Consider the following 56804-nt stretch of genomic DNA (forward strand, 5'->3'; position numbering starts at 1 on the left):
GTCGGCACCATCAAGCCTGACGAATGCGCAAACTACTTCAACAACGCTGGATATGCTTCCGTAAAAACATGAAAGACTCTAGCGCTGCTATGAGCTTGCAGAAGACCCGTCCGACGACCCCGGCAAACGATCGCGAATGGCTTCCTCGGTTCGCTTTGCCCCCGATTCCATGACTTTGCCGACCTTGCCTGCCAGTGTGTCGGCATCTCCACCCGAGCTTTGCCGGTCGGCCTCTTCCTTGACCGTTTCGTAAGCCTCGGCGGCAACTTGCTTTGCTTGCTCCAGACCGGTTTCGAAAACCTCCTCCGCACTGTCGCGAATTTTGTCGCGGTAGGCGCCAAGGTGCTCGTCCTCTGTGGCTGTGTGGGGCAGCATCACCCCGATGGCAGTGCCCAGCGCAAGTCCGACTGCGGCGATAGCCAGCGGTTCGCGCTCGAAGAGGTCTTGTGCCGATTGGCGCGTCCGAGCCGCTATCTCGCTGGCGCTTGAGCCGAGCTGTCCGGCGGTTTTTGTCGTCCTCTCCTTGGCGCCAGTTGCAGCGTTTGCTGCAGCTTCGGCCGCGCCGCTTGCTGCTGAGGTCACTGAACCGGCGGTATCGGAGAGCATCGCCCCTATACCGGACCCTTCGTTGCCCTGGCTGAAATCATCGCCGCGCAGGTCGGAGAAAGCGTCGGGAGCCATGCCTGTCCGATATGTGGCAGCAGCTGAACTGGTTCCTGACGTGCCGTTGCCAAGCATAAGCCACGCCAGCCCGGCTCCAATCAACGTCAGCGGCAACGGGTTGTCCCTGACTTGCGACTTGAGGTTGCCAAGCATGGCAGGCCCTTCGCCGCCGGCGAACATTCCGGTAAATTCGTCGATCAATTGACCCGGTGTCATCTTGCTGCGGATCGAATCGGCGGTGTCTGCAATTTTCGCCCGGGCGATGTCGGCCTCGCGTTCGAGTTCGGCTGCGGATTTGTCGCTCATCTTATTTGATCCTTGATCACGCGCGCGTCGCGCTTCAGTTGGTCTTGTGTGCGACCGGGGGTCAGCTCGGAAGGTGCAATGCTTTTAGTGCCAGAACGCAAAAGAATGATTCCCAGTATCGCGACGACGATCCCGACCAGCAGCGAGGACCATCCCGCTCCCAACCCGGCACTCGCCAGGGCAATCACAAGTGCTTGCAGAAGCACGATCAAGGCCGCGAGGAGGCATATGGCGCCACCCAGAACCTCGGCCGCGCCAGCGCCGGCCTTGCTCATTTTTTCCGACATTTCGGCCCGCAACAGCATGCTTTCAGTTTGAAGCAGCGTCGTGACCTGCTGTGCCAGATCGCTAACCAGGGTTGCGAGGCCGCGACTTTCCTGATTGTCGGTCATGGGTTCTGCTCCAGGCTTGCGCCCGCCCAGTCGTCGCCGGCCAAGTCACCGTCGCGCTGGTTGGAGGGGGGCGTCGGGTCGGGGGCCTCTGCCGATCGCAATACGGACTCGTCCGAGGTCGAAGCCGTTTCGGAAGGCCGATCTGTTGCCGATCGACGCTGTGTTTCGGTCGGGGCAGATGGCGGCGAGCTCTTGATAAATCGCCCCAGCGCCAAGCCTGCCAATACTGAACCGGCGATCATCGCCCCCGAGTTTTCGCGGCCGAACGACCGCATCTCGCCGAGAACATCTTCGAACGGTTTGTCCTTCAACGAAGATGAAAAGCGCTCAAGTGCGCCGGCGGCGTCGAGGGTGAACTTCGAAGCGGTCCGTTGATCATTATTGGCCAGATGCTCGCTTGCCGCTCGCAGCGCTCCGCTAAAGGCCTTCAGGTTGGAGCTGATATCGCGCTGTGTTCCCTCGGCCTGGCTGAGTAAGGCCTGCTTCGCTTCCGAGGCATAATCGCCCGCCTTATCGCGAGCGCCATGGAGTGCCTCCGTCGCGGTCTGCGCTTCCTGCTGAAACCGCTCGGACAACTCGCTTTTGGCAATTTCGAAATCGGCCGGCTTACGCCCCTGATCGTCTTCGCGCTGCATGGTATCTCTCCTATTGGAACCCGAGGAAGGAGAGGATCGCAAGCACGACGACGACAAGGCCGATGAGATAAATGACACTGTTCATGGTGGCAATCTCCTCCATTGCCTAACGAACTTGCCTGGGGCAAACAGGTTCCATCACTAGTAACTAAATTAGATATTTCTAAATGATATGTGAGCCTGGCAGACTTCCTGGAAAGTTCGCACACGTAGGTGTCCAAGGAACGGACCCTGGTCCGCGTCTTGCGCATCGGACTTCAAAGGCCCATGGTCAGGCTGGTTTTATGGAGCACCAGGCCTAACCCGCATTGAGGTCAAAGCTCACCGGAAGGTCGTGGTCGATTGCACGATCAGCAATCATGTTTGCCAGGTCAGAATCAGAGACCGGACATGTCGGAACAATCTGTTTGAGGGCCTTTACGGCGAGCCCAGTCGATATGAAACTATGGCGCCGCCTCCGAATATTTATGTACTGTTCGATGAGGTTTTCGAGCTCGCGCATGCGCAATCCTTCTTGGACGTACTGAACCCAGCAGTAATCGATCCGGAGCGAGGGCTCATTCACATTGTTTATTTGGCCAGAAATCTTGATGCCGCATTCGCGCGTCGCGCGCCCTGGCCGAGGCAGTCACCGCGGTTCATGAAAAAGATTTAGGTAGGTCGCATCAAAGTCGGCCAGCAACGCCAACCGCTCGAAATCCAGGATAACAATCCTCCTGTCTTTCCAGCTAACCAGGTCCTTTGCTCGAAGTTCCTGCAGCGTCCGGTTCACGTGAACTACAGATAGACCAAGCACGTCGCCCAATTCCGCTTGAGTCAGTGGGATCGCGAACGACTGGTCAGAGGCCAAGCCAACTATTTCTAACCGGATATACAACTCGCAAATTATATGTGCGAGATGCTGTTTGGCGGACCGACGACCGAGGCAGGTTATCCAAGTTCGCTGGATTGAGGCATCGATGGCGGTTGAAAGCCAGAACATCCGGGTAAGATGTGGACTTCTATCCATCGCTGTGAGCAGGTCTTTGTGTCGAATGAAAACTACATCGCACGAGCCCAGCGCGCTCACGCTATGATCCATCATTTTTAGCAGTAAACTATGCAGATCGACAAAGTCTCCCGGGACGTGGATTGCCGTTATTTGACGCTTACCTTCCCGAATGGCCTGGTTTCGAACTGCGAAACCACTCGCGACAAGACAGCTTTCGGCAGGGCGGGAACCCTCCCTGACGATCTCCTCATCGGGTCCGAAAGTTACCGGCCGGACCGGAAGAGCGTCAATAAGCGCGATCTCGTCTGGCGGCAGGGTGTCGCGGCGGTCGAGCATACGAACCAAGAGGTCTTTGCCGAACATCGCGGTCCCTTTTACTAGGTCAGGAATCGAGTTCCAGCGGCTCGCGCCTCGGCTGATCGTGCCAGATGGCCTACCGCAGGTCCCCAGCATCTACAACTTTGCCGGCTGTCGAACACGGATAGAAATGGTTTCTCTTATGGTCGAACTCGTCAATATATCGCTCGCCGGTAATGGGTCCCGGTTGTGAAAGTTTGATCATTGTTCGAGAACCGTTCTCTGCGTTCCGAGCTTCCGAGCCTCCCGATACAGGGTCTCGCGATCGTTACCGTGTTTGCCAAAAAGCTCGCGGATCTGCGGTATTGAAAGGCCAAACTTGTTGGCGAAATAGCGGAACTCAAATTCTCCGTCACTCGCGACGCGGTTTTCGCCGCCAGAACCTCTATTGCTCTTGTCTTCGGCCATTTTGGTGCCTCCCTGCTGGCCTTCAGATCAAGCGCAACGCGGATCAGCGTCTTTTGTTGCTGCTGCTTATTAGAATCACGGTATGTTCTGGAAGCTGATATACGCCGCCGACCAAGACTCGATCCGGTGGCCAAACCGCTGCGTGCCGGCGCCGACCGGCCCGAGACCGCGACGGTCGTCATCATCCTCAGGCGGAGCAAGGTGGAGCGGGTAGCGGGAATCGAACCCGCGCGTTCAGCTTGGGAAGCTGACAAGCTACCATTACATCATACCCGCGCAGCAGCCTCGTTACCACGCAAGCCGGCGTTCGGGCAATCGCTAAGCGTGCATTCGTGCCTTGTCAGCCGCCCGACCGTTACTCCGTCGTGGCAAGGGCATCGTCTACGGCAAAATCCGGCCAGTATTTCGAAATTGCCAGCGTGGCCCCGATTGAAGAGAAATGGCCATAGTCGAAATAGAGAAACTGGCCTGCGTCGGCGTAGGAGCAGCGTCCGGCGCTACAGAGGGATTCGAGCGGATCGATGAAGGTGGCGCCTTTGGTAAATGAGCGCACACGGTTGTTGATGTCGGGATCCATGGCCATCGGCCAGGATGTATCGTCCAGGTTTCCACGCTTTGCGAAGAACGCGATTTTCCGAACATCGGTTATGAACTGAGGAGACTGGCCGATGACAAACACGCGCACACCCAGCTCGCGAAGCGTATCGATCGTTTGCTGGAGACCGTCGAAACTCCTGGCCTCGTAGTCGGTCCACCGGCCGCTGAGCACAACCGTCTTGATGCCAGCGTCCTGAATGACCTTCAAAGCCTGCTGGTTGAACCGCATGCAATCCGGGCGCGCGTAGGAGAAGTAGGAGAGAATCGGCGGACAACCTGCGTAAGTATATTCCACGACGTTGGCCTGTAGTTGATTTGCGTTGGCGTCCAGGCCTGAGACATAGTGGGCGGCGAACGAGTCTCCCCACAACAACACCGTTCTTGAGAAGCCGCGAGTGCGCGTGCAATCCTCGATATTCCAGCTTTCGATCCGGCTGGAGCCCTCGTTGAAACAAGTGCCATTGAGCCAATCCCCGACAGGAATCTGCTGTTGAGCGTAGTCCGGAAACCGTTGCGGGAAGCCGTTGCCGAGCGCCCCGGCCGCCCCGCCAGCGCAAAGAAGAGCGATCGCGCCCGCTGAGAAGGCGAAGATAGGCACCGGGGCGGTGAAGCTCCTTTTCTGCCGAAACGGTTGCTCGATATATTTCCAGGAGAATGCCGCCAGTGCGAAGCTTGCCACCGTCATCGCAACGGTCATCGAGGGTTCGAGTTTTTGCAATGAAAGATAATGCGCGAATGCGTTGATCGGCCAGTGAACAAGATAAAGCGAATACGAGATGAGACCGATGCAGACCAGCGGCCGGACTTCGAGGATGCGGGTAACGACCGTCGAAGGGGTATTCTGGCCGACATAGATGAGGAGGGCCGTTCCGAGGCACGGATACAAAGCGTTGTAGCCCGGGAATGGGTCGCTCTCCGAAATCGTGAAGAAGCCGACGGCGAGAAGGCCAAATCCGGCCAGTCCGACCAGTTCAAGAAGAAACCGGTTGCTCAGGGGTGGGGGTCGTTTCAGCATGAGCACGGCGCCCAGCATAAGCTCCCAGATCCGTGTCGGCAGCAGGTAGAATCCGGCGTTCGGCGCCAGCCATGTCGCCATAACCGCCAGCACGAAGCTGCCGACAATGATCGGCAGGAGTACCGTCAGCCAGCGCTTCCCAAAATAGCGATAGATCAGGAACATCAGGATTGGGGCAAAGATGTAGTACTGCTCTTCGACCGAAAGCGACCACGTGTGCAACAGCGGTCGCAGCTCGGCATCGATCGAGAAATAATTTGACGTTTTCCAAAAATAGATATTCGACCAGAACGTCGAGGCCGCTATGACGCTGAGGCTGAATTCGTGCAGATCTGACGGCAGAAGAATGAACAATGCCGCAATGCAGGTGAGAAGCATGACAAAGATCAGCGCCGGCAGAATGCGCCGGGCACGGCGCCAGTAGAAGCTGACGATCGAGAACTGGCCGCGTTCAAGGTCGTCCAGAAGGCTTCCGGTGATCAGGTAGCCGGATATGACGAAGAAAATATCGACGCCGGTAAAGCCGCCTGGAATTGCCGAGATTCCGAAATGGAACAATACAACCGGCAGTACCGCAACGGCCCGGAGGCCATCGATATCGCGCCTGTACTTCATTCAAGAGGCCCTGTGTTCGCAGATCACGGTGACACAGCGCAATCCGTCCACAACAGGGCGATGAGTCTGGCAGATCGAGATCAACGGGTTACCCTCTGTCCTCCAATTTTGCTGCACTGCAACATAAGTGTCAAGCTTGGCGAACACACAATCCGCAAACCGCCGTGCTGAGCAACTGGATTCAGCGACCACCTTGATGCCAGCGCGGCAAGTGCGTATTTCTGGACCTGTACCCGAATCGGGTTAACCGAATCTGGAGACACGCCTTGTCCGCACTGACGCGCTTTCTTGGCGATACGCCGCTCCGGGTGCTTCTGAAGCTGCTGGTGGTATCGTTCCTCGTCGGCCTGGTGATGAACGCTTTCGGCTGGTCGCCGGCGGATGTGCTCTACGGCATCCGGAATTTCTTCGTCGATCTCTGGAATCTGGGTTTTCGCGCTATTGACCGTTTCCTCGGCTATATCCTGCTGGGCGCAGCGATCGTCATTCCGGCCTTCCTCCTGCTCAGGATCGCCAACTACCGGAAATAGGACATGGTCCCGAACCAGCAGTTCGCAGGATCACGTCAATCGGTCAGGCCTCACGCGAAGCCTGAAGCCACTTCGAACAGGATGGCATGGCGCGCGGCGAGCGCCGCCACGTCAGTCGAATAGCCGCCGCCGATAACGCCGCAGACCGGGATCCCGAGCCAGCGGAAATGACGGATCACCATGGTGTCGCGGGCGCGCAGTCCCTCGTTCGACAGCGACAACCTGCCAAGCCGGTCATCGGCATGGACGTCGACCCCGGCGTTATAGAAGACGATGTCCCAAGGCGCCATGGCGGTGAGTTCCGGCAGGATGGCGCCCAGTCTTTCGAGATAGGCCGCATCGCCAGTGCCGTCGGGCAGCGCGATATCAAGGTCGGAAGCGATCTTGCGCGTCGGATAGTTGCGGTCGCCATGCATGGAAAAGGTGAACACGCGCCGCTCGTCGCCGAGAATATCCGCCGTTCCGTCGCCCTGATGGACGTCGAGATCGACGATCAAGATGTTGCGGGCGGCAGCTTCGGAAAGCAGCACGAGTGAAGCAACCGCAACGTCGTTGAAGGTGCAGAAACCGGCCCCTTGCGCACGCCGCGCATGATGGCTGCCGCCAGCGGTATTGCAGGCGATGCCGTTCAGCAACGCCAGCCGAGCCGCCAGCACCGTGCCGCCCGTTGCGAGTTGCGCCCTGAGCGAGACCCGCGGGCTCACCGGAAAGCCGATCTCGCGCTCGATTTTTTCAGGCACTTCGCAGGCCAGCACCTGATCGACATAACAGGCGGCATGGGCAAGCTTCAGCCATAATGCCGGCGCCGGGCTCGGCATGCTGAGCACCTCGGATACGGCAAGTCCGCGCGCGCTCAAGGCTTCCATCAGCAGTGGGTACTTGCTCATCGGGAAGCGATGGTTGACGGCAAAACCGGCGTCGTAATCGGGATGGTGAACGATCTGCAGGGGCATGAGCGGCAGAGGCCAGAGGCGGGTTTCGGTTGGCCGTAGCGGGATGAGTGGTTGCACGGCGTCGGGAAACTGAGGCACATCGGCTGTTCGATCAAGCCGCAATAGAGGAGCGGATACTGGATCAGGTGCCAGCAACGGCCAATGGCCGGACCTTTCTCGTCACCAACCGCTCGGTGCTCACTATCGCGGTGCCGATGACGCTCGCCTATCTGACGACGCCGCTGCTCGGCATCGTCGACACCGCAGTGGTCGGGCAGTTCGGCGACGCTGCCCTTCTTGGCGGTCTGGCGGCAGGCGCCCTGGTCTTCGACGTCGTCTTCACCTCCTTCAATTTCCTGCGCTCCGGCACGACCGGCCTCGTCGCCCAGGCGTTGGGGCGCGGCGACGAACTGGAGGAACAAGCGGTGTTCTGGCGCGCCGTGCTGATCGCCGTCGTCGCCGGCATCGTGCTTGCCGCGCTTGCGCCGTTGGTTGCCATCGCCGGACAATGGTTCATGGACGCCGAGCCGCGCGTCAGCGAAGCGATGGCGGTCTATATCCGCATCAGGCTGCTCGCTGCGCCGTTCTCGCTGATCAACTACGCCATCCTCGGCTATGTGCTGGGGCGCGGCGAGGGCGGGCTGGGATTGATGCTGCAATTGGTGCTCAACGGCATCAACATCGCGCTCTGCATCCTGCTGGGGCTGGAGCTCGGCTGGGGCGTCGCCGGCGTCGCCTGGGCGACCGTCACCGGTGAGTTCGTCGCGATGCTGCTTGGCCTGGCGATCGTCATCAGGCGTTTCCGGGCGGCACCCCGCCTGCCGCGCCATCGCGTCGTCGACCTGTCGGCATTCTTGCGCATGATGTCGCTCAATCGCGACATCATGATCCGGTCGTTCTCGCTGCTCGCCGCCTTCGCGCTGTTCACCCGCCAGGGCGCACAATTCGGCACGGTGACACTGGCCGCCAACGCCGTGCTGATGAACTTTTTCCTTATCGCCGGTTATTTCCTGGACGGTTTCGCCACGGCAGCCGAACAGCTCGCCGGACGGGCCGTCGGCGCGCACGCCGCTATGCAATTCCGGCAGGCGGTGCGGTTGACCTTGTTCTGGGGCTTCGGGCTGGCGGCCACGGCGACGCTTGTCCTTTTGCTGGGCGGTACCGACCTGATCGCCCTGATCACGACGTCACAAGATGTTCGCGCCGTTGCCGACATCTATCTGCCCTGGGCGGCATTCACCGCGCTCAGCGGCGTGCTGGCGTTTCAGATGGATGGCGTCTTCATTGGCGCGACCTAGTCGCGCGACATGCGCAACATGATGCTTCTGTCGTTCCTCATCTTCAGCGGTGCGCTGCTCGTCCTGGCGCCGGCCTTCGGCAATCACGGCCTATGGGCGGCGCTGCATGTCTTCCTGCTGGTGCGTGGCTTCAGCCTGCTTGCCATTTTGCGCTTGCGGATGCGGACGGCGTTTTAGCCAGTGTCCTAGGTCAACTTTCGCGCAGGGTGGAAAGCGATCCTATTCTCCATAAGTTCTGGCGTCAGCGGACCGCTTGCACTTCCAGTCGATTTCGTTACGTTTTTCGGCAGCTTGATGCAGCAATTGTTCTGGGGGAAGCCTGTGCGAAGTTACCTGCCATACGTCTTAGGCGCGGCGCTGGGGCTGCTCGTTGCGTTCATTCTTTCCGCAATTTTGGGCGTCGGCGGAACTGCTCAGTTGCTTCTTTTTGGATTGTTGCCTGCTATCGGCGGCGCCGCCTGCGAGCGGATCGTCAGTCGCAATTGACCCTGGACGAATGAGCGCAAAGGGGTTGTGAACGGATGCGTCTCGAACTGAAACATTACGCTTTAAAGCGCAATTTAGAGTTGCTTCGACGCCCAGAAGTCGAGGCGGCTGTCACGTAGATCGCGTACAGATTTGAGCCGCTCTTTTTCCACGAAGCGGACCATCCCTGCAAGAATGCGGCCCGGCAGCGAAGGTCCGGCATAGATCATGCCGGTGTAGAGTTGGACGAGATCGGCGCCGGCACGGATCTTTTCCAGTGCCGTCTCAGCGGTAGAGACGCCGCCGACGCCGATGATGGCGCGGTTCGGGCCAAGCAGTTTGCGCATCTTGGCCAACACGATGGTCGAGCGCTCGAACAACGGTTTTCCCGAAAGCCCGCCGGCCTCGCCGGCAAATTCGGCGTTGCGCAGATCCGGTCGCGCAATCGTGGTGTTGGAGACGATGATGCCGTCGATTGCCTTGTCGGTGACCTCGGCGGCGATGTCTTCCAACTCGGCCTCGACCAGGTCCGGCGCGATCTTGAGGAAAACGGGCGGTTGCGCCGCCGCGGCCGCACGGGCGGCTATGACGCGCGAAAGGAGATCGCCGAGCTGCTGCCGCGCCTGCATGTTGCGCAGGCCGGGTGTGTTTGGCGACGAGATGTTGACCGTCAGATAGGTGGCGTATGGCGCAAACCTGATAACGCCGCGTTCATAGTCGCTGACGCGGTCTGTGCTGTCCTTGTTGGCGCCGATGTTGACGCCGACGATGCCGGGCCGACCCTTGCGGGCGGCAAGCCGTTTCTCAGCGGCTTCGTGCCCCTCATTGTTGAAGCCCAGCCGATTGATCACCGCTTCGTCCGATGTCAGCCGGAAGATACGCGGCTTCGGGTTGCCCGCCTGTGGCAGCGGCGTGATCGTGCCGACCTCCGCAAAACCGAAGCCGAGGCCAAGCAGGGCATCGGCAACCTCGGCGTTCTTGTCGTAGCCGGCAGCCATGCCGAGCGGATTGGGGAAATCGATGCCGCAGACGCTGACTTTCAGGCTGGCGTCACGTAAGGGGCGCCGGGCAACCGGCAGCCCGCATTTCAGCGCGGCGATCGACAGGCCGTGGGCGGCTTCAGGATCGAATGCGAACAGGAGCCTCTGGCCGAGCCGGTCAAACACGCTCATTCGGTCTCCAACGCCGGGAATTGGTGCAGGCCGTCGCTGCCGAGCGGCAATGGTTGCACCCAGACGACGGTCTTCAGCTCGAGCGGCCCGTAAAGATGCGGGAACAGCGCGCCGCCGCGCGAGACCTCGTATTTCAGCGCATCACCCAGCTTAGCTCCATCGATGGCGACCAGCAGCAGCCCGGTCTGGCCGGCAAAGTGTTTTGCTGCCGTTTCCTTGGCCTGCCCGGCGGTGGAAAAATGGATGAAGCCGTCGGCGACGTCGATCGGCGCGCCGATGAAGCGGCCATTTCTTTCGGCCTCGCGCCACAGCGGTTCAGGTACTATCTTGTAGATAATCTGAGACATGATTGCGCTATAGTCCGAACCAACCATGCGGGGAAGGGTGCGCCAGAGTTCTTCCCCATTTCCGGCGCAAACATGCGATAATTGCGCTAGCTAGCCTATGGAGGACAATATGCGTCCGCAGCACGTCTTGATTCCCGCAGCGCTCGTCTCGCTCGTCGCGGCATCGGCGTTTTCCGAGGAAGCCGACCGCTACCGGCTGGAAAAGTCGGCCAACGGCTATGTCCGCATGGACACGCAGACCGGTGCGATGTCGATCTGCGAGGAACGTTCCGGCCAGCTCGTCTGCAAGATGGCGGCCGACGAACGCGCCGCCTTCCAGGACGAGGTCGACCGACTGCAAAGTTCGGTCAAAGCGCTCGACGAGCGCGTCGTCAAGCTCGAAAACTCACTGTCCGCCCGCCTCGAGTCGACCTTGCCCAGCGAAGAGGATTTCAACAAGACGATGGGCTACATGGAGCGCTTCCTGCGCGGCTTCATGGGTATCGTCAAGGACCTGGAAAAGGACAGCGGCGAAGATGGCGCCAAGCCCAATTCGCAAAAAACCTGAGCACCATGCGCCGGGAACCCGGCGCATGGCCTTTGCCGCTTGAAAACGGCTGGTATCGCCGCATATTCGTTCGACAGATCCCGCAAGAAGCAGACAATCATCAATGGGATTCGGGGAGGGTCATGTGCCGTCAGGCTACACTTTCGTCATCGCCGACGACCATCCGCTTTTTCGCGGCGCGCTGAGAGAGGCGCTTGCCGGCGTCGGCAATGTTGCCGGCATTCATGAGGCCGGCGATTTCGAAAGCGCCAAGGCGCTGGTCTTGTCCAATGAGGATGTCGATCTGGTGTTGCTCGACCTGTCGATGCCGGGCGCGAGCGGCCTTTCCGGTCTGATCTCGCTGCGCGGCATCCATCCGACGGTGCCGCTGGTGGTGGTATCGGCGCATGACGATCCGGTGACCATCCGGCGCGCACTCGACCTCGGCGCTTCGGGTTTCATCTCCAAATCGGCCAGCATGGAGGAGATCCGCAGCGCCGTGCGGTCGGTGCTTGCCGGCGACATCGCCGCGCCTACGGGTATCGATCTCGGCGTCGAGCGCGATCCCGAAATCTCCGATCTGATCAAGCGGCTGCAGGCGCTGACGCCACAACAGACGCGCGTGCTTGGCATGCTCGCGGAAGGACTACTCAACAAGCAGATCGCCTACGAACTCGGAGTCTCCGAAGCGACGATCAAGGCGCATGTCTCGGCCATTCTGCAAAAGCTTGGCGTCGATAGCCGCACCCAGGCGGTGATCCTGCTGTCCAAGATCGGCAGCGACCCTCTACCGGCAGCCAGCTGAGCTCGGCATGCAGATCGACACCGTTACTCGGCCGCCGATGCCAGCGGCCTGACCCTGGCCATCATCGAGCGCAGCACCGCTGGTTTTAGCGGTTTGTTCATCACCGGCACGTCGAGCCTGCCGGCACTGGCGCGCACCTCGCTCGATCGGTCGGCGGTTACCAGCACGGCCGGCATGTCCTGGCCGTGTATCGCGCGCAGTTTAGCGATCACTTCGAGACCGGTCTCGCCGTCGAGATGGTAGTCGGCAAGCACGATGTCGGGGCGACGCATTCCGGACCCCTCGATAGTCTCCGAGCCCGAAAACGTCTCGACGCTGCAGCCCCAGCCTTCGAGCAATAGCCGCATGCCGTCGAGGATGCGGGCGTCGTTGTCGATGCAGAGCACGCGGAGCCCGGCAAGCGAAGCAGCAGTGCGGACCGGCACCTTCGCCGCGACCTCGCGCCGCGGCTCCTGCGCTGCCGCGACCGGCAGAATGACGGAAAAGCGCGTACCTTTGCCTGGATTCGAAAAGATCCGGATTTCCAGGCGCAAGACGCGAGCGATTCGGTCGACGATGGAGAGGCCGAGGCCGAGTCCTTCGGCCTCGCGCGCACCCTCGTCGAGCCGGGTGAATTCGCGGAAGACCGTGTTCAGCTTGTCGCCGGCAATGCCGATGCCGGTGTCGATCACCTGTATCTCGACCAGTTCGCCGCGCCGCCGCACCCCGACCAGGACGTGGCCGCGGCGCGTGTATTTGATGGCGTTGGACACGAGGTTCTGGATCAGGCGGCGTAGGAGATTGCGATCGGTCATCACGCTGAGCGACGACGGCATGATCGTCAGGCCGAGCTTCCTCTCGGAGGCGAGCGGCTGGAAGTCGTTGCCGATCTGCCGCAGCAACTCGCCCAGTCTGAAGACAGTGTCGTCCGGTTTCATCGCGCCGGCATCGAGACGAGAGATATCGAGCACCGCGCCGAGAATGGTCTCGACCGATTCCAGCGAGGATTCGATGTTGACCGCGGCCTTGCCGGCCGGGCCTTTGCCGGCCTTTTCGATCAGTGACGAGCAGTAGAGCCGTGCGGCGTTCAGGGGTTGCAGGATATCGTGGCCGGCGGCGGCGAGGAAGCGCGTCTTGCCGAGATTGGCCTCCTCTGCCAGCATCTGCGCCTGTGCCAGCTCCTCATTGACGCGGGTCAGTTCGACGGTGCGGTCCTTGACGCGCTGCTCGAGCGATTCATTGGCGCGCTTGAGCGCCAGATCCTGCTCGACGCGTCCGGAGATGTCGGCATAGGTGGCGACGATGCCACCGTCAGGCATCGGGTTGGAGCGTAATTCAAGGATGCGGCCGCTGGTCTTCAGCTCCATCTGCCAGGGGCTGACGAAACTGGTGAGGCGGTTGAGCATCGCCACCCGCTGGTCGGCCGGAATATCGCCACGCTCGGCAAGGTGGCGCAGGATGCGATCGAGCGAAACGCCGACCTGACCCATTTCATCGGGCAGATCGAACAGCGCCCGATACTGGCGGTTCCAGCAGATCAGCCGGAAGTCCCTGTCGAAGACGGTGATGCCCTGCTCCATCTGGTCGAGCGCGATCTGCAGCAGGTCGCGGTTGTGCTGCAGCGCCTCGGTGGCGTCGTCGAGCAGGCGGAAGGCATCCTTGGATTCGCGGTCGTTACGGCGCAGCAGCAGCGAAAGGATCAGCCGCGCCGAAGATGAGCCGACGGCACTCGCCAGAAGCTGCTCGGAGAAACGGATGACGTCCATGCTGGCCTGCTCGTTGCCGTGCAACGGAGCACCACTGCTCTCTTCGAACGTTTGAAAGGATCGCTCGGTACGTTCGACGCCTAGATAGCGCGCGATAGTGTCCTTGAGGTCATTGACGGTGACAGTGGTGCGGAAGCGGCGCAGGCTCGGCATCGGGCTCGCCTCGCGCGGCACGAAGATCGACGCCTGGATGCGTTCCAGCGGCACCGAAGCGCGCGACAGCGAGCCGAGCACGAAGAACAGCGTGTTGATCGACAGGCTCCACAAGACCCCGTGGTTCAGCGGCTCGGCGACGGTGCCGAACAGCGCTTGCGGCCGCAACGCTTCGAAACCGAACAGGCCGTGGACGACGATGCCGGTATCGGAGGCAGCCAGCGACGGCAGCAGCAGCGTGTAGCTCCAGACGACGATGCCGGCGACCATGCCCAGTGCGGCACCCCTGCCGTTGGCGCCGCGCCAGATCAACCCGCCGATCAATGCCGGCGCGAACTGCGCGATCGCGGCGAACGACATCAGGCCGATCGAGGAGAGCCGCGCGCTGTCGGTGCTCTCGCGATAGTAGAGGAAGGCAATGAACAGCATGATGAAGATCGCCGCCCGCCGCACGTTGAGGATCAGCGTCGACCAATCCTCGTTCTCGGAAGTCGTGGTCCTGAGCAGGCGGCGCACGAACAGCGGAATGACGAGGTCGTTGGAGATCATGATCGACAGCGCGACGCTTTCGACGATCACCATCGCGGTCGCCGCCGACAGGCCGCCGATGAACGCCGCCATGGCCAACAGATCGTGACCGCTGAGCAGCGGCAGCGACAGGACGTAGAGATCGCTGCTGGTTCTGGTGCCGACCAGCGCCAGGCCGGCAAGCGCAATCGGCAGCACGAAAAGGTTGATCGCCACCAGGTAGAGCGGAAACACCCATGTCGCGGTGCGCAGTTCGGCCTCGCTGCGGTTCTCGACGATGGTGACGTAGAACTGGCGCGGCAGCATGATGATGGCGAAACCGCTCAAACATGTCAGCACCAGCCAGGTGGCGAGCGATGTGCTGTAGCTCATCGCCTGCTGCACTTGCGTATTCTCGGCGAGCTTGTCGACCATATCGCCTGGGCCGCCGAAGATCAGGAAGGTTACCATCAGGCCGATCGCCAGGAAGGCGGCGAGCTTGACCACGGTTTCGACCGCCACCGCCAGCACCAGTCCGTCCTGGTGCTCGGTGGCATCGGCGTGGCGCGTGCCGAACAGCACCGCAAACAGCGCAAGCAGCATGGCGACGACGAGTGAGATGTCGCTGAGGAAGGGATCGAAAGAGGGCGGCGAGCCGGTATAATGCTCGACCATCAGGCTGACCGAGCCGGAAATCGCCTTCAACTGCAGCGCCATATAGGGCACCGCGCCGATCGTCGCGATCAGCGTGGCGATCGCCGCTACGGCAAAACTCTTGCCGTAGCGGGCACCGAGGAAATCGGCGATCGACGTGATCTTCTCGGTCTTGGCCAGCCTGACGATGCGCCGAAGCAACGGAAAGCCGAACACGAACACCAGCACCGGTCCGGTATAGATGCCGAGGAATTCAAGGCCGCGCTCGGAGGAAAGGCCGACCGAACCGAAGAAGGTCCATGAGGTACAGTAGATGGCCAGGCTGAGCGCATAGATAAAGGGGCGGGCCTTGCCAGGCCCGGATGGCACCGAGCGTCGGTCGCCGAGACTGGCGATGACGAACAGCAACGTCACATAGGCGATCGCGATGATGACGATGAACCAGCCCTGCACGGCCTGAAAATCCTCCCTTGCCGATTTTGCACCCGGCTTGCTGAGACGCAATCACAGCTTGGCGATCAAGTCCATCGCGGCTTTCGGCGCAGGATGGCAGCGGCTTCGACGATCCTGGCCGGTGGAAACCGTCTTTTGCGCATGTTGCAACCGGAGGTTTTTGCTATTGTGGCGTGGGCCGGACGAAGCGGGCAGAGGCGCCGGCACGGTCCGTCATGACAGGAGGGTCGAATGCTGAAAGAATTCCAGGAGTTCATTTCCCGGGGCAACGTGATGGACCTGGCCGTCGGCGTCATTATCGGCGCCGCCTTCGGCAGAATCGTCGATTCGCTGGTCAACGACATCATCATGCCCATCGTGGGCGCGATTTTGGGCGGACTGGACTTCAACAATTACTTCTTCGCACTGTCCTCTGCCGTCAACGCGACCTCGCTGGCCGAAGCCAAGAAGCAGGGCGCCGTTTTCGCTTATGGCAGCTTTATCACCGTGGTGCTGAACTTCATCATTCTCGCCTTCATCATCTTCTTGATGGTCAAGGCGGTGAATAATCTCCGCAGGCGGCTAGAACAGCAGAAGTCCGCCACCCCTACGGCTCCGCCGGCCGATGTCGCGCTGCTCACCGAAATTCGCGATCTCCTCGCCAGGAAATAATCCGAAGGCAGTTCGCTGGACAAAAACCCCGGTCGTTTTCGGCCGGGTTTTTCTGTTTTCGCCTGCCGCAAAACACGCTAGCAGTCCGGAAGACGAAAACGGATCTATCATGACCTTGATCGAGAATTTGCGCGCCGAGGCTCGGGCCGCGCCGGAAAGCGGCATTGTCGCCGTCATGAACCGCGGTCGCGACCGCGACGGCATGATCCCGCTCTGGGCCGGCGAGGGCGACCTGCCGACGCCCGCCTTCATCACCGATGCCGCTGCCCGGGCGCTGGCCGGCGGCGAGACCTTCTATACCTGGCAGAGAGGCATCCCCGAACTGAGGCAGGCGCTCGCCCGCTATTACGTCCGGCATTTCGGCAAGAGCTTCGCCGAGGAAGAATTCATCGTCACCGGTTCGGGCATGCATGCCATCCAGCTGGCGCTCGACGCCGTCGCCGGCACCGGCGACGAGGTCGTCTATCTGTCGCCGGCCTGGCCGAACTTTGCCGCTGCCGCCAGCCTGGCGGGCGCCGTCCCGGTCGCGGTCACGCTCGACCAGTCCGGCAATGGCTGGTCCTGCGACGTCGGCAAGATCGAGGCGGCGATCACGCCAAGGACAAAGGCGCTGTTCGTCAACACGCCGTCCAACCCGACCGGCTGGACTGCCGACAGGGAGACGCTGCAGACGATCCTCGACCTTGCCCGCGAAAGGGGCCTGTGGATCATCGCCGACGAAATCTATTCGCTGTTCCACTACGGCGACACTCGCGCGCCGTCCTTCATCGACATCATGACCGACGAGGATCGTATCCTGTTCGTCAACAGTTTTTCCAAGAACTGGGCGATGACCGGCTGGCGCGTCGGCTGGATCAAGATCCATCCTTCACTGCAGCAGGTGTTCGAGAATCTGGTCCAGTATTCGACCTCAGGCGTCGCCCAGTTCATGCAGCGCGGCGCCGTTGTCGCGCTCGATGAGGGCGATGCCTTCATCGCTGAGCAGGTGGAGCGGGCAAGGGCTGCGCGTGACCTGGTCTGCGGCATCCTGGCTGCAACCGGCAGGGCGCGCTTCACCGTGCCGCAAGGCGCGTTCTATCTGTTCTTCGCGGTCGACGGCATCACCGATTCACGCGCCGCCGCCTTCGACATGGTCGACCGCGCCAATGTCGGTCTGGCGCCCGGAACCGCATTCGGCCCCGGCGGCGAAGCCTTCCTAAGGCTGTGCTTCCACCGCCGCCTCGACCAGCTCGAAGAAGCGGCGCACCGGCTGGCGAAGTGGATGAAGACTGTTTGAGTTGCCTGGAACCCGAGTTGAAACTCGGGCTTCAGCCGCCAGACTTCGGCACCAGCAACGGAATGACGCGGTCGCTCTCGGCTACTGAAGGCCCGCCCGCCGAGCCGTAAGGAATGCCCAAAGCATCCCAGGTCTCGACCAGCGCGTCCTGAAGTTGCGCGATCAACTGATCCGAATGGAACGGCGTCGGCGTGATGCGCAGCCGCTCCGTGCCGCGCGGCACGGTCGGGTAGTTGATCGGCTGGATGTAGATGCCATGGACGCCGAGCAGGCGGTCGCTGGCCATCTTGCAGAGCTCGGGGTCGCCGACCAGAAGCGGCACGATATGGGTGGCGGACTCCATCACCGGCAGGCCGGCGGCACCAAGTATCTCCTTGGTCCGTATCGCTTGGCGCTGCTGCGCGTCGCGCTCGGCCTGCGAGCGCTTCAGATGGCGGATCGACGTGGTCGCCGCGGCGGCGATGGCCGGCGGCAGCGCCGTGGTGAAAATGAAGCCCGGCGCATAAGATCGCACGGCGTCGATCACGGCACTTGTGCCGGTGATATAGCCGCCGAGCGTGCCGAATGCCTTGGCCAGCGTGCCTTCGATGATGTCGATACGGTCGGCCAGCCCTTCGCGCTCGGTGATGCCGCCGCCGCGCGGTCCGTACATGCCAACGGCATGGACCTCGTCGATATAGGTCATGGCATTATAGCGCTCGGCGAGATCGACGATCTGCTTGATCGGCGCGATGTCGCCATCCATCGAATAGACGCTCTCGAAGACGATCAGTTTGGCGCGCTCACGGCCCGCCGCCTGCAGCAGGCTTTCGAGATGCGCAACGTCGTTGTGGCGAAAGATCTTCTTCTCGGCGCCCGAGCGGCGCACGCCCTCGATCATCGAGGCGTGGTTGAGTTCGTCCGAGACGATCAGGCAATTGGGCAGGAGCCGCGCAATGGTCGAGATCGAGGCTTCGTTGGAGACGAAACCGGAGGTGAAGACCAGTGCGGCTTCCTTGTCGTGCAGGTCGGCCAGTTCCAGTTCAAGCTCGACCAGCGGGTTGCTGGTGCCGGAGATGTTGCGGGTGCCGCCGGCGCCAGATCCCATCTTGCCGGCAGCGTTCTGCATTGCGGTGATGACATCTGGATGCTGGCCCATGCCGAGATAGTCGTTGGAGCACCAGACGGTGATTTCCTGGGCGCGGCCGTTGGCTCGCCAGATGGCACGAGGAAATTTTCCCACGATGCGCTCGAGGTCGGCGAAGATGCGGTAGCGACGCTCTGCATGGAGTTGGTCGATCGCATCTTCGAAGAACCGCTGGTAGTTCATATCGGCTTCCCAATTTTTGCGAGGGATCATAATCATTGCCCTATTCGACGTCCACCTGCCCTTTTTGGTCAAAATGCCACGCCCAAAGCCTGTTCCTAACGAGCACGGATCATGGCCTATTCCCTTGATGTGCATGAATTTTGTTTCAAAACGATGCCACGCGCCGATGAGACCGGTTACCGCCGATACTGATGGGCATGTACTAATGGCCTAGCGGCAGTCTTTCCAGTAAGGCGGGTGTTGAGACAGTTCCCGACAAATCTTGAGCAGCGAGGACATGGGATGACGGTTTTGGTGACAGGCGGTGCCGGCTATATCGGCAGCCATATGGTCTGGGAGCTGCTGGACGCGGGCGAGAGCGTCGTCGTCCTCGACCGGCTTTCTACCGGTTTCGAATGGGCGGTGGCGCCAGAAGCAAAGCTCGTCGTCGGCGATGTCGCTGACAAGGAGCTGGTCGGTTCGATCATCCGCGACAACAAGGTCGACGCGATCATCCATTTCGCCGGCTCCATCGTGGTTCCTGAATCGGTTGCCGACCCGCTCGGCTATTACGAGAACAACACTTGCAAGACGCGGACGCTGATCGAGACCGCGGTGCGCGAAGGCGTGCCCAATTTCATCTTTTCCTCGACCGCCGCCGTCTATGGTGGCGCCGGGCTGGAACCGGTGCGCGAGGATGCCCGCCTTGCACCGGAATCGCCCTACGGCCTGTCCAAGCTGATGAGCGAATGGATGCTGCGCGACGCCGCAATTGCCTACGGCTTGCGCTATACGGCGCTGCGCTATTTCAACGTTGCCGGCGCAGATCCGAAGGGCCGCACCGGCCAGTCGACGCCGGGCGCCACGCATCTGATCAAGGTCGCCGCCGAGACGGCGCTCGGCAAGCGTCCCTTCATGCAGGTGTTCGGCACCGACTATCCGACACCCGACGGCACCTGCATGCGCGACTATATCCATGTCAGCGATCTGGCGGCAGCGCATCGGCTGGCGCTCGAGCGGCTGCGCGCCGGCGGGATCAGCCTCGTCGCCAATTGCGGCTACAGCCACGGCTATTCGGTGCTCGAGGTGATCGACAGCGTTCGCCGCGTCTTTGGTTATGATTTCGAGGTCCGGATGGGCGAGCGTCGTCCGGGCGACGCCGCAGCTGTGGTTGCCAATTCGGAGCTGGCGCGCCGCGAACTCGGCTGGACCCCGCAGCGCGACGACCTCGACCAGATTGTCGCCGACGCGCTCGCCTGGGAGCGCATCCTGACCGGCAAGAATTCGGCGCGGAGCTGAGATCGTTTCGGGGGCGGCATGAAGGTATTGGTCCTTGGCGCTGGCGTCGTCGGCACGGCCGCTGCCTATTATCTGGCCAGCGACGGCCACGAGGTGACCGTGATCGAGCGCCATCCGGCAGCGGCGCGCGGCACCAGCCAATCGAATGCCGGGCTGGTGTCGCCAGGCGACGCCACCGCCTGGGCCTCGCCCGCCGCGCTGAAAACATTCCTGCGCGGCCTCTACAACCACGATCTCGGCATCAAGGTGCGGCTGCGCTTCGATCCCTATTTTCTCGCCTGGAGCCTGCGCTTCCTCAGGCAGTGCACGCAGGCACGGCTGCGCGCAAACAGCCAGGTCAAGCTCCGCCTGGCGCTTTATTCGCGCGACTGCATCAACGCCATCTCCGCCGACACCGGCATCCACTATGATGAGCGCAAGAAGGGCATCCTCTATTTCTTCCGCTCGCAGCAGAGTTTTGATAGCGGCACCGACAATTACCGCTATCTCGCCGAACACGGCCTGCCGATCGAGATCGTCGGCCGCGACCGGCTGGTCGAGCTCGAGCCCGGCCTTGCCGAGGCCAAAGACAAAATAGCCGGCGGCGTTTATTCGCCGATCGACCAGACCGGCGACTCCAGCCAATTCACCCAAAACCTCGCTGCCTATGCGGCCGAGAAACTCGGCGTCCAATTCCTCTACGGCACATCAGTCGAAGGCCTCGACATCGAAGGCGATCGGGTGCGCGCGGTGATGACCTCGGTCGGCCCGGTCGCCGGCGACGCAATGGTCATATCGATGGGACCGGAAAGCGGCCTGCTTGGCCGCCGCTACGGCATCGACCTACCGGTCTATCCAGTGAAGGGCTACACCGCGACGATCCCGCTGGAGGACGAGAGCAAGGGGCCGACCATGGGCGGCGCCGACGAGGACCAGCTCATCGCCTATTCCCGGCTCGGCAACCGGCTGCGGCTCGCCTCGACCGCCGAGTTCGCCGGCTTCGACCGCAGTCACAAGCCGAGCGATTTCGCGGCCATGTTCAGGACCGGCAAGGAGCTTTTCCCGGGCGCCTTCGACGAGAAGAAGGCCGAACTTTGGGCCGGTCTGCGGCCAATGATGCCGAACTCGGTGCCGGTCATCGGCCGGGCCCGCTACAGCAATCTCTATCTCGACACCGGTCATGGCCATGTCGGCTGGACCATGGCCTGCGGCTCGGGAAAATTCCTCGCCGATCTGGTCGCCGGCCGCAAGCCGGAGATCGACCCGCAAGGGTTGGTCTACAAGGGCTAATGAGCGCGGCGCCCTGTCAGCATCATGTCTGTTTTCGGCCCTGCGCGTCGACCGCCGCATGCCACGAGCGTGCATAGTTCGCCCAGGCTGGATCGGCCGGCGGTTCGATCCGTTCGCCCGTGCCTTGGACCATTCTTTGGTCCGCCGCCAGCAAGGCTGCGCCGATGCTGGTTCCGGTTGCTGCCTCGGACGCGATGACGGGGCGCCCTGTCGCTGCAGCGAGCATGCGCGTGAAAAGCCGGTTGCGGGCGAATGGGCCTTCGACGATAGCAGGGCCGTCGGCGCCGATCAGATCGAGGCAGGTCGCGGTCATCAGCGCCAGATAGAAAGAGACGGCGGCAAAGCGCTGGCCGTTGTTGATGCAGTCGGTGTTGACCCATGTAGCAACGTGGTGCGGAAACGGCCCCGAGCCCCGTTGCGTGGCCGGCAGCAGCAGGGCCGCTCTGGCGAACACCGCCTGGACATCCTCGTCGGTCCAGCCTTCCGATTGGCCTTCCGTCAGCAGCGAAAACTCACGGCCTCCCATGAAACGCGCCGAGGGCACGGGATCGCCGAGCGCATTGACGTTGACCAATGTGTCGCGTGCCGGGTCGAGCGCGATCTTGTTGCCGCCGACCGCCATCGACACCACCCAGGTGCCGGTTGAGACGACCGAGAAAGGCGGTTTGTCGGACAGAAGATGCGGCAGCAGCGAAGCGTTGGAATCGTGCAGACCGCAGAATACCGGTGTCTGCGGATCGAGCCCGGTTAGCTTGGCAAGGGCGGGCAGGATCGGGCCGAGGCGGTGCTTCGCCGGCCGCACCGGTGCCATCAGCCGGCGCCATTCCATCCGGTCGACCAGCGATGAAAAATCCGCTCTCCAGGGGTTCCACAGATCGGTGTGGCAGCCGAGCGAGGTCACCTCGTTGGCAGCGACGCCGGTCAGCCGCAGCGTCCAGTATTGCGGGTACATCAGGATCGCGGCGGCCTTGGCGAACTCCGCTGGGAAACTCTTCTGCTGCCAGAAGAACTGCGCGCCGAGATTGAGGCCGAGCGGCAAGCGCGGCGTGCCCGTCTCAGCGAAGGCCGGACGGATCGCGTCATAGTCCTTGGCGAGGGCGTCGGGTCCGGCGAATTCATAGTCGAGCACCGGCAGCGCCAGCTCACCGGCAGCGTCCACCAGCACGCCTGTCGCGCCATGGGTGGTGATCGATATCGCGTCGATGCGCTGCTCGCGATTGATCCCGGCGAAGCTGTCGAGGATGAACGACCACAGAAGCTCGACATCGTGGTGCGGGTAGAGGCCGTCAGCGACGGGCGCGTTCGCCATGCGACGCAGCGCGACTTCGCGCATATCGGCAAGATCGACCAGCGCCACCTTGGCATTGGTCTTGCCGATATCGATAACGGCGACGTGACGGGTCATTCCATATGGAACATTGTTTCCAGCGGCACTGCCACCGGCTCGTTGTTTGGCTTGGTTTCCATGATGTTGGCCATCTCGGCCCACCAGCGCTGCATCACCGGGTGCTTCGGCAATTCGTCCGTGCCGTGGCCGTCGCCCCGCCACAACACGCCGAACAAAATGTTCGTCTCTTCATCGAGATGGATCGAATAATCGGAAACGCCGGCCTGTTTGAGCAGTGCCACCAGCGACGGCCAGATGTCATCGTGTCGCCTTTTGTATTCGGCCTTCATGCCGGGATTGAGCTTCATCTTGAATGCGTATTTCTCGGCCATCAGGTGAAGCGCTCCCGCCGCACTCTTCGCCAGACGATAGGCAACGCGATGACGATGATCAGCAGCAGGCCGATGAAGATCGACATGACGATGCCGGGCACGTTGAGCAGGCCGAGGCCGAAGGTGACCAGCCCCATGATGAAGGCGGCCAGCACCACGCCCACTATGCTGCCGGCGCCGCCCAGGATGCTGACGCCGCCAAGCACCACCATGGTGATGACTTCCAATTCGTAACCTTGCGCGATCGACGGCCGGGTCGAGCCGAGGCGCGAGGTGATCAGCACCGAAGCGATGCCCGCCATCAGGCCGGTCAGGCAGAACAGGATGAACTTGATGCGGCCGACGCGCACGCCGGAAAACTGTGCCGCAACCGGGTTGTTGCCGATGGCGAAGACGCGGCGGCCGAAGCTCGTCCGGTGCAGCACGAACCAGTAGATGACAGCCGCGACGAGGAAGAGCGTCAGTTCGAACGACACCACCCACCAGACATAGCCCTGACCGAAGAAGGCGAAGCTCGGGGGATAGCCTTTGTAGGCCTGGTCGCCGAGAACGATGAAGGCGATGCCGCGAAACAGGCTCATCGTGCCGATGGTGACGACGATCGACGGCAGGCCGAGCTTGGTGACGAGCAGCCCGTTGAAGGCGCCGCAGCCGAGCCCGACCAGGATACCGATCGCCACCAGCACCGGCGTGCCGGCGCCGGCCTGCACCGCCATGCCCATCATCGTCGAAGCGAGTGCAATGATGGCGGCGACCGAGAGGTCGATCTCACCGGAAATGATCAGCAGCGCCATGGCGAGCGCGATCAGCGCCTTTTCGGTGAAGTTGAAGGTCAGGTCCGACAGCGACCACGCGTCGAGGAAATAGGGCGAGGCGAAGCTGTTGACGGCGAAGATGGCGACTGCCACCGCCACCAGCAGCGCCTCCCATGAGAAGATCGCCGAAGTGAATGGCTTATCGAGCCGGTCGGGAATGTGGCGTGGGGCAGGGGTGTCGGTCATGCCGCTTCCGCCTTTTTGAGGATGATGCGGCCTTGCCGGCGTTCGCCGCGCGCGTTGAGCACCACGGCGAGGATGATGGCGCTGCCCGAAATCGCCATCTGCCAGAACGGCGAGATGTTGATGACCGGCAACGCGTTAGAGATGATGCCGAGGAACAGCGCGCCGAGCACCGCACCGCCGACCGAGCCGATGCCGCCGGCGATCGAGATGCCGCCGATGACGCAGGCGGCGATGATGTTGAGCTCGTAGCCGTTGGCGACCTCGACCGAGGCGATGACGTAGCGCGAAATCCAGAGATAACCGCAGAGACCGCCGATCATCCCCGAGATGCAGAAGACGACGAACTTGGTTCGGCCGACATCGATGCCGGCGTAGACCGATGCGGTCGGGTTGACGCCGATGGCGTAGATCGAGCGGCCGAGCGCGGTGCGCGTCATCAAGAGGAAGAACAGGGCAATGACCAGTATGGCGATCCACGACAGGACGGGAATGCCGAAGAAAGCAGCGCGCTGCAGACCGATAAAATCAGGGCTCATCTGATCGGCATTGACCCAGGCGCCGCCTGAAATGACGAAGGTGGCGCCGCGGTAAATGGTGAGCGTGCCGAGCGTCACCACGATCGAGGGAATGTTCAGCCGCCACACCAGCAGGCCGTTGATCGCGCCGAGCAACAGGCCGACCAAAAGTGCGATGACGATCAGCAGCGGGATCGGGATCGCCGGATGGGCGGCGTTCAGCATCGCCACCACCATGCCGGTGAAGCAGAGGTTGGACGCCATCGACAGGTCGATCGAGCGGGTCAGGATCACCACCATCTGTCCTAGCGCGAGGATCATCAGGATCGAGGTGTCGTTGAACACCTGGCGCAGATTTCCGAAGGCGGCAAAGCCCGGAAAGCGCATCGAGATCAGTCCGATCAGCACGACGATGGCCGCGAGCAGCCAGACTTCGCGATATTTGAGAAAGGCCTTCATGCCGCGATCCCCGCTGCCGTCTTGACCAGCGTTTCCGCGTCGAGCCCTTTATTGTCATAGACCAAGGCGATACGGCCCTCGCGCATGACGACGACGCGGTCGGACATGCCGAGGATTTCGGGCAGTTCGGACGACACCATGATCACCGACAGGCCTTGCGCGACGAGCTCGGCCATGAAGCCGTGCACGGCGGCTTTCGAGCCGATATCGATGCCTTTGGTGGGCTCGTCGAGGATGATCACCTTGGGCGCAGTCGCCAGCCATTTGGCGATGACGATCTTCTGCTGGTTGCCGCCCGAAAGCGTGCCGACGTCCTGGCTGAGCGAAGAGGCGCGCAAATCGAGCCGCTCGGTGTAGGAACGGGCCAGCGCGAACTCCTCCGCCAGCCGCAGCATGCCCGATTTGGATGTGCGCTTGAGTGAGGGCAGCGAGATATTCTGGAAGATCGGCAGGCCGATCACCACGCCCTGCTTGCCGCGTTCTTCCGGCACATAGACGATGCCGGCGTCGATCGAATCCGCCGCCGATTTCGGCGCGATCGCTTTTCCCTCGAGCGTGATCGTGCCGCTGCTGGTGCGGGTGATGCCTGATATTGCCTGCATCACTTCGCTGCGGCCAGCACCGACAAGGCCGTAGAAGCCGAGGATTTCGCCCTTGTGCAGCTCGAAGCCGATGTCGTCGAACTCGGTTGGATGCGACAGGCCGGACACAGTGAGCACCGGCGCGCCGATCTCGGCCTTGCGCTGCGGAAAGATATGGTCGACGGCGCGGCCGACCATCATGCGTACGATCTGGCTCTGGCCGGCATCCTTGATCAGGCCTTCACCGACCATCTCGCCGTCGCGGAACACCGTATAGCGGTCGGCGATGCGGTAGATCTCGTCGAACTTGTGGCTGATGAACAGGATCGCCTTGCCTTCGCTCTTCAGGAATTCGATCAGCAAGAACAGCTCTTCGATCTCCTTTAGCGAAAGCGCTGCGGTCGGTTCGTCCATGATGACGATCTGCGCATCGATCGACATGGCGCGGGCGACGGCGACGAGATGCTTGTTGGCGATGCCGAGGTCCTTCAGCCGCGCATCGGCGTCGATGTGCCCGGCACGCATCGTATCCAGCACCTCACGAGCGTTTTTGCGCATGGTGCGCCAGTCGATCGTGCCGAAGCGCGTGCGCGGCGCATGGCCGAGAAAGATGTTCTCGGCAACCGTGAGGTCGTCGAACAGCACGGTTTCCTGGTGGATGGCGGTGATGCCGTGCCCGAAGGCGGCATGGGCGCTGGGCAAGGTGACGGCCTGGCCGTCGATGCTGATCGTGCCCGAATCGGGCTGGTAGATACCGGTCATGATCTTGACCAGCGTCGACTTGCCGGCGCCGTTTTCGCCGATCAGCGCGGTCACCTGGCCGGGATAGAGCGACAGGCCGACATCATGCAGCGCGCGCACGCCGGGGAAACTCTTCGAAATGCCGGCCAAGGTCAGGCGCGGAGCCAGGGCCACAGGCTGCTCGGTCTTCGGGTTGAGTTGGGCTGTCGTGTCCATAGTCGTATCAAGCCCTGAAGCAAGGTGCGTTTGAAAGCGCGGCGGGAGCTCTGTCCCGCCGCGCAAGGTTGAAGGCTCCAGGATCAATAGATCTTGGAGAACTCTTCGATGTTCGACTTGTCGAACTTGAAGGGCGGAGCCATCGCGGCCGAGTTGGTGTCGTCGAGCGTAACCTTGCCGACGCGGCCGATCGACAGCGTAGCACCCGGCTTGGCTTCTTCCTTCTTCACCGCCAGGTCATGGGCGAGGTAGACTGCCGAATAACCGAGATCGATCGGATTCCACAGCGCAACCGCCTGGCTGGCGCCGTTGTCGATGAACTTCTTGAACTCCGACGGCAGCGCCAGGCCGGTGACGTTGACCTTGCCGATCAGGTTCTCGTCGGTCACCACCTGGGCGGCGGCCACGACGCCGACCGTGGTCGGGGCGATGATCGCCTTGAGGTTCGGATAGGATTTCAGCAAGCCCTTGGCCTCGTCCGTGCTCTTGGCCGAGTCGTCGTCGCCATAGACGGTGGCGACGAGGTTGATCTTGGGGAATTTCTCCGGCAGCACCTTCTTGGCCGCGTCGATCCAGGCGTTCTGGTTGGTCGCGGTGGACGAAGCCGACAAGATGGCGACATCGCCGCCTTCCGGCAGGTAATCGGCGGCAAGCTTGATGATGGTCTCGCCGATCAGGTTGGTGTCGGACGGGTTCAGGTGAAGCTGGCGGCCTTCCGGGGCGACGCCCGAATCCCACGAGATGACGGTGATGCCGCGATCCATCGCCTTCTTCAGCGCTGGAACCAGCGCGTCGGCGTCATTGGCCGAAATCGCGATGGCGTTGACCTTCTGGGCGATCAGCGAATTGATCACTTCGATCTGCGCTTCGGCGGTCGCCTTGGTCGGGCCGGTGTAGATGATGTCGACGCCGCCGAGTTCCTTGGCCGCCTCTTCGGCGCCCTTGTTGGCGGCATCGAAGAAGCCGTTGCCGAGCGACTTCACCACCAGGGCGATCTTGACGTTCTCGGCATAGGCGGCATTCACGAACATGGCGGCGGAGATCGCCGCCGTAACCATCAATTTCTTCAGAAAGCTCATCGAATATCCTCCCTTGAGCGTTGCATTCCATCGCCGCTGCGAGCCTCAGGCCTGCAGCGAAGATTCTTCCTTATTGCTTAGCGCTGTGCGGGCGACGATCAGGGCCACACCAGCGGCTTCCAGCATCTTGGCCTCGCGATCTTCGATGCCGTCGTCGGTGATGACGGTGGCGATGCGCGATAGGCCGCACAGGATCAGGCTCGAGCGTTTGCGGAACTTCGACGAATCGATCAGCACCACCAGCTCGTCGGCCTGATCGATTAGTTTCTGCTCGGCCTGGATCAGCAGCGGATCGCCTTCCATCAGGCCCAACGGCCCGAGCCCTTGCGCGCCCATGAACATGCGGCGGGCATAGAAATTGCGCGTCACGTCATTGTCGAAGGGCGACAGGATGATGTTCTGCTCGCGGTAGATGGTGCCACCCGACAGCATCACCGTGTTCTTGGAATGCTTGAGCAGGTGCTCGGCGATCGGGAAGGAATTGGTGAAGATCGGCATGCGGCGGCCGATCAGGAAATGCACCATCTGGAAGGTGGTGGTGCCGCCATTGATGATGATCGGCTCGCCGTCCTTGCAGAGTTCCACCGCTTCCCGCGCGATCGCCCGCTTCTGCGAAGCGTTGATCGTCTCGTTGACCGAAAAGGGCCGGCCGGCAAGGCCGATGAACTGCGGCGGGGTGATCGCCTCGGCGCCGCCACGCACGCGGCGCAGGCGCTTTTGTACGTGCAATGCGGCGATGTCGCGCCGGATCGTCGCCTCGGACGAGTCCGTCAGGTCGACCATTTCCTGCACCGTCACCACAGGCTTTTCCTGGACGGCGGACAGAATGATCCTGTGGCGCTCTTTTTCGTGCATGGTTCCTCCCTGCCTCAGCATCTAGGCACCCAAAACGCGCAGTGTCAATCATTTCCGATCAGATAAATTCATTGTGCAGCGCAGTATGATTGATATTGATCGTTTGTGATTGACAACGCCGCCGCTTGCGTAGAAGTTCGGACCAAAGGGACCGCGCCGTTTGCGCGTCTCGCGTCACGGGAGGATACCTATGCTCGACAAGCGCTTCGGCACGCGCCTCGCCAATCTTTGGGATGAGGCGAAAGCCCAGGCAATGAGCGAGCCGGAACGTCTCGTCTATCGCTCGAATGTTCTTGGCTCCGACAAGCGCGTCACCAACTATGGCGGCGGCAACACCTCTTCCAAGATCTGGCAAAAGGATCCGCTCACCGGCGAAAGCGTGGAGGTGCTGTGGGTCAAGGGCTCGGGCGGCGACAGCGCCTCGATCAAGCTGGACGGTTTCGCCACGCTCTACATGGACAAGCTCAGGGCGCTGAAGGGCCTTTATCGCGGCCTCGAGCATGAGGACGAAATGGTCGGCTATCTGCCCCATTGTACGTTCAGTCTTAACCCACGCGCGGCCTCGATCGACACGCCGCTGCACGCCTTTGTGCCGAAGCCCCATGTCGACCACATGCATCCGGACGCCATCATCGCCATTGCCGCCGCCAAGGATTCGAAGGCGCTGACCAAAGAGATCTTCGGCGACGCGATCGGCTGGCTGCCATGGAAGCGTCCGGGCTTCGAGCTTGGCCTGTGGCTGGAAAAATTCTGCCTCGAGAACCCTGAGGCCAAGGGTGTTGTGCTGGCAAGCCATGGCCTGTTCACCTGGGGCGACACCCCTCGGGAATGTTACGAGACGACGATCGCGGTGATCAACCAGGCGATCGAGTGGTTCGAGCGTCGGTCCGAAGGTTTGCCGATCTTCGGCGGCGAGGTGGTCAAATCGCTCGATGCACCGGCGCGTCGTGCCGTGGCGGCAAAACTGATGCCGAGGATTCGCGGCCTGATCTCGGAGAAGAGTCACAAGCTTGGCCATTTCGACGATTCGCCCGCCGTGCTCGAATTCGTCAATTCGAAGGATTTGCGTCCGCTGGCAGCGCTCGGCACGTCCTGCCCGGACCATTTCCTGCGCACCAAGATCCGGCCGCTGGTCATCGAGTTCGATCCCGCCAATCCCGATGTCGATGCCGTCATCGCCCGTCTCGCCGACGACGTGGCGGAGTATCGCGTTGGCTATCAGGCCTATTATGACAGGTGCAAGCATGCGGATTCGCCACCCGTTCGTGATCCGAACGCCGTGGTCTATCTGATGCCGGGCGTCGGCATGTTCACCTTCGCCGGCGACAAGGCGACGGCGCGCATATCGGGCGAATTTTATGTCAACGCCATCAACGTCATGCGCGGCGCCTCGACGGTGTCGACCTATGTCGGCCTGCCCGAGCAGGAAGCTTTCGACATCGAGTACTGGCTTCTCGAAGAGGCAAAGCTGCAGCGGCTGCCGAAGCCGAAGGCTCTTGCCGGCCAGATCGTGCTGGTCACCGGCGGCGCCGGCGGCATTGGCCGCGCTACCGCCAAAAGGCTGCTGCGCGAAGGCGCCTGCGTCGTGCTGGCCGATATCGACGAGGCCGCACTTGCCAGCGCCAATGACGAGTTGGCCCAGGCTTATGGCAAGGATTTCGTGCGGCCGCTGGTCATCAATGTCACCGCTGAAGACCAGGTGATCTCCGGCTTCGCCGAAACGGCGGTCGAGTTCGGCGGCATCGATATTCTGGTGTCGAATGCCGGCCTGGCAACCTCGGCGCCAATCGAGGAGACGACGCTGGCGCTGTGGAACAAGAACATGGACATCCTGTCGACCGGCTATTTCCTCGTTTCGCGGGAAGCTTTCCGGCTGTTCCGCGCGCAGAAGATCGGCGGCAACGTCGTCTTCGTCGCCTCCAAGAACGGGCTTGCAGCCTCCCCCAACGCCGCCGCCTATTGCACGGCCAAGGCCGCAGAAATCCATCTGGCGCGCTGCCTGGCGCTGGAGGGGGCGGAAGCCCAGATCAGGGTCAATGTCGTCAATCCTGACGCCGTGTTGCGCGGCTCGAAGATCTGGACCGGTGAGTGGAAGGAACAGCGCGCCGCCGCCTACAAGATGTCGACTGACGACCTGGAGGAGCATTATCGCTCGCGCTCGATGCTGAAGCGTTCGGTGTTCCCCGAAGACATCGCCGAGGCGATCTATTTCTTCGCCTCCGACATGTCGGCCAAGTCGACCGGCAACATCGTCAATGTCGATGCCGGCAACGCCCAGAGTTTTACGCGATAAGCTTTCCTTCTCCCTGTTCTACAGGGAGAAGGTGCCCGAAGGGCGGATGAGGGGCGGCGCCAGCCGAACGAGTACCGGGAGGAATTGCATTGTCTGAGTTGATTATTTCGGCCGACATTGTCGAGAAAGACAATGCCGCGCGCAAGGTCGACCTCGAGCGCGACTACGCCTCGCTCGGCGAACGGCTCGACCGGCGCGGCATCACCATCGACGCCATCCGCGACAAGGTCGAGAAATTCGCGGTCGCCATCCCTTCCTGGGGCGTCGGCACGGGTGGCACCCGCTTTGCCCGCTTTCCCGGCGCTGGCGAGCCGCGCGACATCTTCGACAAGATCGAGGACTGCGCCGTCATCCGGCAGTTGACGCAGGCGACGCCGACCGTTTCGCTGCACATCCCCTGGGACAAGGCCGATCCAAACCGGCTGAAACAGGCGGCCTCCCGCTTCGGCCTCGGCTTTGACGCGATGAATTCGAACACCTTCTCCAACGCCAGGGACCAGGAGCTTTCCTATAAATTCGGCTCGCTGTCGCATGCCGATGCCGCAACGCGCCACCAGGCGGTCGAGCACAATCTCGAATGCATCGAGATCGGCAGAACACTCGGCTCCAAAGCGCTGACGGTGTGGATCGGCGATGGCTCGAATTTCCCCGGTCAGGTCAATTTCGCCAGAGCCTTCGAGCGCTATCTCGACGCCATGAAGGAAATCTACGCCGGACTGCCTGACGACTGGAAGCTGTTCACCGAGCACAAGATGTACGAGCCGGCCTTCTATTCGACGGTCGTGCAGGATTGGGGCACCAACTATATCATCGCCAAAGAGCTCGGCGACAAGGCGTTCTGCCTGGTCGACCTCGGCCACCATGCGCCCAACGTCAACATCGAGATGATCGTCTCGCGGCTGATCCAGTTCAAGAAACTCGGCGGCTTCCATTTCAACGATTCGAAATATGGCGATGACGACCTCGACGCTGGTTCCATCGACCCCTACCGGCTGTTCCTCGTCTTCAACGAGCTGGTCGATGCCGAGCTTTCCGGCGCCGACGGCTTCGATCCGGCCCACATGCTCGACCAGAGTCACAACGTCACCGATCCGATAGAGAGCCTGATGCTGTCGGCGGTCGAGGTGCAGCGCGCCTATGCGCAGGCACTGCTGGTCGACCGCAAGGCGCTGGAAGGCTATCAGGACACCAACGACGCGCTGATGGCGACGCAGACGCTGAAAGCCGCCTATCGCACCGATGTCGAGCCGATCCTCGCCATGGCGCGGCTGAACACGGGCGGCGCCATCGATCCGGTCGCCGCTTATCGGGCGGCCGGTTACCGGGCCAAGGTCGCGGCGGAACGGCCAGCGGTTGCCGGCGGCAGCGGTGGAATTGTTTGATGTCAGGATCGGTCTGAAAACGAAAAACCCGCCGGAGGCGGGTCATTGGCGCAAATCAGTATTATGCAGGAATTACTAGCATAACTGCTGGCACAAAGCAAGACAAACGGCGGGGCGTGAAGAATAGGCTTACCACCAACGCCGCGACGCTGAGAGGTCACGGCATGGAATCCATGCCGTTACATCAGCCGAAGAGCGCGACGGTGCTTTATGAAGCGAACCGGCACAGGCGTGCAAAACCCCCGAATCTTTCTACCATTGTCAGTAGACTCAACCTCTCCGACAGGGTCTTCTAGGCGCATCCAAACGCCCCTCGGAGAACGGCCATGCACCGCCGCACCCTAATCGCCGTCAGCCTTTCCCTCACCTTGACCTTTGCGCCGCTGGCCCCCGCATTCGCCGCTTCGCCCCAGCCGGCGAAGGGCGAGCATGGCATGGTGGTGACCGCCCAGCATCTGGCGTCGGAAGTCGGCGTCGAGGTGTTGAAGAAGGGCGGCAACGCCGTCGATGCGGCGGTCGCCGTTGGCTACGCACTGGCTGTGGTCTACCCGAACGCCGGCAATATTGGCGGCGGCGGCTTCATGACTATCCGCTTCAAGGACGGCCGCTCGACGTTCCTCGATTTCCGCGAGCGGGCGCCGCTCGCCTCGACGAAGACCATGTATCTCGACAAGGACGGCAAGCCGATGAAGGGCGCCAGCCTCGACGGCTATCTCGCGGTCGGCGTGCCGGGGTCGGTGGCCGGCTTCGAGACCGCACGGGAAAAATACGGCACGCTGACGCGGCAGGACCTAATGGCGCCGGCGATCCGCTATGCCAAGGACGGCTTCGTGCTGGAGCAGGGCGACGTCGCCTCACTCGAAGGCGGCGCCGAGCGGCTGGCTAAGGACCCGGCCGCGGCCGCCATCTTCCTGAAGCCGGACGGCAAGCCTTATGCCATTGGCGAGCGCCTTGTTCAGGCCGATCTCGCCGCCTCGCTCGCGGCCATTTCGGAGCGGGGTCGCGATGCCTTCTACAAGGGGCCGATCGCCGACGGCATCGTCAAGGCGAGCGCGGAGAAGGGCGGCATTCTGGCCAAGGCGGATTTCGAGAACTATGCGGTTCGCGAGCTCGAGCCGGTGACCTGCAACTACCGTGGCTATGAGATCACCTCCTCGCCGCCGCCGAGCTCGGGCGGCGTCATTATCTGCGAAATCCTCAACGTGCTGGAAGGCTACCCGCTATCCTATCTCGGTGCAGGTTCCGCCGAAACCGTCAAAGTCATGGTCGAGGCGATGCGCCATGCCTATGTCGACCGCAACTCGGCTCTTGGCGATCCCGATTTCGTTGACAATCCGGTCGAAAAGCTGCTCGACAAGAATTATGCGAAAGAAATCCGCGAGAAGATCGATCCGTTCCGGGCCGGCGTGTCGCAGGAATTGATGCCGAAGGGTTTTGGCGAGAGCCAGGAGACGACGCATTATTCGATCGTCGACAATGACGGCAATGCCGTCGCGGTGACCTACACACTGAACGGCTCGTTCGGCGCCGGCGTCGTCGCCGACGGCACCGGCATCCTGCTCAACAACGAGATGGACGATTTCACCCAGAAACCGGGCGTGCCCAATCTCTATGGCCTCGTCCAGGGCGAGGCGAATGCGATCGCGCCGAGGAAGACGCCATTGTCTTCAATGAGCCCGACCATCGTCGCCAGAGACGGCAAGCCGTTCATGGTCATCGGCAGCCCCGGCGGCTCGCGCATCATCACCATCACGCTGGAAGCGATCGTCAATGTCGTCGATCACGGCATGAACATCCAGGAGGCGATCGACGCGCCGCGCATCCACCATCAGTGGCTGCCCGACACGGTCTATATCGAACCGTTCGGCCTGTCGCCCGATACCGAAAAGCTGCTTGCTGGCATGGGCTACCACCTCGATGTCACCGAGGCGACGTGGGGCCAGGCGGCCGGCATCCTGGTCGGCGGCAAGAGCCTGGCCGAGATCGAAAAGGGCGGCGGCGCCCGCTACAATGGCGCCATCGACAGCCGCGCCGCATCCGGCGAGGCAATCGGATATTGATTTGCCTGGTCAGATGACCAAGGTGATGGTGGACGCGATCAGCATCACCGCCGCGATGCCGACAAACACGGCATAGATACGGGGCCGGTCGAGCAGGAGCGCATTTCCGGATATCCAGGCCGCGGTGGCGCCGCCAAGCGCGTAAAGGAAGCCGTTACGGTGCCCCAAGGCCAGGGATGCGGCCATCAAGCCGCCGATGATGAGGGCGCCGAACACGATGATCACGGCGACCGCGTATTTCTCGAAATCGTTGCTGGCCACAGCCGGGCCCATCGCGTTCAACGTCGACAGGTCATCCGGGTCGAAGGGGTTGGCCGACCCATATTCGTCTTGACCGACAGGCTCGCGCATCATTCATTCTCCTTGAAGCGGCAACAAATCATCAAGCCCCGCCGAGCGCAACTGGATCGCGCCGCGTGGAATGCGATCGGCACGGTCTTCAACACTTTCTGGCCGCTGCTTGCCACCAGTTTTTCGGATTTATATCGGGTCGTCCTGCCGTTCCAGGGGGATCTGCCCAGCTGGAATCACCAGTCGGAGCCGTTTCAGCATGCAGTGCGTTCATGGAGGAAACATGATGCCGGAGCATCGAACCCAAAGTGGGGCCGGTTTGCGAAAATCCGTGTTCAGAAAAAAGCTCGAGCGGCGGTACGAATCGATTCGTCCGCCGCTCAGGAGCTGGATGCCTCTAAAACTTCATGCTGAGGCTGCCCTTGATGACGCGGCCTTCGCCATAGATGCAGCTGAGGTCTTCATTGCTGCCGGCCCTATAGCAAGTCGAATAGTAGGTCTTGTCGAACAGGTTGGAGATGTTGAGCGCGGCCTGCCAGCCATTCTTCTTGTAGCGCAGTGCTGCGTCGACCAGCGTGCGGCCGGGCACACTGACCGCGTTCGCGTTGTCGCCGAAGCTTGCACCAATGTACCGCACGCCCGCGCCGACGCTTAAGCCCTCAAGCGTTCCGTTGCCGACCTCGTAATTGGCCCACAGCGAGGCCTGGTGTTCCGGCACCATCGACGGGCGATTGCCAACGACGTCGGTGGTATCGCTGGTTATCTCCGCGTCGAGATAGGTGTAGGCGGCAGTCATGCTCAGGCCGAAAGCAAGGTCGGCATTGGCCTCGATCTCGAGGCCGCGATGGCGGACTTCTCCGGTCTGGACCTGGAAGAGGGGATCACTTGGATCGGTCGTCAGCACGTTGGTCTTGCGCAGGTCGAACAGCGAAGCAGTGATGAAACCGGGGAAGAAGCTTGGTTCGTACTTTACGCCGACTTCGTACTGCTTTCCCAGCGAAGGCTGGAATGCACCTCCAAACTGGGACTGGCCGATATTGGTGGTGAAGGATTCGGCATAACTGGCATAGGGCGTCAGACCGTTGTCGAAGAGATAGCCGACGCCGATATTGCCGGTGAAGGCGTGATCTTTCTGATCGTAGCTACCTGCGCTGCTGAGCCGGTCCCGGTTGGTATTGTCAACCCAGGCCTGCCTGCCGCCGAGGGTCAGGATCCAGTGATCGTCGATCTTGGACTGGTTCTGCGCATAGAGACCGACCTGGCTAATCGTCTGCACGCGATCCGTAATAATCAGGCTCGGCGGCGTGATCGGGATTGAGTAGTCCGGGTCCAGCGTGTCGAGCGGCGGCCCCTCGCCGTAACCATTTTGCCCGTCGACCGACTGCCTGTTGTAGTCGAGACCGAACAGCAGCTTGTTTTCGACGGAGCCGAAGTTCGCCTTGTATTCGGCCTGGTTGTCGACGCTGAACAGCCTCGCCGTTTCATCCACCGTGAACAGCGTGCGTGCCATCGTATGGTCGTTGATCATGTCTGGGCCGCCAAGCCATTCGCCATAGTAGAGCTGGCGGTAGTCGGTCTCCTGCTGCGAATAGCGGAGGTTTTGCCGCACCGTCCAATTGTCGTCGAACTCATGGCTGAACTGGTAGCCGATGGCGCCGTGGTTGGCATCGAAGCGGTCGAAGTCCGGCGAGCCGGTGAAGAAATTGCGTGGCAGATTGCGGTACTCTGCCGGCAGAAACTGAATCGGCGTCAGCCGGTCCCACTGGTAGTTGGCCAGGATGGTCAGCGAGGTCTGCGCATCCGGCTGCCATGTCAGCGCCGGCGCGACGAAGATGCGATCGTTGCGAGAATAGTCGGTTTGGATCTCCCCGTTGCGAACCAGCCCGGTCAGCCGGTAGGACCACACGCCGGCATCATCGATCGGCCCGCCGACATCGAGCCCGGCCTCGACCGTGTTGAAGCTGCCATAGCTGAGGAAGCCGTCATAGATCGGCGTACCCGTCGGCCGCTTGCTGATCGCGTTGACCATGCCGCCGGGCTCGTTCTCGCCATAGAGAACCGAGGACGGCCCCTTCAGCACCTCGACGCGCTCCAGTCCGTAGGGCTCGATCTTGAATCCGGAGAAGTCGATCACTTTCTGCGGCAGACCATCGCGGTAGATCGCCGAGGTGCAGAGGTCGAAGCCGCGGATCAGGCACTGGTCGAAGCGCTGGTCAATGCCCCATGGCGAAGTGGTGACGCCGGCAAGATAGGACAGCGCGTCCTCAAGCTGCCCTGGCTGGCGGTCGTCGAGCTGTTTGCGGGTCACCACCGATACCGACTGCGGAATTTCCCTCAGCGGCGTGTCGGTCTTCGAGCCGGTGGTGGTGTTCTTGGCGATGTAGCCGTCATCCGGGCCGATCGGGCTGTCGGTCTGTCCCTCGATATTGATCGGGTTGAGCTCGACCGTATCTTCCTGCGCGAGGGCCTGGGTGCAGAGCAGGGCTGAGAGGCATGTCGCAGCGATCAGGGTGCCTTGGCTTGGAATACCGTTTCGCCGACCTGCCGCACGATATGCGCTCAACCTCATCTCGATCACCCTCACTGTCTGCGAAGCGCGCGGCATCGATTCGGCGCGCGCAACAAATGTTGACCGTTTTAATCATCTTCAATGTTGACTAATAAAGTCATGTTTCTTAGTCAACCGGTATCGACGAGCGCCAGCCAAATTCCGGAAATGCCCACCCGGATGAAGGGAAAGACCAAGGACCGTGCCTGAACGTCACATCCAGACGGCCATCCGCCCTCGCAACCGAATGACCCGGCGCGCGGCATTCGGGCTTTTCGCGCTGCCCTTCACCGGCATTGTGCCCTCGACGGCCGAGGCTAAGCCGCTGCGCATCGTCTGCCTGGATGACGGGCTGGCCGAGACCTTGCTCATGCTCGGCGTCAACCCGGTAGCCATCGCCGGCCGCGACGTTTGGGAGAACTGGGTGGTCGAACCGCCGCTGCCGCCGGAGATCGCCGATGTCGGCACCTTGCTGGAACCTAATCTCGAACTGCTGCAGCAGCTTGCCCCGGACATCATCCTGGCGATGCCCTATCTCGACGGCATCAAGCCGTTGCTCGAACGCGTGGCGCCGGTGACGACGATCGGGCTTTATACCGAAGCGGGACAGCCCTATCAGCGCGCCATAGAGGCAACCCGCCAGTTGGCCAGGCTTGTCGGCAAGGAAAGGGAAGGCGAAGCGCTGATCGCTGCGACGGACGCCTATTTTTTCGAAGTTCGCCGGGAGCTGGCGCCGCTTTCGGCCCGACCGATCTATGTCGTCAGCTTCTTGGATCCGCGCAACGTACGCGTCTACGGCAGGAAAAGTCTGTTTCAGGAGGTGTTCGACCGTATCGGGCTGCGCAATGCCTGGACGGGCGAGACTAATTATTGGGGGTTTTCGACCGTCGGCATCGACGGTCTGGCGACCGCGAGCGACGCGCGCCTTGCCTATCTCGAACCCTTGCCCGAGGGCGCCGGCGGCACGCTGACCGAAAGCCCGGTCTGGAATGCCATGCCCTTCGTGCGCAACCGCTCGATCATGCGTCTTCCCGCCGTACTGATGTTCGGCGCGCTGCCGTCAGCCACCCGTTTCGCCCGCGTCTTGACCAAGGCGATGAGCGGGGAAGCTGCCCGTGGCTGAGGACGCAACAGCCTTGGTGGAGGGTGGCAAGCTGGCTGGCCAGACATGGCCGCGCCGCATGTTCGGCAATCAGCCGGTGGTCGCGATCCTGCTCTGTGCGGTGCTGTCAGTGGCAGCGGCTGCGGCAACTGTCTCCAATCTCACCGTGCAACTGCCTTCGGCACTTTGGCTGCAATCGCTCACCGCCCCCGATATCGACGACATGCAGCAGGTTCTCGTCCACTATGCCTTCCTGCCCAGGCTTGCGGTCAGCCTTTTGTGCGGTGCCGCCCTTGGGCTTGCCGGAACCGTTCTGCAGCAGGTTCTGCGCAACCCGCTGGCCTCGCCGGAAACGGTCGGCGTCTCGGCAGGCGCCTATCTGGCGCTGGCCTTGGCGACGCTTCTGGCGCCCTCCCTGCTCGCCTTCGGCCGCGAATGGGTAGCGCTTGCCGGTGCATTCGTTGCGATTGCAGCCGTCTTTGCCCTTTCCTGGCACAAGGGCCTGTCGCCGCTTTCCGTCGTGTTGGCGGGGCTTGTCGTCAGCCTTTATGCCGGCGCGATCGGGGCTGCCCTCATCGTGCTGCGGCACGAATGGCTGACCAGCCTGTTTATCTGGGGCGCCGGTTCGCTCGGCCAGCAGGACTGGACGACGACGCTTTGGCTGTTGCCGCGCATCGGTGCCGCGGCTTTGGCGATCGGCCTGATGGTGCGGCCGCTGACCCTGCTTGGCCTCGACGATGAAGGTGCGCGCAGCCTCGGCCTTCCGCTTGGCGTATATCGCTTCGCCGGGCTTGGCGCGGCCGTCGCGCTGATCGCTTTCGTCGTCGCTGCCGTCGGCGTGGTCGGCTTCGTCGGCCTGGCGGCGGCGTCCCTTGCCCGCATTTGCGGCGCGCGCCGGCTGAGCCAGCGGCTGGTGATCGCGCCGCTCATCGGTGCAGCACTGTTGTGGGCCGCCGACCAAGCGGTGCAATTGGCGACGGGGCCGCAAGGCGACCTGCTGCCGACCGGCGCGATCACAGCCCTGCTGGGCGCGCCATTGTTGCTGTGGTTGCTGCCTCGCCTTGCGCTTGGCCTCGAGGTTCCGGCACTCACCGCGGAGCGCCTGCCCAGAATAGGCCGGCCCGGCCTCGTGCTGGCGGCGATCGGCCTGTCCCTGCTTCTGCTGCTCGGGCTGGCCTTGCTCTGCGGGCCGGGGCCGAATGGCTGGACAATCGCCTTCGGCGATCAGTTGCAGCCCTTGCTGTCATGGCGGTGGCCCCGTGTGTCCGCCGCGTTTGCCGCCGGCGCAATGCTGGCGCTTGCCGGCCTGATGATGCAGCGGCTGACCGGCAATCCGATGGCGAGCCCAGAGGTGCTTGGCATCAGCGCCGGAGCGGCGCTCGGCATGACGGTGGCGCTGTTCGCGCCCGCCGACGCGGGCCGCCCGGCCCAGACCGCGGCGGCAACCATCGGCGCCTTCGCCGCTCTGCTAGTGACCCTGGCGGTCGGCCGGCGCGCCGCCTATGCGCCGGAGCGCCTGCTGCTGGCCGGCGTGGCTTTGACGGCACTGTTCGACGCGTTGATCCTGGTGCTGACCGCCACAGGCGACCCGCGCGCCGTGAAACTCCTCAACTGGCTCACCGGCTCGACCTATGGCGTCGATGCGGGTGCCGCGCTTCTGACCGGCACCATCGCCTTTTGCCTGTTGCTGCTCGCCCCGCTTTTCCTGCGCTGGCTGGATATGCTGCCGCTCGGGTCCTCCACCGTCCAGTCGCTTGGCGTCGATGTGCCAAAAACCCGGCTTCTTGTGCTGCTGATGGTCGCCGCGCTCACGGCCTCGTCGACGCTGATCGTCGGGCCGCTGACCTTCATCGGCCTGATGGCGCCGCATCTCGCCCGTCGTCTTGGGCTCGCCCGTGCGCTGCCGCAAGCCGCCGGCGCGGTGCTGGTTGGCGCTTTGATCATGGTCGCCGCCGACTGGATCGGCCGCACCGTCATCTTCCCGCGCCAGGTTCCGGCCGGGCTCGTCGCCACGCTGATCGGCGGCCCGGTGCTGATGTGGCTGCTGCGCCGCCGCTGATACGATGCAAGAGGCACCCATGTCCGAACGACTGATTTCGACACCCGCATTGATCGCTGACACCACAGTCCACGATCTTCTTCCCGCGCATGGCGGTGAACCGTACCGGATATTCCTGCATCTGCCGGCAAAACCAGAGCCACAGGCCGGCTGGCCGGTGCTCTACATGACCGACGGCAACGCCGTGATCGGCACCGCCGTCGACGCCATGTGTGCCCAGGCTGGTTACCCGCTCGGCACCAATGTCGAGCACGGCGTGATCGTCACCATCGGCTATCCCGTGGCAGGCGCCTACGATCCGCTCAGGCGCTCATGGGATCTCGGTCCGCCGCCGGGCAAGACCTACCCGCCATTCCATGATGGCGGCCCGGAGGTCAGGACCGGCGGGGCGGAAGAATTCCTCGCCTTCATCGAGGACGAATTGAAGCCGTGGGTGGCGAGCCGCGCCAGGATCGACAGCGGCCGGCAAACGCTTTACGGCCACTCTTTTGGCGGGTTGTTCGCGCTCTATGCCCTATTCACTCGCCCTCTCGCCTTCCAGACCTGGATCGCGGCCAGCCCAGCCATCTACTGGGAGGATCGCCTCATCGACCGCTTTCTCCAGGCGTTCGAAACCGCCGTGCCGGATGACTTGAAGGCGCAGGCGATCCTGTCGGTCGGCGAATACGAGACGGAAAAGCTGGCGCCCTTCCAGGTAGGTGCTGTGGACGAAGCAAAGCGCCTGGAGCACAAGAAGGAGACGCGCACCGACGAATTTGCGCGCCAGATGACGGAGCGCCTCAGCGCAATCCCCGGCCTGAGCGCCAGTTTCGAACTGCATGCCGGCGAAAACCACATGTCCATCCTGCCGGTCACGGTCAACCGTGCCGTTCAGGCGGCGTTCGCGGTGCATCATCCCTAAACCGAAGGTGCTTGGGCGCGCCAGCGCGGCGCCGAGGGCGCCTCTGCCAGTCGCAGATCCAGATGTGTGCCCGATATGAGGTCAGCTTGGTGTTGACCATAGGACCTAGCGAAGCTTCGCCTTCGCAAGGGCCGTGTTTGACGATGTCGGTGGGGAAGATTGGCCGGCGCCACTTTGGGGGGCGTTGGGGTAGATTGCCTGATGGGCGCCGGCCAGGCGGAAATCAGGTCCGCCGCAAGGAAACATAGCAGGAATGGCGAGATATGGCAGTGGTGTGATCGCGGAAGATGGTTAGCGCTTCCCGGATGCGGTGACCCATTATGGGTCAACATGTCTGGCACCTGAATTGCACCGTAGGCAATGCCGGGCAACACCCCGGCAATCGTCCCCGAATATGGGGCCTCGCCGCTTCGCAAATGGAGCGGCGGGCCTTTTTGGTTGGCGCATGAGCGTGATTGCTTGTCCTACTCTCCTTGATAGGCCTTTTGCAGGGTAGCAACATCCAGCTTGCCCATCTTGAGCATTGCCTGCATCGCACGGCCGGCCTTTTCCTTGTCGGCATCGAGCAGCATGTCGATCAGCGGTGCCCAGTTGACCTGCCATGACAGGCCAAAGCGATCCTTCAGCCAGCCGCAAGGTCCCGGCTCGCCGCCGCCCGCCAGAAGCGCATTCCAGTAGCTGTCCACCTCAGTCTGGTCCTTGCACTCGACGAGGAACGACACCGCCTCGTTGAACTTGAACTGCGGTCCGCCATTGATGGCGGTGAAGATCAGGCCGTCGAGCTGGAACTCGATGGTCATGATCTCGCCTTCCGGTCCGGGGCTGTCCTTCAGATAATGCGATGTGCGCATCACCTTTGAATTCGGAAAGATCGAAACATAGAAGTCGACAGCTTCCTCGGCATTGAAATCGAACCAGAGATTTGGCGAGATGCGGGTGCGGATGGTCATTCGTCTCCTCCTGTGGCTGCTGGCCTGCAAAGAACGTGACGAGAACTTTGCGTCCGACATTCCTTGAGAAAGAATCCGGCCCTAGTCCTTATAGTCCGAACGGGCTTCAGTTGGATTCAACCATCGGCACGCCGATGCGAGCGCGGCGCTACCGAAACTCAATGACAGCGTTTCGCAGCACGCCTGGATTTCTTATGCGGAGCGAGCCGGCGGCAGTTCGAACAGGTTGGCGCCGTTGTCCTGGCCTCGTTCGACATAGCCGATTATTCGAAACCATTTCGCGACGTCCGGTCTCTGGAGCCAGCTGCGCGAGTGGATGGGGAGGTTGCCGGCGAGCGCCTGGATATGGCGAATGTGCCGCTTGCAGAAGCGAACGGTCGCGGCGCTGAAGAAATCCTCCTGTGCGGCGAATAGCGTATCTGCAGCGTCGCTATGCTCGTGCCATGCGATGATCGCCACGGTCTTTTCACCCTGGACAAGCGCATGAGCACGGCCTTCTTTCAAATTCATCATCAGATTGTCGTACGCGATCTTGCTGTCCTTGCCGGCCGCGGCGTACTCGTCCGATATCCGCTTTGACAGATCCCGGAAAAGAGCTTCCAGATCTCCAACCGTTGCTGCGCGTGCTCTCATTTCTCCTCCTCGAGCCCCAGCAGGCAGTTTGCCCTAAGGAAGGGGGATCACCAAGCAAATCAAATCCGTCATCTGCCCGGTGCGAGCAAAGGTGTTTCGCCGGACGAGACCGCCGTGTCCGGCGCAGGTAATGCTTGAAAGGCGGCGGGAATGCTACGCAACATGCAGTTTCACGACAGGCTGATTTCCGCTAACTGGTTAGCCAAGCCGACCGCAGCGGCATAAATTGCTGAAATTTCCAGGGAAAAATGCCAGAGGCGGAATCTAAACGACGGAAATCTAACTTTGTTTCCAGTCGATTACTGCAAGCGTCCAGCCATACGAGTAGCTATGTCCGATCGTGGCGACGGGGAGGCCATGCGCAGACGAACCTGACTGGCATGCTGGTGAGCAACACATGAGTGGAACCGGTCCAGACTTGAACCGTGAATTAGACCATGTCGTAGGCCACAGTCCGAGCGAACGTCTCGGCGATCGCGAGAACCGCAGCATGAATTGGACCGCTTGTAAGGTTAGGCATGATCGAAGCATCTACGATAAAGAGATTGTCGAGCGCTTTTAACCGCAAATCCGAATCGACGACAGCATCTGCATCCTTGCCCATCCTGCAGGTGCCGCAAGGATGATGGTGGGTGATGACCGACTGCGCTACGAAGTCGTCTATCTCGGCTACACTGTTCAGAGTCCCCGGCAGGAGTTCCCGCTCTCGCCAATCGGCGAGTTCATCTCGATGCCCGACCGCCCGTGCCGCCTCAAGAGCTTGGCGAAACAGTTCTCGGTCGCGACCGGTTTGCAAGTACGCGGGGTCGATGATCAGTCGATCGCCGATCTCTGCCCCGCTTATATTTATGCTGCCGCGACTCGTCGGGTGGGTGATCCCGAACAGCAGCGAATACGCCGTGCCGGCGGCGGGTGCCTGGAAGCATTCCGACACGATCGGAGCGATGCCGCAACCGACGACTATTTCAGGCTGCCCGTTAGCGGCGAAGTTGCCCGCTCGCATGTAGGCCATCGACTCGGAATGCTGGAGGCGTGACGGAGGAACCAGCTTGCGGGCAGCGTAAAGGTTGCCGGCGCCAAGCAGGTGGTCCTGCAGGTTTCGACCGACCCCCGGCATGTCGATCAGACAGCCGACGCCCGCGGCGTCCAGCGTACCGTGCGGACCTATGCCCGAGCGCATCAGCAAAGCCGGACTTTCCAGTGTTCCTGCACAAAGCACGACCTGATCCGCGAAGGCTTCGACCGAACCCTGTCGCCCGACGATTTCCAGACTGCAGACCTGATTGCCGTCCAATTTGAGCCGCCGCACCCGGGCTTGCGTAAGGATGGTCAGGTTTGGCCGGCCTCGAACAGCTGGCGTCAGCCATGCGTCCGCCACTGTAACCCGCCGCCCGTCACGAATATTCAAGGAGTTGGGGGTAACACCGATCATCTCCCCGTTGTTGTGGCCCTGAAGCCGAGGCAGACCCAGCGATGCGCCTGCTTCAATGAAGGCGCGAGCAACCGGACTGACTTCATCCGCCGGCAAATAGACCGGCAACGGCCCCTCCTTGCCATGGATGCCGTCGCCACCAAGCGGGTGGTCTTCGATAGCCTGGAAAACTGGCAGAAGTCCCTCCCAACTCCAGCGGCGATCACCAGTCGTATCGGCCCAGGCCTGGTAGTCGGAAGGATGACCGCGCATATATCCCATCGCATGCAGGCAACTCGAGCCGCCGACCAACCGCCCGCGCGCCCAGCGATGTACCCGTCCCGCAGTCCCGGCTTGCGGCTCAGTGCGATAGTCCCAATCATAGTCGCGGCCCTGAAGCAGCGGCCACGCGGCAGGGTTCCAGATGTCGGGATCCGCCGCCTCTGCGCCTGCCTCGATCAGCAGCACGCGGCGGCCCGGCTCCTCGCTCAGTCGTGCTGCCAGCAACGCGCCAGCCGAGCCGCCGCCGACGATGGCAATACTACAGTTCAGTCTCCGCTCAACATTGGCACTGGTCATCATCACTCCGTCTGGCGCTTGCTTGGTTCGACAGCCGGCATCCGGCGTGGTTCAGGCCCGGCGCACGGATCCGCATTCGGCCGATAGTCTCGATGCGCAATGTCGTGAAGGGACGCGTCGTCAGACGCGGCAACCTCTTTCGACAACTCAAACTGCGCCGTCCATGGATCTCTTGGCGGCGGCTTTTGCCTTCAGGACGTGCTGCCTCGAGGCCTTGCGGGCGGCTTCCTCGTCGCCCGCGGCGATGGCTTCGACTATCTCCCTCATCTCCGCCAGGCTGCTTTGTGCTCTGCCTTCCAATGACATGGATCGGCCTCGAAAGAAGCTTATCCTGGCCACCAGACCGCGATGGACTTCCTCCAGGACTGGATTCCCGCAATTGGCCAGTATGATCGAATAGAAATCCGCGGCCGTCATCACCTGCGCCAGGCTGTCATTGCTGGAGGCCGCTTGTTCGAACGCGGACAGGGATCGCTCGAGTTCACGCAATTGTTCGGGGGAAATTCGCAAGGCGCATCGTCCCGCTGCTTCGACTTCCAGCAGCTCTCGAACTTCATAGATGGCGGTTGCCACCTCCCACGAAAGTGCCGGTATCGAGGGTCCGCGATTGGGTACAATCTCGATCAGGCGCTCGGCCTCGAGGCTGCGCAGGGCCTCCCTCAGGGAGGGGCGGCTGATGCCGAGTTCCGTGCACAGCTGACTTTCGATGAGCCGGCTTCCCGGCTGAAACAGCCCGGAAAAGATGGCCAGCCGTAGCTTGTCCACCGTCTCCTGCTGCACGGTTCGTGGCGAGATCCGAAAATTGAAATCTACGGGCATGGGTCAGTTCTCGTGTGCCGCCGAGTCGTTGTTGAGCATGATACGCCCGGCAGTGGGAGTTTGACAGCGGGATAGTCAGATTGTCAAATATGAAGATTGTCTGACAATCCTCTTGACGCGCATCGGCTTCCTATGATCCTTTTGCGGGGCACGGGCAGTGGCGGCAAGGATCATAAGCATGGCGGCAGACAGGCCTTCCGATCATTTGGACTCGCGACGTCTAGACATTGGCCGCATCGCCTTGAACGTGCGCGAGCAGGGCAACGGCCCATTGATGCTGTTCTTCCATGGAATAACCTCCAATTCCGCCGTGTTCGGGCCGCTGATGGCCAAGTTGTCCGATCGGTTCACGACCATTGCGGTTGACCAGCGGGGACACGGTCTCAGCGACAAGCCCGAAAGCGGCTACGAAGCCGATGACTATGCGGACGACATTGCCGGCCTGATACGGATTCTCGACCGGGGCCGTGCCATCCTGGTCGGACATTCGCTCGGTGCCAGAAATTCCGTCACGGCCGCAGCGAAATACCCGGACTTGGTGCGGTCGGTCGTCGCGATCGACTTCACCCCGTACATCGAGACTGAAGCGTTCGACGCGCTGGAAGCGCGAGTGAACTCCGGGGACCAGCTTTTCGACGATGTAGCGGCCATCGAAGCGTATCTCGCCGGGCGCTATCCCAACATTCCCGCCGATGCCATCAAGATCAGAGCCCAAAGTGGCTATCAGCCGGTCGAAGGCGGGCTGCGGCCACTGGCCTCCCCCGCGGCTATGGCGCAGACCGCCAGAGGCCTTCGATCGGACCTGGCGCCGACCTATCGGGAGGTCACGAAGCCTGTTCTCGTCGTTCGGGGTGAGGCAAGCAAGCTGGTTTCCGCGGCGGCTCTGGCCAAGACAAGTCGCCTGCGGCCCGACCTGCCTGTCGTCGTCGTTCCGGATGCCGACCACTACGTCAACGAGGTCTCTCCCGAGATCACCCTGAAAGCCATCACCAACTTCATAGACGCCTGACAGCGAAGTGCCGTCATTTGTATGCAGCAGGATCAGAAAATGGCCAACGTAAATATATCTTCCGGCAGAACGCGTCGTGCCGAGGTCGCCGGCGGCGGCTTTGCCGGCCTGACCGCCGCCATTGCTCTGAGGCAAAACGGATGGGACGTGCGCCTGCACGAAAAAAGCTCTGAGCTGCGGGCATTCGGCGCCGGCATCTATCTCTGGCACAATGGCCTTCGCGTGCTCGAAGGACTGGGCGCCCTGGACGAAGTTCTCGAAGGCTCGCACACACCCCCCACCTACGAGACCTGGATGCACAACAAGTCCATTTCCAAGGAAACGTTCAACGGTCTCCCGTGGCGCATCATGACCCGGCGCCATCTGCACGATGCTCTGGTCAGTCGCGCTCGTGCCGTAGGTGTCGAGATGCGCGTCAATTCCGAAGCGGTCACCGCCGATCCGGAGGGTCGCCTTACCCTCCGGACTGGCGAGGTCCTGGAAGCCGACCTGATCGTCGGCGCCGACGGCGTCGGCTCCAAGGTCAGAGATTCCATCGGCTTCAAGCAGGATCGATGGAGCGCCACGGACGGTATCATACGCCTGATCGTGCCCCGCAAGAAGGAAGAGCTCGGCGATGGCGAGTGGGATAACACCATCGACATGTGGAACTTCAGCCCTCGGGTTCAGCGCATCCTCTATTCGCCCTGCAATAAGAAGGAACTTTACCTCGGCATGATGGCTCCGGCGGCTGATCCGCGCGGATCGCACGTTCCGATCGATCTCGAGGTCTGGGTAGAGATGTTTCCGTTCCTCGAGCCGTGCCTCGTCGAAGCGGCGAAGCTCACGACCGCCAGGTACGACAAATACGAGACGACCAAGCTGGATAGCTGGACGAGAGGCAAGGTCGCGCTGGTAGGCGATGCCGCCCATGCAATGTGCCCGGCCCTTGCGCAGGGCGCGGGTTGCTCGATGGTCAATGCCTTCAGCCTGTCGCAAGACCTGGAGGCGGGTGGGTCCGTGGAGGACGCGCTGGTCGAGTGGGAGAAGCGCATCCGCCCGATCACCGATCGCTGCCAGGCCTTATCCGCCGATTACGCCGCGAATCGCTCGCTCTCGAAAGGAAACATGTTCACGCCGGCGGCTTTGGAAGCTGCCCGCTACGACCCAATACGCCGCGTCTACTCATGGCCGCAGTAGCATCGGGCAACAGGGGTCGCAAAGCTCGGCCATACCAAAAGCGCCTTCCCTTCAGGAGACGAGGATGACCTATTCTAGCGAAGTCGAAAAACACTACGAGGTGAGGGGATGGTATTCCTCGGTCCAGGAAATCCGTCATGACGGCGGCAAACCTGGCGACAGCCTCGTCAAGATTGCGGCAGGCGTTGTCATACGCAATCCGTTTGCCGGAAAGTTCCTCGCCGAGCTGTCCGATCTGACGAATCCAAGCGCGGCCATAGGCCATGCGCTCGGTGAACGCGCCGTCGCCCTGCTCGGCAACCGGCAGGTCGAAAGCTATGGCAAAGGCGGTATTGCCGGCACCGCCGGCGAACAGGAACATGTCGTCGCTTGCATTACCACGGTGTTCGGCGATCCGCTGCGCCAGCAGGTGGGTGGTGGCAAGGCCTGGATCTCGTCGGTGAGCAAGGTTGCTGTGGCCGGGACCGCCATCGACATCCCGCTCGCCCACAAGGACGAGCTCTACATCCGGTCCCATTATGATGCCGTCACCTTTTCCGTGCCGGATGGCCCGCGCCCGGACGAGCTTCTGATCTGCGTGGCCGTCGCATCGGGTCCGCGCGTGCATCAGCGCGTCGGCGGCAAAACCGTCGCTGATCTCAAGGCCGCCGCTGTCTAGTCGATCGAAATTACTGAAAGGACGAAGTTTCCATGCCCCTGAACATCAAGGACCTCAAAATAACGTCTGGGGATTTCCAGCCGCTCGGCAAATTGCGCGACGAGCATGCCGGCGACAAGGGCAATGTATTGCCCAAACTAAAGGTCAGCGGCGTCCCGGCAGGGACGAAAGAGCTCGCCGTCATCTGCCATGATCCGGACGCGCCATTGCCCAACGGTTTCACGCACTGGGTCGTCTACGGCATCGATCCGTCGACCACCGACCTCTCGGACGCGCAGGAAAAGTTTCGCGTGGGACCCAACGGCGCCGGCGGCATGCAGTATTACGGGCCTCAGCCGCCCGCGGGCCATGGAGAGCATCACTACTACTTCTGGGTCTATGCCCTGAACACTGAGGTCGAAGGGACGCCCACCAGGGAGGAGTTCCTCCAGAAATATGCCGGCAACATCATCGAGCAGAACCGGATCGTCGGCATTTACGAAAACAAGTGAAATTTTCGGCGGCCGCGATCAACAACAAGAACAAGAATCGGTCTGGGCCGCTGAAGTGGGAGAATTGAGAGTGACAAATAACAATTCCGTTCGCCAGAAGGTTTTCGAGGAGCTGGTCACAGCGACGAAAATCCTGTTGTACGAGGGTATCCTGGATACGTTCGGGCACATCAGTGCCCGCGACCCTGAGGATCCGAACAGCTTCTTCCTGGCGCAAAAGCTTGCGCCGAGCCTCATAACGACTGACGACATCCAGCGCTTTAATCTCGAGGGCGAGACTTCGGATAACCGGCCGTCTTATCTGGAACGCTACATCCACAGCGAGATCTACAAGGCCCGGCCGGACGTTCAGTGCGTGTTGCACAGCCATTCTCCGGCTGTCCTGCCATATTGCTTTGTTGATCAGCCGCTGCGGCCGGTCACCCATATGGGGGCATTCATGGGCGAGGCTGTGCCCGTGTACGATATCCGTGACAAGCAGGGTGACGAGACCGACCTTTTCGGTGGCAGCCCCAGCGTCTGTGCGGATATAGCCGAAAGCCTCGGGGACCAGACCGTGGTCCTCATGGCACGCCACGGCGTAGTAAACGTCGGCAGTTCTGTCCGTGAGGTCGTGTTCCGCGCTTTCTATCTTGAGCAGGAAGCCAAGGCGCTCACGGTCGGGCTGCAGATAGGCAAGATAAAATACCTGACACCAGGCGAAGTGAAGACGGCGGGACAACTCGTCGGCAAACAGATCGACCGGGGATGGGACCACTGGTCGGTGCGCCTCAGGCAGGCGGGCCTAGCCTAATGTCGACGGGTCTTTGAAGATCACCTGGAGGATCATGGTCGGTGCCACGATTTTCCAGCCTCAATCCAAGTAGTTCTCTGGCGCCGGAGCGTCAGGTGAAAGCGATAAAGCCTACTATGCCGCACGCGGAAAGCTACGACTACGTCATCGTTGGGGCCGGATCGGCCGGTTGCGTGCTGGCCAACCGGCTGAGCGCTGATCCGAAATGCTCGGTGCTTCTGATCGAGGCCGGCGGTTGGGACCGTGACCCCATGATCCATATCCCGCTTGGCTGGGGCAAGATCCTGACCGAGCGACGCCATGACTGGATGTATTTCTGCGAGCCGGAAGACAATGTCGGCGGGCGCAGGGTCGAGTGCGCGCGCGGCAAAGTCATCGGCGGATCGTCCTCGACCAATGCGATGGCCTATGTCAGGGGAAATCGCGGCGACTACGACCGCTGGGCCGCCAGCGGGCTCCATGACTGGTCGTATGACAAGGTGCTCCCCTACTTCAAGAAGCAGGAAAGCTGGGAAGGCGGAGAAAGCCATTTTCGCGGCGGAGCCGGCCCGGTCAACACCCAGTTCTGCCGTTACAAGGACACGCTGATCGACGCCTTTGCGCAGGCCAGCGTCCAGGCAGGCTATGAGCAGACGGACGACTACAATGGCGAGCTTCAGGAGGGTTTTGGCCGCCTGCAGATGACGATTGCAAAAGGTCGGCGCTCGTCGACCGCATCAGCCTATCTGCGGCCGGTGCTGAAGCGGCCAAACCTGACAGTCCTGACGGAAACGAATGCAACCAAGGTCGTGCTGGAGGGCACGCGCGCCACGGGCGTCACAATCAACCACAAGGGGGGTGAACGCACCATCGTCGCGCGCAAGGAAGTGCTGCTTGCCGGCGGCGTGATCAACACGCCGCAACTCATGATGCTGTCGGGCATAGGCGCCCAGGACGAGCTTGCTGCTCACGGTATACAGACGAGGGTCAACCTGCCCGGGGTCGGCAAGAACCTGCAGGATCACGTCTCGGTCATTCTGATGTACCGGCGCCGGACTCCAGGCCCCTTCCTGCGCAACATGCGCGCCGACCGCATCGGGCTCGATTTCCTCAAGACATACCTCACCGGACGAGGTTTTTCGGCGGATGTGCCCGGCGGGGTCGTCGCCTTCCTGAAGAGCGGTCCGGCGCGACCGTTGCCGGATGTGCAACTGCTCTTCACGGCGGCTCCGCTCGCAGCATGGCCATATCTCAAGCCGTTCAAGGCACCGTTTACCGACGGCTTCGCAACGCGGATCGTGGCGACACAGCCTGAAAGCCGGGGGGCGGTGAAACTGGCATCGGCCGATCCTTCCGCGGCGCCTCTGATCCACCAGAATTTCCTGGCCTCGCCGAAGGATTGGGAATCCCTCAGGGCCGGCTTCCGGGTCGCAAGAGATCTCGCGGCGCAGCCCTCCATGCAGCCCTTCATCGAGGCGGAGTTTTTTCCCGGCCCGAACTGTCAGAGCGACGACGAGATCGACGAGCATATCCGCCGGACCTCCATCACCGTGCATCATCCGGCCGGGACCTGCCGGATGGGGGTCGATGCAGCCTCGGTCGTTGACCCGGAATTGCGCGTTCGCGGCCTCCAAGGTCTCAGAGTGGTGGACGCTTCCGTCATGCCCGACCTGGTCTGCGGAAACATCAATGCGGCAGTGATCATGATCGCCGAGAAAGCCGCCGACCTCATCGCGAGCTCAAAAGAAAGCGGGGCAGTGCAATGATCCGACGTATCGCCGTCATCGGTCTGGGGACGATGGGACCGGGCATGGCCGCCCGGCTCGCCAGAGGCGGTCTGCAGGTCGTCGCCTACGACGTTGCCCCGGCAGCGATCGAGCGCGCGCGATCCATGCTGAGCGTGGCCGAAACCGTTCTCGACGCGCTGGACATCGCGCCTCCACCGGCCGGCGTTGGGACCGTTCGATTCACGGACGACGTCGCCGACGCGGTGTCCGGCGCCGACCTGGTCATCGAGAACGTTCCTGAAAACATTTCGGTGAAGGCCGATGTCTATCGCACGATCGACGGGCTGATAGCATCCGACACGATCGTCGCGTCCGACACGTCGGGTATCCCGATCACCAAGCTGCAGGAGCATATATCGCATCCCGAGCGGATGGTGGGCATGCACTGGTCGAACCCGCCACACATCATCCCGATGATCGAGGTGATCGCCGGCGAGAAGTCCGCGCCGCAAACCGTGGCGACGATCCGCGACCTGATCCGCTCCATCGGCTTGCTGCCGGTGGTGGTGAAGAAGGACGTACCGGGCTTCGTCGAAAACCGAGTCCTCTATGCACTGCTGCGTGAGGCGGTCGACCTGGTCGAGCGCGGCGTCATCGATCCGGAAGATCTCGACACCTGCGTCTCGTGGGGCATTGGCTACAAAATCGCCGTTATCGGGCCTATGGCGCTGCTCGATATGGCGGGCCTGGATATTTACAAATCCGTCTCGTCCTTCCTCAACGCCGATCTTTCCAATCGCGACGATGTCGCGCCGATGGTGTTGGAAAAAACGGAAGCGTCGAAGTTCGGCATCAAGTCGGGCGAGGGCATGTTCTCCTATACGCCCGAGCAGACCAAGGCGCTGCAGAGCGAACGGGCGCGCAAACTCGTTGCGGTGCGGCGCATCCTGGAAGGCCGGGAGTAGGCGGTGATACATCGTTCTCACAGGGTCAGCAGGGCTGGGGAGGTAGCCACGGCGGCCATCCGCGCCATGAGTGCCTTTCCGGATCGAACGGTCCGGCCACGGCTGACGGCAGCGAATGGAGCGGCAAGCCATGCGCATTGAAACCATTCGAGCAGCCGACGGCCTGCCGTCCCGTATCCGCCATGACGACCTGATTTCGGCCAAGGGCGTTTCGGTGGTCTTGGCCAGGCAGCAGGTTCTGCAGAATATCGATCTTTCAGTACCGGAAGGGTCGTTTGTCTCGCTTATCGGTCCTTCCGGGTGCGGCAAGAGCACGTTGCTCAAGGTTCTGGCCGGGCTTGCAAATCCGACAAGCGGCAGCGTTTCGATCGCCGGGCTTTCGCCGGTGGAGGCGGCGCGCAAGCGCATGATCGGCCTCGTCTTCCAGGACGCCAACCTGCTTCCCTGGAAGAATGCCGTCGACAACGCATCGATGCTGCTCAGCATTGCTGACAAGTCGCTCTCACGCGCCGAGTTGCGGGCGCGCGGCCAGGAGATGCTGGAACTGGTGGGCTTGGCCGACAGCGCTCACAAGCGCCCGCATGAATTGTCCGGCGGCATGCGCCAGCGCGTCGCCATTGCACGCGCATTGGCGCTCGATCCGGCTGTGCTGCTGATGGACGAGCCATTCGGCGCGCTCGACGCCATTACCAGGGATTCGATGGGCCAATCGCTGCTGGAGATCTGGCAGCGCACCGGCAAGACCATCGTGCTCGTCACCCACTCAATCGACGAGGCCATTCATTTGTCCCTCCATGTCCATGTTATGGGGATCAAGCCGGGGCGGATCACCGAGAGCCTCGACATTGAGCTGCCCTATCCGCGCGATCTGTCGGTGACGGAGGATCCAGAGTTCGTCAGGCTGGCGGTTCAGCTGCGGACGATGTTGCGCGCCAGCCATCAACCGGGAGGCGTGTCGTGAGCGATCAACCCATCACCAATTTCGCGCAGTCGCGGCTGGCCTCAGGCTGGAGTGCGGCGACAGCCAGCTGGCTTCCGGCGGTCATCCTTCTGCTGGCGACGATCATGGTGTGGGAAGCTGCGGTGCGGATCTTCGCCATATCCGCCTTCATCATTCCCGCCCCGTCCGAGATCGCGCGATCACTGGTCGCGCAATGGGGAACGCTGATGCAAGCGACATTGGTGACGGCGGGCGAGATCCTGTTCGGTTTCCTTGTCTCCGTCGTGGTCGGCATCGCCATCGCACTGATCATCGTGCGCTTCGACTGGCTGGGGCGAGCGCTTTATCCGCTGGTGGTGCTGTTCCAGAATGTGCCGAAGGTGGCACTGGCGCCGATCTTCATCCTTTGGTTCGGCTACGGGCTCGCGCCCAAGATCGGGCTGATCCTCGTCATCGCCTTCTTTCCGGTGACGCTGTCGATGCTGGCGGGCATGCAGTCGGTCGATCGCTCGCTGCTGTCGCTCATGAATTCGGTCGGCGCCAGCCAGACGCAGATCCTGTTCAGGATCCGTGTACCGCATTCGCTGCCGAACCTGATGGCCGGAACCAAGATCGCTGCGACGCTCAGCGTCATCGGCGCCATCGTTGGCGAATTCGCCGGCGCCTCGGATGGGCTCGGCTACGTCATCCAGTTCGCCTCGACCCAACTCGACACCGCGCTGGTCTTTGCGGCCCTGTTCCTCGTTTCGGTGCTGGGCATCGCCTTCTACTACGCAGCCGAAATTCTCGAACGCATCGTGGTGCCGTGGGCACCGAAATTCAGCCAGTCCTAGTTTTCTGGGACAGTCAAAGTCAGGAAGGATCGATCGAATGCTGAGACGCTCACTGATCAAGGCAGCCACGTTTGTAGCCTTTGCCGGCGCGGTCGGCTTCTCCGGCGTGGCGCTGGCGAAAGACACCGTCAACGTCCAGCTCGACTGGGTGGTGCGCGGCAATCACGCCATGTTCTTCGTCGGCAAGGAAAAGGGCTTCTTCGCCAAGAACGACATCGAGGTGGCCGAGATCCGGAAGGGCTCCGGCTCGCCGGACGCCATGCGGTTGGTGGGCAACGAGAACGCGGATTTCGGTTTCGGCGATCTTCCAACCCTCGCCGTCGCGCGGTCGCAGAATGTCCCGGTGGTGGCGTTGACGGCCGTCAACCAGCATTCGCCGCTGGCGATCATCTCGCTCGCCAAGACGGTGAAGCTCACCAAGCCGGCCGATCTCAAAGGTCTTACAATCGGCATTCATCCGGCCGGCTCAACCTACATCTTCTTCAGGGGCTTCCTGGCGGCCAACGGTCTGACCGAGAAGGACATGACGCTGAACAGCGTATCACCACCCTACGAAAGCTACCTGCTTCTGGGCCGGGTCCAGACCGTCGTCGGCTATGTCGACGCCGAGGTTCCCGAGCTGGAGGCCAAGGCCGGCGGTCCAGGCTCGCTCAGCATCATGATGGGCGCCGATTTCGGCTGGAAGGCCTACGGTTCCGGGCTGTTCACCTCGCAGAAGATGATCGAAGACAAGCCCGAAATCGTGGCCCGCTTCGTCAAGGCGTACAGGGAGGCGTTCGACTATGTCGTTGCGCACCCCGAAGAGGCAGCCGAGATCACTGCCAAGGCTGTACCCGGTTACGCGGACAAGAAGGACGTGCTGTTGGCGCAGATCAACGCCGATATCGCGTCGACCTTCACCAGTCCGGACACCAAGGAACACGGCCTTGGCTGGATGACGAAGACGCAGTGGGAGGAAACGCTGAAGACCCTTACCGTCCAGGGCGTGCTCAAGTCGCCTCTGTCCGCGGACGACGTCTTCACCGATAAATTCCTGGCGAAGGAATAGGCGCGGTGCCCCGGTCGGACGGATCAATGCCTGGCTACCTGCACACCAGCCTGTCCTCGGCCATGCTGCAGGACACGTTGCGCATGCCCTTGGTCGCGTCGGTGCGGTCGAGCGTGATCTGCACGCGGGTCGCGTACGCCCGGCCTGAGAGACCGCACCATAGCCGCTCGACCGGCAGGTTCTCGCGTTTGTCGTTGAGAATGGTGAAGGTGCCGGTCTTGGCGTCGAACCAGAGTTCGATGCGAGCGCTGGTGCCCGGCTCGACCGTCGCGATCCCGGCCGAATACCAGTGGGCCAAGTCGGCATTGCAAGACAACCCATCATTGCCCGCATTCGAAATACTTAACGGCACCATGTCGAGCCCTTCGGTGCCGGTGCGGACGATGACATCGTGCAACTCGACGGCGTTGGCGAAGGACGTGAACGCCAGCGCCGCCGGAAGGAGATAACGGATCTTCACTTTGCCTGAGCTCCATAGGGTGAATTTATCAGGCAGTCTATCTCGCTTATGCGCAATAACAATAAGAATATTGGTTCGTCAATCAAACAGAGAGGGTAACATGTTTAAGCTTCTGAAAAGCAGTGTAGGTGCAGTTATATTGAGTGGCGCCTTGATGGGCAGCGCGCTTGCTGGCGAAGTCAAATCGATCGCTATCCTGACGCCTGAAGAAGGCACCGACTACGGTTGGAACCAGCAGGGCATCGATGCCGCCAACGCGGCCGGCAAGGCCGCCGGCGTCGAAGTGGTCGTGGCCCAGGGCCTCGGCTATGGCGATGTTCGTCCCACGTTGCGGGAACTGGCGTCCGACGGCGCCAGCCTGCTGATCGCCCACGCCAGCGGTTACAACACCTCGGCGCCTGAGATCGCCAAGGAGTTGAAGGTTCCGGTGGCGATCGTCGATACACCGACCGGCCTGGAGAAGGGTCTCGTCGCCGACTACACGCTGAGTGGTCACGAGGGCGCATATCTCGCCGGCTGTCTCGCCGCCAAGACGTCGCGCTCCAAGTCGGTCGGCATCGTCGTTTCGGGCGAACCGCCTTCGTGGAATTCGCAGTCGGCGGCGTTCGCGCAAGGCGTGAAGGCGGAGAACCCCGACGTCAAGATCACTTATGCGGTGATCGGTCCGGCCGCCTACAGCGATGCGGCCGGGGGCAAGCGCGTTACCGAAAGCGTGATCGCCTCCGGCGCCGACATCATCTTCGGCCAAGGCAACGGTTCGAGCTTCGGCATGCTGCAGGCGGTTGAGACAACCAAGGCGGCTGACGGCGGCAAGGTCTATTTCATCGACGTCATCGGCGACAAGTCGCCGATCGACAAGGGCTTCCTGCTGTCGTCGGTGGTATGGAACATCGAGCCGGTCTACGCGGCGATGATCGCCGATCTCAAGGCCGACACGTTCGGAACCAAGAACTACACGATCGGCCTCAAGGACGACTCGGTCAAGCTGCTGAAGACCGCTGCGATCCCGGATGATGTCTGGAAGGATATCCAGGCCCTGCGCGAAGACGTCATTTCCGGCAAGATCAAGGTCGACCCGATCTATGACGCGACCGCCGTCAGGGCGCTGATGACAAGCGTCGCCCAGTAAGGCGAGCACAGGTCATCTGCCGGAGGGGCGAGCGATCGCCCCTCCGGAAG

51 protein-coding genes, 1 tRNA gene and 1 pseudogene are annotated in these 56804 nt (G+C 61.9%); 27 read left to right on the forward strand and 26 right to left on the reverse strand.

What is annotated here, in order from left to right; genetic code table 11:
• Positions 1–87 precede the first annotated feature (87 nt).
• The 7 genes from NKH73_RS24430 to NKH73_RS24460 form a co-directional block, all read right to left on the reverse strand.
• On the reverse strand, positions 88–969 hold the full coding sequence (locus NKH73_RS24430; protein ID WP_352936943.1) for a hypothetical protein: 882 nt from the start codon (positions 967–969) through the stop codon (positions 88–90).
• Positions 966–1361, reverse strand: coding sequence for a phage holin family protein (locus NKH73_RS24435; protein ID WP_352936944.1), 396 nt, complete (start codon positions 1359–1361; stop codon positions 966–968). The genes NKH73_RS24430 and NKH73_RS24435 overlap by 4 nt, the downstream gene beginning before the upstream one ends.
• Positions 1358–1996 (reverse strand): hypothetical protein, encoded by a 639-nt coding sequence (locus NKH73_RS24440; protein WP_352936945.1) that lies wholly within the window; start codon positions 1994–1996, stop codon positions 1358–1360. The genes NKH73_RS24435 and NKH73_RS24440 overlap by 4 nt, the downstream gene beginning before the upstream one ends.
• A gap of 628 nt (positions 1997–2624) precedes the next feature.
• Positions 2625–3350 carry a Crp/Fnr family transcriptional regulator gene (locus NKH73_RS24445; RefSeq protein WP_352936946.1) on the reverse strand — a complete coding sequence of 242 codons (726 nt, stop codon included), beginning with the start codon at positions 3348–3350 and terminating at the stop codon, positions 2625–2627.
• A gap of 195 nt (positions 3351–3545) precedes the next feature.
• Positions 3546–3752: a DUF3606 domain-containing protein gene (locus tag NKH73_RS24450; protein WP_352936947.1), complete on the reverse strand. Its 207-nt coding sequence runs from the start codon at positions 3750–3752 to the stop codon at positions 3546–3548.
• Positions 3753–3954: 202 nt separating this feature from the next.
• A tRNA-Gly gene (locus NKH73_RS24455) sits at positions 3955–4028 on the reverse strand.
• A gap of 79 nt (positions 4029–4107) precedes the next feature.
• Positions 4108–5979, reverse strand: a complete 1872-nt coding sequence (locus NKH73_RS24460; RefSeq protein ID WP_352936948.1) for an acyltransferase family protein — start codon at positions 5977–5979, stop codon at positions 4108–4110.
• A 266-nt stretch (positions 5980–6245) separates the two neighbouring features.
• Here NKH73_RS24460 and NKH73_RS24465 point away from each other — a divergent pair, with 266 nt between their 5' ends.
• Positions 6246–6509, forward strand: coding sequence for a DUF6460 domain-containing protein (locus tag NKH73_RS24465; protein WP_352936949.1), 264 nt, complete (start codon positions 6246–6248; stop codon positions 6507–6509).
• A gap of 50 nt (positions 6510–6559) precedes the next feature.
• On the opposite strand, the gene NKH73_RS24470 is transcribed toward NKH73_RS24465, so the two are convergent.
• Positions 6560–7462, reverse strand: a complete 903-nt coding sequence (locus tag NKH73_RS24470) for a histone deacetylase family protein (RefSeq protein ID WP_352936950.1) — start codon at positions 7460–7462, stop codon at positions 6560–6562.
• Positions 7463–7509: 47 nt separating this feature from the next.
• Between NKH73_RS24470 and NKH73_RS24475 the strand changes: the two are divergent.
• Positions 7510–8916 (forward strand): annotated as a pseudogene (locus tag NKH73_RS24475) (MATE family efflux transporter).
• Between the two features lie 117 nt (positions 8917–9033).
• The gene (locus tag NKH73_RS24480) at positions 9034–9225 is read left to right on the forward strand and encodes a hypothetical protein (protein ID WP_352937062.1); all 192 of its coding nucleotides are present in this window, start codon (positions 9034–9036) and stop codon (positions 9223–9225) included.
• Positions 9226–9299: 74 nt separating this feature from the next.
• On the opposite strand, the gene NKH73_RS24485 is transcribed toward NKH73_RS24480, so the two are convergent.
• Positions 9300–10376 carry a quinone-dependent dihydroorotate dehydrogenase gene (locus NKH73_RS24485; RefSeq protein ID WP_352936951.1) on the reverse strand — a complete coding sequence of 359 codons (1077 nt, stop codon included), beginning with the start codon at positions 10374–10376 and terminating at the stop codon, positions 9300–9302.
• A complete protein-coding gene (locus NKH73_RS24490; protein ID WP_352936952.1) occupies positions 10373–10723 on the reverse strand; it encodes a DUF952 domain-containing protein in 351 nt (116 codons plus the stop codon). Before NKH73_RS24490 ends, NKH73_RS24485 begins: the two co-directional genes overlap by 4 nt.
• 109 nt (positions 10724–10832) lie before the next feature.
• Between NKH73_RS24490 and NKH73_RS24495 the strand changes: the two genes are divergently transcribed.
• Together NKH73_RS24495 and NKH73_RS24500 are read left to right on the forward strand one after the other, a co-directional pair.
• A complete protein-coding gene (locus tag NKH73_RS24495; protein WP_352936953.1) occupies positions 10833–11270 on the forward strand; it encodes a hypothetical protein in 438 nt (145 codons plus the stop codon).
• 124 nt (positions 11271–11394) lie between these two features.
• Positions 11395–12054: a response regulator transcription factor gene (locus tag NKH73_RS24500; protein WP_352936954.1), complete on the forward strand. Its 660-nt coding sequence runs from the start codon at positions 11395–11397 to the stop codon at positions 12052–12054.
• 23 nt (positions 12055–12077) lie between these two features.
• Here the strand turns inward: NKH73_RS24500 and NKH73_RS24505 are convergent, their stop codons facing one another.
• Positions 12078–15566 (reverse strand): hybrid sensor histidine kinase/response regulator, encoded by a 3489-nt coding sequence (locus tag NKH73_RS24505; RefSeq protein WP_352936955.1) that lies wholly within the window; start codon positions 15564–15566, stop codon positions 12078–12080.
• A gap of 231 nt (positions 15567–15797) precedes the next feature.
• Here NKH73_RS24505 and mscL point away from each other — a divergent pair, with 231 nt between their 5' ends.
• Both mscL and NKH73_RS24515 read left to right on the forward strand, forming a co-directional pair.
• Positions 15798–16217 carry a large conductance mechanosensitive channel protein MscL gene (gene mscL, locus NKH73_RS24510; protein ID WP_352936956.1) on the forward strand — a complete coding sequence of 140 codons (420 nt, stop codon included), beginning with the start codon at positions 15798–15800 and terminating at the stop codon, positions 16215–16217.
• Positions 16218–16326: 109 nt separating this feature from the next.
• Positions 16327–17493: a pyridoxal phosphate-dependent aminotransferase gene (locus NKH73_RS24515; RefSeq protein ID WP_352936957.1), complete on the forward strand. Its 1167-nt coding sequence runs from the start codon at positions 16327–16329 to the stop codon at positions 17491–17493.
• A 31-nt stretch (positions 17494–17524) separates the two neighbouring features.
• Here the strand turns inward: NKH73_RS24515 and hemA are convergent, their stop codons facing one another.
• On the reverse strand, positions 17525–18802 hold the full coding sequence (hemA, locus tag NKH73_RS24520; RefSeq protein WP_352936958.1) for a 5-aminolevulinate synthase: 1278 nt from the start codon (positions 18800–18802) through the stop codon (positions 17525–17527).
• A 282-nt stretch (positions 18803–19084) separates the two neighbouring features.
• Between hemA and galE the strand changes: the two genes are divergently transcribed.
• The gene (gene galE, locus NKH73_RS24525) at positions 19085–20080 is read left to right on the forward strand and encodes a UDP-glucose 4-epimerase GalE (protein WP_352936959.1); all 996 of its coding nucleotides are present in this window, start codon (positions 19085–19087) and stop codon (positions 20078–20080) included.
• An 18-nt stretch (positions 20081–20098) separates the two neighbouring features.
• The gene (locus NKH73_RS24530; protein ID WP_352936960.1) at positions 20099–21349 is read left to right on the forward strand and encodes a D-amino acid dehydrogenase; all 1251 of its coding nucleotides are present in this window, start codon (positions 20099–20101) and stop codon (positions 21347–21349) included.
• 22 nt (positions 21350–21371) lie between these two features.
• On the opposite strand, the gene NKH73_RS24535 is transcribed toward NKH73_RS24530, so the two are convergent.
• The 7 genes from NKH73_RS24535 to NKH73_RS24565 form a co-directional block, all read right to left on the reverse strand.
• On the reverse strand, positions 21372–22754 hold the full coding sequence (locus NKH73_RS24535) for an FGGY-family carbohydrate kinase (RefSeq protein WP_352936961.1): 1383 nt from the start codon (positions 22752–22754) through the stop codon (positions 21372–21374).
• The gene (gene rhaM, locus NKH73_RS24540) at positions 22751–23068 is read right to left on the reverse strand and encodes an L-rhamnose mutarotase (protein ID WP_352936962.1); all 318 of its coding nucleotides are present in this window, start codon (positions 23066–23068) and stop codon (positions 22751–22753) included. Before rhaM ends, NKH73_RS24535 begins: the two co-directional genes overlap by 4 nt.
• The gene (locus NKH73_RS24545) at positions 23068–24069 is read right to left on the reverse strand and encodes an ABC transporter permease (protein WP_352936963.1); all 1002 of its coding nucleotides are present in this window, start codon (positions 24067–24069) and stop codon (positions 23068–23070) included. Before NKH73_RS24545 ends, rhaM begins: the two co-directional genes overlap by 1 nt.
• Positions 24066–25043: an ABC transporter permease gene (locus NKH73_RS24550; RefSeq protein WP_352936964.1), complete on the reverse strand. Its 978-nt coding sequence runs from the start codon at positions 25041–25043 to the stop codon at positions 24066–24068. The genes NKH73_RS24545 and NKH73_RS24550 overlap by 4 nt, the downstream gene beginning before the upstream one ends.
• Positions 25040–26581, reverse strand: coding sequence for a sugar ABC transporter ATP-binding protein (locus tag NKH73_RS24555; protein ID WP_352936965.1), 1542 nt, complete (start codon positions 26579–26581; stop codon positions 25040–25042). Before NKH73_RS24555 ends, NKH73_RS24550 begins: the two co-directional genes overlap by 4 nt.
• Before the next feature lie 83 nt (positions 26582–26664).
• Positions 26665–27660: a rhamnose ABC transporter substrate-binding protein gene (rhaS, locus tag NKH73_RS24560; RefSeq protein ID WP_352936966.1), complete on the reverse strand. Its 996-nt coding sequence runs from the start codon at positions 27658–27660 to the stop codon at positions 26665–26667.
• A 45-nt stretch (positions 27661–27705) separates the two neighbouring features.
• Positions 27706–28515 (reverse strand): DeoR/GlpR family DNA-binding transcription regulator, encoded by an 810-nt coding sequence (locus NKH73_RS24565; protein ID WP_352936967.1) that lies wholly within the window; start codon positions 28513–28515, stop codon positions 27706–27708.
• A 190-nt stretch (positions 28516–28705) separates the two neighbouring features.
• Here NKH73_RS24565 and NKH73_RS24570 point away from each other — a divergent pair, with 190 nt between their 5' ends.
• The 3 genes from NKH73_RS24570 (at position 28706) to ggt (ending at position 34250) form a co-directional block, all read left to right on the forward strand.
• On the forward strand, positions 28706–30808 hold the full coding sequence (locus NKH73_RS24570; protein WP_352936968.1) for a bifunctional rhamnulose-1-phosphate aldolase/short-chain dehydrogenase: 2103 nt from the start codon (positions 28706–28708) through the stop codon (positions 30806–30808).
• Positions 30809–30897: 89 nt separating this feature from the next.
• Positions 30898–32190, forward strand: coding sequence for an L-rhamnose catabolism isomerase (gene rhaI, locus NKH73_RS24575; RefSeq protein WP_352936969.1), 1293 nt, complete (start codon positions 30898–30900; stop codon positions 32188–32190).
• A gap of 326 nt (positions 32191–32516) precedes the next feature.
• Complete coding sequence (ggt, locus tag NKH73_RS24580; RefSeq protein WP_352936970.1) at positions 32517–34250, forward strand: gamma-glutamyltransferase; 1734 nt, start codon at positions 32517–32519, stop codon at positions 34248–34250.
• Between the two features lie 9 nt (positions 34251–34259).
• Here ggt and NKH73_RS24585 read toward each other — a convergent pair whose 3' ends face one another.
• The gene (locus tag NKH73_RS24585; protein ID WP_435528693.1) at positions 34260–34604 is read right to left on the reverse strand and encodes a hypothetical protein; all 345 of its coding nucleotides are present in this window, start codon (positions 34602–34604) and stop codon (positions 34260–34262) included.
• Here NKH73_RS24585 and NKH73_RS24590 point away from each other — a divergent pair.
• Positions 34581–34955, forward strand: a complete 375-nt coding sequence (locus NKH73_RS24590) for a hypothetical protein (protein WP_352936971.1) — start codon at positions 34581–34583, stop codon at positions 34953–34955. The two genes, NKH73_RS24585 and NKH73_RS24590, sit on opposite strands and share 24 nt — an antisense overlap.
• Here NKH73_RS24590 and NKH73_RS24595 read toward each other — a convergent pair.
• On the reverse strand, positions 34939–37104 hold the full coding sequence (locus tag NKH73_RS24595) for a TonB-dependent siderophore receptor (RefSeq protein ID WP_352936972.1): 2166 nt from the start codon (positions 37102–37104) through the stop codon (positions 34939–34941). The two genes, NKH73_RS24590 and NKH73_RS24595, sit on opposite strands and share 17 nt — an antisense overlap.
• A gap of 187 nt (positions 37105–37291) precedes the next feature.
• On the opposite strand from NKH73_RS24595, the gene NKH73_RS24600 reads away from it, so the two are divergent.
• Genes NKH73_RS24600 through NKH73_RS24610 form a run of 3 tightly spaced genes read left to right on the forward strand, consistent with a single transcriptional unit; the run spans position 37292 to position 41151 of the window.
• Positions 37292–38212, forward strand: a complete 921-nt coding sequence (locus NKH73_RS24600; RefSeq protein ID WP_502893939.1) for an ABC transporter substrate-binding protein — start codon at positions 37292–37294, stop codon at positions 38210–38212.
• A complete protein-coding gene (fhuB, locus tag NKH73_RS24605; protein ID WP_352936973.1) occupies positions 38205–40250 on the forward strand; it encodes a Fe(3+)-hydroxamate ABC transporter permease FhuB in 2046 nt (681 codons plus the stop codon). The genes NKH73_RS24600 and fhuB overlap by 8 nt, the downstream gene beginning before the upstream one ends.
• A gap of 19 nt (positions 40251–40269) precedes the next feature.
• Positions 40270–41151 carry an alpha/beta hydrolase gene (locus tag NKH73_RS24610; RefSeq protein WP_352936974.1) on the forward strand — a complete coding sequence of 294 codons (882 nt, stop codon included), beginning with the start codon at positions 40270–40272 and terminating at the stop codon, positions 41149–41151.
• Positions 41152–41615: 464 nt separating this feature from the next.
• Here the strand turns inward: NKH73_RS24610 and NKH73_RS24615 are convergent, their stop codons facing one another.
• The 4 genes from NKH73_RS24615 to NKH73_RS24630 form a co-directional block, all read right to left on the reverse strand.
• Positions 41616–42101 carry a VOC family protein gene (locus NKH73_RS24615; RefSeq protein WP_352936975.1) on the reverse strand — a complete coding sequence of 162 codons (486 nt, stop codon included), beginning with the start codon at positions 42099–42101 and terminating at the stop codon, positions 41616–41618.
• A gap of 192 nt (positions 42102–42293) precedes the next feature.
• Entirely contained in the window at positions 42294–42734 is a 441-nt protein-coding gene (locus tag NKH73_RS24620; RefSeq protein WP_352936976.1) for a hypothetical protein, read from the reverse strand.
• A gap of 430 nt (positions 42735–43164) precedes the next feature.
• Positions 43165–44724 carry a GMC family oxidoreductase gene (locus NKH73_RS24625; RefSeq protein WP_352936977.1) on the reverse strand — a complete coding sequence of 520 codons (1560 nt, stop codon included), beginning with the start codon at positions 44722–44724 and terminating at the stop codon, positions 43165–43167.
• A gap of 147 nt (positions 44725–44871) precedes the next feature.
• Positions 44872–45543, reverse strand: a complete 672-nt coding sequence (locus NKH73_RS24630; RefSeq protein ID WP_352936978.1) for a GntR family transcriptional regulator — start codon at positions 45541–45543, stop codon at positions 44872–44874.
• A gap of 172 nt (positions 45544–45715) precedes the next feature.
• Between NKH73_RS24630 and NKH73_RS24635 the strand changes: the two genes are divergently transcribed.
• The 10 genes from NKH73_RS24635 to NKH73_RS24680 all read left to right on the forward strand — a co-directional run bounded on the left by NKH73_RS24635 (position 45716) and on the right by NKH73_RS24680 (position 55165).
• The gene (locus NKH73_RS24635; protein ID WP_352937053.1) at positions 45716–46552 is read left to right on the forward strand and encodes an alpha/beta fold hydrolase; all 837 of its coding nucleotides are present in this window, start codon (positions 45716–45718) and stop codon (positions 46550–46552) included.
• Between the two features lie 39 nt (positions 46553–46591).
• Positions 46592–47731: an FAD-dependent oxidoreductase gene (locus NKH73_RS24640; protein WP_352936979.1), complete on the forward strand. Its 1140-nt coding sequence runs from the start codon at positions 46592–46594 to the stop codon at positions 47729–47731.
• Between the two features lie 64 nt (positions 47732–47795).
• Positions 47796–48389, forward strand: coding sequence for an amino acid synthesis family protein (locus NKH73_RS24645; RefSeq protein ID WP_352936980.1), 594 nt, complete (start codon positions 47796–47798; stop codon positions 48387–48389).
• Between the two features lie 32 nt (positions 48390–48421).
• On the forward strand, positions 48422–48880 hold the full coding sequence (locus NKH73_RS24650) for a YbhB/YbcL family Raf kinase inhibitor-like protein (RefSeq protein ID WP_352936981.1): 459 nt from the start codon (positions 48422–48424) through the stop codon (positions 48878–48880).
• Positions 48825–49673, forward strand: a complete 849-nt coding sequence (locus tag NKH73_RS24655; protein WP_352936982.1) for a class II aldolase/adducin family protein — start codon at positions 48825–48827, stop codon at positions 49671–49673. Before NKH73_RS24650 ends, NKH73_RS24655 begins: the two co-directional genes overlap by 56 nt.
• Positions 49674–49789: 116 nt before the next feature.
• Positions 49790–51418, forward strand: coding sequence for a GMC family oxidoreductase (locus tag NKH73_RS24660; RefSeq protein WP_352937054.1), 1629 nt, complete (start codon positions 49790–49792; stop codon positions 51416–51418).
• A complete protein-coding gene (fhmpcd1, locus tag NKH73_RS24665) occupies positions 51415–52344 on the forward strand; it encodes a 5-formyl-3-hydroxy-2-methylpyridine 4-carboxylate 5-dehydrogenase (RefSeq protein WP_352936983.1) in 930 nt (309 codons plus the stop codon). Before NKH73_RS24660 ends, fhmpcd1 begins: the two co-directional genes overlap by 4 nt.
• Before the next feature lie 130 nt (positions 52345–52474).
• Positions 52475–53305 carry an ABC transporter ATP-binding protein gene (locus tag NKH73_RS24670; protein WP_352936984.1) on the forward strand — a complete coding sequence of 277 codons (831 nt, stop codon included), beginning with the start codon at positions 52475–52477 and terminating at the stop codon, positions 53303–53305.
• Positions 53302–54117: an ABC transporter permease gene (locus NKH73_RS24675; RefSeq protein WP_352936985.1), complete on the forward strand. Its 816-nt coding sequence runs from the start codon at positions 53302–53304 to the stop codon at positions 54115–54117. Before NKH73_RS24670 ends, NKH73_RS24675 begins: the two co-directional genes overlap by 4 nt.
• Before the next feature lie 37 nt (positions 54118–54154).
• Complete coding sequence (locus NKH73_RS24680; RefSeq protein WP_352936986.1) at positions 54155–55165, forward strand: ABC transporter substrate-binding protein; 1011 nt, start codon at positions 54155–54157, stop codon at positions 55163–55165.
• Positions 55166–55199: 34 nt separating this feature from the next.
• Here the strand turns inward: NKH73_RS24680 and NKH73_RS24685 are convergent, their stop codons facing one another.
• Complete coding sequence (locus tag NKH73_RS24685; protein ID WP_352936987.1) at positions 55200–55625, reverse strand: hypothetical protein; 426 nt, start codon at positions 55623–55625, stop codon at positions 55200–55202.
• Positions 55626–55725: 100 nt separating this feature from the next.
• On the opposite strand from NKH73_RS24685, the gene NKH73_RS24690 reads away from it, so the two are divergent.
• Complete coding sequence (locus NKH73_RS24690; protein WP_352936988.1) at positions 55726–56754, forward strand: putative B6 ABC transporter substrate-binding protein; 1029 nt, start codon at positions 55726–55728, stop codon at positions 56752–56754.
• Positions 56755–56804: the final 50 nt, after the last annotated feature.

Origin of the sequence: Mesorhizobium sp. M0938 (genome assembly GCF_040319125.1) — a bacterium.
Lineage (GTDB): Bacteria > Pseudomonadota > Alphaproteobacteria > Rhizobiales > Rhizobiaceae > Mesorhizobium > Mesorhizobium robiniae.

Excerpts from the sequence above, each read along its gene's own strand:
- NKH73_RS24430 (WP_352936943.1), bottom strand. The coding sequence starts at position 969 with ATGAGCGACAAATCCGCAGCCGAACTCGAACGCGAGGCCGACATCGCC.
- NKH73_RS24435 (WP_352936944.1), bottom strand. The coding sequence starts at position 1,361 with ATGACCGACAATCAGGAAAGTCGCGGCCTCGCAACCCTGGTTAGCGAT.
- NKH73_RS24440 (WP_352936945.1), bottom strand. The coding sequence starts at position 1,996 with ATGCAGCGCGAAGACGATCAGGGGCGTAAGCCGGCCGATTTCGAAATT.
- NKH73_RS24445 (WP_352936946.1), bottom strand. The coding sequence starts at position 3,350 with ATGTTCGGCAAAGACCTCTTGGTTCGTATGCTCGACCGCCGCGACACC.
- NKH73_RS24450 (WP_352936947.1), bottom strand. The coding sequence starts at position 3,752 with ATGGCCGAAGACAAGAGCAATAGAGGTTCTGGCGGCGAAAACCGCGTC.
- NKH73_RS24460 (WP_352936948.1), bottom strand. The coding sequence starts at position 5,979 with ATGAAGTACAGGCGCGATATCGATGGCCTCCGGGCCGTTGCGGTACTG.
- NKH73_RS24470 (WP_352936950.1), bottom strand. The coding sequence starts at position 7,462 with ATGCCCCTGCAGATCGTTCACCATCCCGATTACGACGCCGGTTTTGCC.
- NKH73_RS24480 (WP_352937062.1), top strand. The coding sequence starts at position 9,034 with ATGCAGCAATTGTTCTGGGGGAAGCCTGTGCGAAGTTACCTGCCATAC.
- NKH73_RS24485 (WP_352936951.1), bottom strand. The coding sequence starts at position 10,376 with ATGAGCGTGTTTGACCGGCTCGGCCAGAGGCTCCTGTTCGCATTCGAT.
- NKH73_RS24490 (WP_352936952.1), bottom strand. The coding sequence starts at position 10,723 with ATGTCTCAGATTATCTACAAGATAGTACCTGAACCGCTGTGGCGCGAG.
- NKH73_RS24495 (WP_352936953.1), top strand. The coding sequence starts at position 10,833 with ATGCGTCCGCAGCACGTCTTGATTCCCGCAGCGCTCGTCTCGCTCGTC.
- mscL (WP_352936956.1), top strand. The coding sequence starts at position 15,798 with ATGCTGAAAGAATTCCAGGAGTTCATTTCCCGGGGCAACGTGATGGAC.
- NKH73_RS24515 (WP_352936957.1), top strand. The coding sequence starts at position 16,327 with ATGACCTTGATCGAGAATTTGCGCGCCGAGGCTCGGGCCGCGCCGGAA.
- hemA (WP_352936958.1), bottom strand. The coding sequence starts at position 18,802 with ATGAACTACCAGCGGTTCTTCGAAGATGCGATCGACCAACTCCATGCA.
- galE (WP_352936959.1), top strand. The coding sequence starts at position 19,085 with ATGACGGTTTTGGTGACAGGCGGTGCCGGCTATATCGGCAGCCATATG.
- NKH73_RS24530 (WP_352936960.1), top strand. The coding sequence starts at position 20,099 with ATGAAGGTATTGGTCCTTGGCGCTGGCGTCGTCGGCACGGCCGCTGCC.
- NKH73_RS24535 (WP_352936961.1), bottom strand. The coding sequence starts at position 22,754 with ATGACCCGTCACGTCGCCGTTATCGATATCGGCAAGACCAATGCCAAG.
- rhaM (WP_352936962.1), bottom strand. The coding sequence starts at position 23,068 with ATGGCCGAGAAATACGCATTCAAGATGAAGCTCAATCCCGGCATGAAG.
- NKH73_RS24545 (WP_352936963.1), bottom strand. The coding sequence starts at position 24,069 with ATGACCGACACCCCTGCCCCACGCCACATTCCCGACCGGCTCGATAAG.
- NKH73_RS24550 (WP_352936964.1), bottom strand. The coding sequence starts at position 25,043 with ATGAAGGCCTTTCTCAAATATCGCGAAGTCTGGCTGCTCGCGGCCATC.
- NKH73_RS24555 (WP_352936965.1), bottom strand. The coding sequence starts at position 26,581 with ATGGACACGACAGCCCAACTCAACCCGAAGACCGAGCAGCCTGTGGCC.
- rhaS (WP_352936966.1), bottom strand. The coding sequence starts at position 27,660 with ATGAGCTTTCTGAAGAAATTGATGGTTACGGCGGCGATCTCCGCCGCC.
- NKH73_RS24565 (WP_352936967.1), bottom strand. The coding sequence starts at position 28,515 with ATGCACGAAAAAGAGCGCCACAGGATCATTCTGTCCGCCGTCCAGGAA.
- NKH73_RS24570 (WP_352936968.1), top strand. The coding sequence starts at position 28,706 with ATGCTCGACAAGCGCTTCGGCACGCGCCTCGCCAATCTTTGGGATGAG.
- ggt (WP_352936970.1), top strand. The coding sequence starts at position 32,517 with ATGCACCGCCGCACCCTAATCGCCGTCAGCCTTTCCCTCACCTTGACC.
- NKH73_RS24585 (WP_435528693.1), bottom strand. The coding sequence starts at position 34,604 with ATGATGCGCGAGCCTGTCGGTCAAGACGAATATGGGTCGGCCAACCCC.
- NKH73_RS24610 (WP_352936974.1), top strand. The coding sequence starts at position 40,270 with ATGTCCGAACGACTGATTTCGACACCCGCATTGATCGCTGACACCACA.
- NKH73_RS24615 (WP_352936975.1), bottom strand. The coding sequence starts at position 42,101 with ATGACCATCCGCACCCGCATCTCGCCAAATCTCTGGTTCGATTTCAAT.
- NKH73_RS24620 (WP_352936976.1), bottom strand. The coding sequence starts at position 42,734 with ATGAGAGCACGCGCAGCAACGGTTGGAGATCTGGAAGCTCTTTTCCGG.
- NKH73_RS24625 (WP_352936977.1), bottom strand. The coding sequence starts at position 44,724 with ATGACCAGTGCCAATGTTGAGCGGAGACTGAACTGTAGTATTGCCATC.
- NKH73_RS24630 (WP_352936978.1), bottom strand. The coding sequence starts at position 45,543 with ATGCCCGTAGATTTCAATTTTCGGATCTCGCCACGAACCGTGCAGCAG.
- NKH73_RS24640 (WP_352936979.1), top strand. The coding sequence starts at position 46,592 with ATGGCCAACGTAAATATATCTTCCGGCAGAACGCGTCGTGCCGAGGTC.
- NKH73_RS24645 (WP_352936980.1), top strand. The coding sequence starts at position 47,796 with ATGACCTATTCTAGCGAAGTCGAAAAACACTACGAGGTGAGGGGATGG.
- NKH73_RS24650 (WP_352936981.1), top strand. The coding sequence starts at position 48,422 with ATGCCCCTGAACATCAAGGACCTCAAAATAACGTCTGGGGATTTCCAG.
- NKH73_RS24655 (WP_352936982.1), top strand. The coding sequence starts at position 48,825 with ATGCCGGCAACATCATCGAGCAGAACCGGATCGTCGGCATTTACGAAA.
- NKH73_RS24660 (WP_352937054.1), top strand. The coding sequence starts at position 49,790 with ATGCCGCACGCGGAAAGCTACGACTACGTCATCGTTGGGGCCGGATCG.
- fhmpcd1 (WP_352936983.1), top strand. The coding sequence starts at position 51,415 with ATGATCCGACGTATCGCCGTCATCGGTCTGGGGACGATGGGACCGGGC.
- NKH73_RS24670 (WP_352936984.1), top strand. The coding sequence starts at position 52,475 with ATGCGCATTGAAACCATTCGAGCAGCCGACGGCCTGCCGTCCCGTATC.
- NKH73_RS24680 (WP_352936986.1), top strand. The coding sequence starts at position 54,155 with ATGCTGAGACGCTCACTGATCAAGGCAGCCACGTTTGTAGCCTTTGCC.
- NKH73_RS24690 (WP_352936988.1), top strand. The coding sequence starts at position 55,726 with ATGTTTAAGCTTCTGAAAAGCAGTGTAGGTGCAGTTATATTGAGTGGC.